General features: G+C 71.6%; 51 protein-coding genes and 1 tRNA gene (2 of these 52 only partly in view). 19 read left to right on the top strand and 33 right to left on the bottom strand.

The genetic code is table 11. The features are described from left to right. Both OM076_RS19835 and OM076_RS19840 read left to right on the top strand, forming a co-directional pair. Positions 1-173 carry the 3' end of a rhodanese-like domain-containing protein gene (locus tag OM076_RS19835; RefSeq protein WP_270041792.1) on the top strand. It extends 286 nt beyond the left edge of the window, so the window shows 173 of its 459 coding nt (coding positions 287-459); its start codon lies off the left edge, out of view; its stop codon occupies positions 171-173. Continuing rightward, the gene (locus OM076_RS19840) at positions 113-550 is read left to right on the top strand and encodes an FHA domain-containing protein (RefSeq protein WP_270041793.1); all 438 of its coding nucleotides are present in this window, start codon (positions 113-115) and stop codon (positions 548-550) included. Before OM076_RS19835 ends, OM076_RS19840 begins: the two co-directional genes overlap by 61 nt. Here OM076_RS19840 and OM076_RS19845 read toward each other — a convergent pair. After that, complete coding sequence (locus OM076_RS19845; protein WP_270041794.1) at positions 547-2,340, bottom strand: calcium-binding protein; 1,794 nt, start codon at positions 2,338-2,340, stop codon at positions 547-549. The two genes, OM076_RS19840 and OM076_RS19845, sit on opposite strands and share 4 nt — an antisense overlap. A 58-nt stretch (positions 2,341-2,398) precedes the next feature. Continuing rightward, positions 2,399-4,096 (bottom strand): glycerol-3-phosphate dehydrogenase/oxidase, encoded by a 1,698-nt coding sequence (locus OM076_RS19850; protein WP_270041795.1) that lies wholly within the window; start codon positions 4,094-4,096, stop codon positions 2,399-2,401. 24 nt (positions 4,097-4,120) lie between these two features. Between OM076_RS19850 and glpK the strand changes: the two genes are divergently transcribed. Next, positions 4,121-5,608, top strand: a complete 1,488-nt coding sequence (gene glpK, locus OM076_RS19855) for a glycerol kinase GlpK (RefSeq protein WP_270041796.1) — start codon at positions 4,121-4,123, stop codon at positions 5,606-5,608. A 3-nt stretch (positions 5,609-5,611) separates the two neighbouring features. On the opposite strand, the gene OM076_RS19860 is transcribed toward glpK, so the two are convergent. The 4 genes from OM076_RS19860 to OM076_RS19875 are packed head-to-tail and all read right to left on the bottom strand — an operon-like array spanning position 5,612 to position 10,903. Beyond that, positions 5,612-7,936 carry a bifunctional diguanylate cyclase/phosphodiesterase gene (locus OM076_RS19860; RefSeq protein WP_270041797.1) on the bottom strand — a complete coding sequence of 775 codons (2,325 nt, stop codon included), beginning with the start codon at positions 7,934-7,936 and terminating at the stop codon, positions 5,612-5,614. Positions 7,937-7,986: 50 nt separating this feature from the next. Further along, complete coding sequence (locus OM076_RS19865; RefSeq protein ID WP_270041798.1) at positions 7,987-8,679, bottom strand: hypothetical protein; 693 nt, start codon at positions 8,677-8,679, stop codon at positions 7,987-7,989. Next, positions 8,660-9,844: an alpha/beta fold hydrolase gene (locus OM076_RS19870; RefSeq protein ID WP_272598219.1), complete on the bottom strand. Its 1,185-nt coding sequence runs from the start codon at positions 9,842-9,844 to the stop codon at positions 8,660-8,662. Before OM076_RS19870 ends, OM076_RS19865 begins: the two co-directional genes overlap by 20 nt. A gap of 27 nt (positions 9,845-9,871) precedes the next feature. After that, positions 9,872-10,903 carry an alpha/beta fold hydrolase gene (locus OM076_RS19875; protein WP_270041800.1) on the bottom strand — a complete coding sequence of 344 codons (1,032 nt, stop codon included), beginning with the start codon at positions 10,901-10,903 and terminating at the stop codon, positions 9,872-9,874. 20 nt (positions 10,904-10,923) lie between these two features. Here OM076_RS19875 and OM076_RS19880 point away from each other — a divergent pair, with 20 nt between their 5' ends. Both OM076_RS19880 and OM076_RS19885 read left to right on the top strand, forming a co-directional pair. Then, entirely contained in the window at positions 10,924-11,445 is a 522-nt protein-coding gene (locus OM076_RS19880; RefSeq protein WP_270041801.1) for a GNAT family N-acetyltransferase, read from the top strand. A gap of 33 nt (positions 11,446-11,478) precedes the next feature. Then, the gene (locus tag OM076_RS19885) at positions 11,479-13,776 is read left to right on the top strand and encodes a xanthine dehydrogenase family protein molybdopterin-binding subunit (RefSeq protein ID WP_270041802.1); all 2,298 of its coding nucleotides are present in this window, start codon (positions 11,479-11,481) and stop codon (positions 13,774-13,776) included. A gap of 495 nt (positions 13,777-14,271) precedes the next feature. Here the strand turns inward: OM076_RS19885 and OM076_RS19890 are convergent, their stop codons facing one another. Then, positions 14,272-15,531, bottom strand: a complete 1,260-nt coding sequence (locus tag OM076_RS19890) for an aminotransferase class V-fold PLP-dependent enzyme (RefSeq protein WP_270041803.1) — start codon at positions 15,529-15,531, stop codon at positions 14,272-14,274. Between the two features lie 51 nt (positions 15,532-15,582). Further along, positions 15,583-15,876 carry a hypothetical protein gene (locus OM076_RS19895; RefSeq protein ID WP_270041804.1) on the bottom strand — a complete coding sequence of 98 codons (294 nt, stop codon included), beginning with the start codon at positions 15,874-15,876 and terminating at the stop codon, positions 15,583-15,585. A 71-nt stretch (positions 15,877-15,947) separates the two neighbouring features. Between OM076_RS19895 and OM076_RS19900 the strand changes: the two genes are divergently transcribed. Further along, positions 15,948-16,883 (top strand): LysR family transcriptional regulator, encoded by a 936-nt coding sequence (locus OM076_RS19900; protein ID WP_270041805.1) that lies wholly within the window; start codon positions 15,948-15,950, stop codon positions 16,881-16,883. On the opposite strand, the gene OM076_RS19905 is transcribed toward OM076_RS19900, so the two are convergent. After that, positions 16,861-17,382, bottom strand: a complete 522-nt coding sequence (locus OM076_RS19905; RefSeq protein WP_270041806.1) for an adenylate kinase family protein — start codon at positions 17,380-17,382, stop codon at positions 16,861-16,863. The two genes, OM076_RS19900 and OM076_RS19905, sit on opposite strands and share 23 nt — an antisense overlap. Next, positions 17,379-17,561 (bottom strand): hypothetical protein, encoded by a 183-nt coding sequence (locus tag OM076_RS19910; RefSeq protein ID WP_270041807.1) that lies wholly within the window; start codon positions 17,559-17,561, stop codon positions 17,379-17,381. The genes OM076_RS19905 and OM076_RS19910 overlap by 4 nt, the downstream gene beginning before the upstream one ends. A 122-nt stretch (positions 17,562-17,683) precedes the next feature. Here OM076_RS19910 and OM076_RS19915 point away from each other — a divergent pair, with 122 nt between their 5' ends. Further along, positions 17,684-18,601, top strand: coding sequence for a homocysteine S-methyltransferase family protein (locus tag OM076_RS19915; protein ID WP_270041808.1), 918 nt, complete (start codon positions 17,684-17,686; stop codon positions 18,599-18,601). On the opposite strand, the gene OM076_RS19920 is transcribed toward OM076_RS19915, so the two are convergent. Together OM076_RS19920 and OM076_RS19925 are read right to left on the bottom strand one after the other, a co-directional pair. Next, on the bottom strand, positions 18,598-18,813 hold the full coding sequence (locus tag OM076_RS19920; protein ID WP_270041809.1) for a hypothetical protein: 216 nt from the start codon (positions 18,811-18,813) through the stop codon (positions 18,598-18,600). The genes OM076_RS19915 and OM076_RS19920 overlap by 4 nt on opposite strands. A gap of 41 nt (positions 18,814-18,854) precedes the next feature. Next, complete coding sequence (locus tag OM076_RS19925; RefSeq protein WP_270041810.1) at positions 18,855-19,907, bottom strand: lactonase family protein; 1,053 nt, start codon at positions 19,905-19,907, stop codon at positions 18,855-18,857. A gap of 113 nt (positions 19,908-20,020) precedes the next feature. Between OM076_RS19925 and OM076_RS19930 the strand changes: the two genes are divergently transcribed. The 4 genes from OM076_RS19930 to OM076_RS19945 are packed head-to-tail and all read left to right on the top strand — an operon-like array spanning position 20,021 to position 24,465. Next, entirely contained in the window at positions 20,021-20,671 is a 651-nt protein-coding gene (locus tag OM076_RS19930) for an RNA polymerase sigma factor (protein WP_270041811.1), read from the top strand. Further along, positions 20,668-20,934 (top strand): zf-HC2 domain-containing protein, encoded by a 267-nt coding sequence (locus OM076_RS19935; protein WP_270041812.1) that lies wholly within the window; start codon positions 20,668-20,670, stop codon positions 20,932-20,934. The genes OM076_RS19930 and OM076_RS19935 overlap by 4 nt, the downstream gene beginning before the upstream one ends. 34 nt (positions 20,935-20,968) lie before the next feature. Next, entirely contained in the window at positions 20,969-23,704 is a 2,736-nt protein-coding gene (locus tag OM076_RS19940; protein WP_270041813.1) for an EAL domain-containing protein, read from the top strand. 38 nt (positions 23,705-23,742) lie between these two features. Next, positions 23,743-24,465 carry a pyridoxamine 5'-phosphate oxidase family protein gene (locus OM076_RS19945; RefSeq protein WP_270041814.1) on the top strand — a complete coding sequence of 241 codons (723 nt, stop codon included), beginning with the start codon at positions 23,743-23,745 and terminating at the stop codon, positions 24,463-24,465. On the opposite strand, the gene OM076_RS19950 is transcribed toward OM076_RS19945, so the two are convergent. From OM076_RS19950 to OM076_RS19995, 10 genes are all read right to left on the bottom strand, one after another. Then, entirely contained in the window at positions 24,455-25,333 is an 879-nt protein-coding gene (locus OM076_RS19950) for a dimethylarginine dimethylaminohydrolase family protein (RefSeq protein ID WP_270041815.1), read from the bottom strand. The genes OM076_RS19945 and OM076_RS19950 overlap by 11 nt on opposite strands. A gap of 11 nt (positions 25,334-25,344) precedes the next feature. After that, positions 25,345-25,935: a CAP domain-containing protein gene (locus OM076_RS19955; RefSeq protein WP_270041816.1), complete on the bottom strand. Its 591-nt coding sequence runs from the start codon at positions 25,933-25,935 to the stop codon at positions 25,345-25,347. A 401-nt stretch (positions 25,936-26,336) separates the two neighbouring features. After that, the gene (locus OM076_RS19960) at positions 26,337-27,632 is read right to left on the bottom strand and encodes a hypothetical protein (RefSeq protein ID WP_270041817.1); all 1,296 of its coding nucleotides are present in this window, start codon (positions 27,630-27,632) and stop codon (positions 26,337-26,339) included. A 213-nt stretch (positions 27,633-27,845) separates the two neighbouring features. Beyond that, positions 27,846-29,201, bottom strand: coding sequence for a glycerophosphodiester phosphodiesterase (locus OM076_RS19965; RefSeq protein WP_270041818.1), 1,356 nt, complete (start codon positions 29,199-29,201; stop codon positions 27,846-27,848). Between the two features lie 102 nt (positions 29,202-29,303). After that, positions 29,304-29,606, bottom strand: coding sequence for a hydroxyisourate hydrolase (uraH, locus tag OM076_RS19970; RefSeq protein ID WP_270041819.1), 303 nt, complete (start codon positions 29,604-29,606; stop codon positions 29,304-29,306). Next, positions 29,603-31,726 (bottom strand): adenine deaminase, encoded by a 2,124-nt coding sequence (gene ade / locus OM076_RS19975; protein ID WP_270041820.1) that lies wholly within the window; start codon positions 31,724-31,726, stop codon positions 29,603-29,605. Before ade ends, uraH begins: the two co-directional genes overlap by 4 nt. Continuing rightward, on the bottom strand, positions 31,723-33,885 hold the full coding sequence (locus OM076_RS19980) for a xanthine dehydrogenase family protein molybdopterin-binding subunit (protein WP_270041821.1): 2,163 nt from the start codon (positions 33,883-33,885) through the stop codon (positions 31,723-31,725). Before OM076_RS19980 ends, ade begins: the two co-directional genes overlap by 4 nt. Beyond that, complete coding sequence (locus OM076_RS19985; protein WP_270041822.1) at positions 33,882-35,216, bottom strand: 8-oxoguanine deaminase; 1,335 nt, start codon at positions 35,214-35,216, stop codon at positions 33,882-33,884. Before OM076_RS19985 ends, OM076_RS19980 begins: the two co-directional genes overlap by 4 nt. Further along, entirely contained in the window at positions 35,213-35,677 is a 465-nt protein-coding gene (locus tag OM076_RS19990; protein ID WP_270041823.1) for a (2Fe-2S)-binding protein, read from the bottom strand. Before OM076_RS19990 ends, OM076_RS19985 begins: the two co-directional genes overlap by 4 nt. After that, a complete protein-coding gene (locus OM076_RS19995) occupies positions 35,674-36,504 on the bottom strand; it encodes an FAD binding domain-containing protein (protein ID WP_270041824.1) in 831 nt (276 codons plus the stop codon). The genes OM076_RS19990 and OM076_RS19995 overlap by 4 nt, the downstream gene beginning before the upstream one ends. A 3-nt stretch (positions 36,505-36,507) precedes the next feature. Between OM076_RS19995 and OM076_RS20000 the strand changes: the two genes are divergently transcribed. Beyond that, positions 36,508-42,093 (top strand): ATP-binding protein, encoded by a 5,586-nt coding sequence (locus OM076_RS20000; protein WP_270041825.1) that lies wholly within the window; start codon positions 36,508-36,510, stop codon positions 42,091-42,093. Here OM076_RS20000 and OM076_RS20005 read toward each other — a convergent pair. The 6 genes from OM076_RS20005 to OM076_RS20030 form a co-directional block, all read right to left on the bottom strand. After that, positions 42,083-42,445 carry a hypothetical protein gene (locus OM076_RS20005; protein ID WP_270041826.1) on the bottom strand — a complete coding sequence of 121 codons (363 nt, stop codon included), beginning with the start codon at positions 42,443-42,445 and terminating at the stop codon, positions 42,083-42,085. The genes OM076_RS20000 and OM076_RS20005 overlap by 11 nt on opposite strands. A 200-nt stretch (positions 42,446-42,645) precedes the next feature. Next, positions 42,646-44,214 (bottom strand): glucosyl-3-phosphoglycerate synthase, encoded by a 1,569-nt coding sequence (locus tag OM076_RS20010; RefSeq protein WP_270041827.1) that lies wholly within the window; start codon positions 44,212-44,214, stop codon positions 42,646-42,648. Further along, positions 44,211-45,362, bottom strand: a complete 1,152-nt coding sequence (locus tag OM076_RS20015; protein ID WP_270041828.1) for an NAD(P)/FAD-dependent oxidoreductase — start codon at positions 45,360-45,362, stop codon at positions 44,211-44,213. The genes OM076_RS20010 and OM076_RS20015 overlap by 4 nt, the downstream gene beginning before the upstream one ends. Next, positions 45,350-45,913 carry an SAM-dependent methyltransferase gene (locus tag OM076_RS20020; RefSeq protein ID WP_270041829.1) on the bottom strand — a complete coding sequence of 188 codons (564 nt, stop codon included), beginning with the start codon at positions 45,911-45,913 and terminating at the stop codon, positions 45,350-45,352. The genes OM076_RS20015 and OM076_RS20020 overlap by 13 nt, the downstream gene beginning before the upstream one ends. Beyond that, positions 45,910-46,869: an acyl-CoA dehydrogenase family protein gene (locus OM076_RS46210; protein WP_270041830.1), complete on the bottom strand. Its 960-nt coding sequence runs from the start codon at positions 46,867-46,869 to the stop codon at positions 45,910-45,912. The genes OM076_RS20020 and OM076_RS46210 overlap by 4 nt, the downstream gene beginning before the upstream one ends. After that, entirely contained in the window at positions 46,866-47,492 is a 627-nt protein-coding gene (locus tag OM076_RS20030; protein WP_270041831.1) for a polysaccharide deacetylase family protein, read from the bottom strand. Before OM076_RS20030 ends, OM076_RS46210 begins: the two co-directional genes overlap by 4 nt. Positions 47,493-47,539: 47 nt before the next feature. On the opposite strand from OM076_RS20030, the gene OM076_RS20035 reads away from it, so the two are divergent. Continuing rightward, positions 47,540-47,612 (top strand) — tRNA-His (locus tag OM076_RS20035). A gap of 882 nt (positions 47,613-48,494) precedes the next feature. Here the strand turns inward: OM076_RS20035 and OM076_RS20040 are convergent. Then, positions 48,495-49,154: a response regulator transcription factor gene (locus OM076_RS20040; protein WP_270041832.1), complete on the bottom strand. Its 660-nt coding sequence runs from the start codon at positions 49,152-49,154 to the stop codon at positions 48,495-48,497. Positions 49,155-49,188: 34 nt separating this feature from the next. Further along, a complete protein-coding gene (locus tag OM076_RS20045) occupies positions 49,189-49,527 on the bottom strand; it encodes a response regulator (protein WP_270041833.1) in 339 nt (112 codons plus the stop codon). A 246-nt stretch (positions 49,528-49,773) separates the two neighbouring features. On the opposite strand from OM076_RS20045, the gene OM076_RS20050 reads away from it, so the two are divergent. Genes OM076_RS20050 through OM076_RS20060 form a run of 3 tightly spaced genes read left to right on the top strand, consistent with a single transcriptional unit; the run spans position 49,774 to position 52,681 of the window. After that, on the top strand, positions 49,774-50,826 hold the full coding sequence (locus tag OM076_RS20050) for an AAA family ATPase (RefSeq protein WP_270041834.1): 1,053 nt from the start codon (positions 49,774-49,776) through the stop codon (positions 50,824-50,826). Beyond that, on the top strand, positions 50,823-51,749 hold the full coding sequence (locus tag OM076_RS20055) for a DUF58 domain-containing protein (protein ID WP_270041835.1): 927 nt from the start codon (positions 50,823-50,825) through the stop codon (positions 51,747-51,749). Before OM076_RS20050 ends, OM076_RS20055 begins: the two co-directional genes overlap by 4 nt. Further along, positions 51,746-52,681 (top strand): VWA domain-containing protein, encoded by a 936-nt coding sequence (locus tag OM076_RS20060; RefSeq protein WP_270041836.1) that lies wholly within the window; start codon positions 51,746-51,748, stop codon positions 52,679-52,681. The genes OM076_RS20055 and OM076_RS20060 overlap by 4 nt, the downstream gene beginning before the upstream one ends. Positions 52,682-52,746: 65 nt before the next feature. On the opposite strand, the gene OM076_RS20065 is transcribed toward OM076_RS20060, so the two are convergent. Further along, positions 52,747-54,408, bottom strand: coding sequence for a hypothetical protein (locus OM076_RS20065; RefSeq protein WP_270041837.1), 1,662 nt, complete (start codon positions 54,406-54,408; stop codon positions 52,747-52,749). Between the two features lie 208 nt (positions 54,409-54,616). Here OM076_RS20065 and OM076_RS20070 point away from each other — a divergent pair, with 208 nt between their 5' ends. From OM076_RS20070 to OM076_RS20080, 3 genes are all read left to right on the top strand, one after another. Beyond that, complete coding sequence (locus OM076_RS20070; RefSeq protein WP_270041838.1) at positions 54,617-54,883, top strand: hypothetical protein; 267 nt, start codon at positions 54,617-54,619, stop codon at positions 54,881-54,883. Next, on the top strand, positions 54,880-55,281 hold the full coding sequence (locus OM076_RS20075) for a hypothetical protein (protein WP_270041839.1): 402 nt from the start codon (positions 54,880-54,882) through the stop codon (positions 55,279-55,281). Before OM076_RS20070 ends, OM076_RS20075 begins: the two co-directional genes overlap by 4 nt. Positions 55,282-55,388: 107 nt before the next feature. Next, entirely contained in the window at positions 55,389-55,847 is a 459-nt protein-coding gene (locus OM076_RS20080) for a hypothetical protein (RefSeq protein WP_270041840.1), read from the top strand. Between the two features lie 310 nt (positions 55,848-56,157). Here the strand turns inward: OM076_RS20080 and OM076_RS20085 are convergent, their stop codons facing one another. Together OM076_RS20085 and OM076_RS20090 are read right to left on the bottom strand one after the other, a co-directional pair. Beyond that, a complete protein-coding gene (locus OM076_RS20085; protein WP_270041841.1) occupies positions 56,158-56,295 on the bottom strand; it encodes a hypothetical protein in 138 nt (45 codons plus the stop codon). After that, positions 56,295-56,520 carry the end of a hypothetical protein gene (locus OM076_RS20090; protein ID WP_270041842.1) on the bottom strand. Its footprint extends 563 nt past the window's final position, so 226 of the gene's 789 nt are visible here — the last part of the coding sequence; the start codon falls outside the window, past its right edge — the gene reads right to left on this strand; its stop codon occupies positions 56,295-56,297. The genes OM076_RS20085 and OM076_RS20090 overlap by 1 nt, the downstream gene beginning before the upstream one ends.

Genomic DNA, 56,520 nt, shown 5'->3' on the forward strand with positions numbered 1-56,520 from the left:
GCGGCTTCGAGTACTACGTCCGCGAGGGCTACCCCGTCGAAGGCGACGACGCGGCCCGTCACAACAAGGACCAGAGTGGCCTCGTCGTGCTTCCGGGTGAGACGATGCACGGGTGCAGCCTCCCGAGCGAGCGCTCCAGCTCCTCCGCGACGCCTATGGCGCCGGCCATCTGAGCACGGCGACGCTCGAGGCGCGCACCGAGTGGGTGCTCGGCGGCGGGTACGCCGAGGACGCGACCTGGGACCTGCCGAAGCGCTGGTGGCGCCCCGCCGCGCCGGTGCGCAGCCTCGTCGTGGGGGAGACCGAGTGGCCGCTCGCCGACCGTGGCCGCTGGGTCGTCGGCCGCGCCTCGTCCTGCGACTTCGCGCTCGAAGCCGACGACACCGTCTCCCGCACGCACGTCGAGATCGCGGTCAGGGCGGGACTGTGTCTGATCCGCGATCTCGACTCCTGCAACGGCACGTGGCTCAACGGCCGCTCCGTCCGCCGTGCACGCCTCCGTCGCGGAGACGTGCTGCGACTCGGCGAGACGGAGCTGCGCGTGCGTTAGCCCGCGAACTCGACGCCGATGGTGCCGGCGGTGAACGCCGAGGTGTCGAGCGTGTCCTTGCCGCCGCGGCCGTCGATCGCGAGCGTGTCGAAGGACTCGGCGTGGGAGACGTTGACCGTCCACGGGAGGCCGGTCAGCGTCGCGGTGCCGCCGACGACGATCTTGCCGGCGAGCTTGAGCGCGTCGGGCTTGTCGGTGCCGGCGACCGTGATGCGGTCGGCGATGAAGTCACCGAGCGGGGTGATCGGGAGCGATGCGAGGCTGATGTCGACGAGCTGCGCGCCGGTGCGTGACAGGTCGCCGATCGCGAACGTGTCCTCGCCGCTACCGAGGACCGGGTCGACCTCTTCGATGCCGGCGAGCGCGAGCGCCGTGTCGCCGACGGTGAACCGCAGCCCGCGGCCGTCGGGGTTCAGCGCGTAGGCCTCGCCGTCGTTGGTGCCCTGGATGGAGAGCGAGTCGCGGCTTGCACCGCCGTCGACGACGTCGCTGCCGTCGCCGGGCTTCCACGTGAAGCGATCGAAGTCACCGCCCAGGAACGCGACGTCCTCGCCTTTGCCGCCGCTGACGTCGTCGAAGCCGTCGCCGCCGATCAGATGGTCGTCGCCGGGCCCGCCGATCAGGACGTTGTCGCCGCTGCCGCCCACGAGCGTGAGGTCGACCGCGGCCGAAGCGGCGCTGATGATGTCGTCGCCGCCGCGGCCGTCCACGGTCAGAGAGCGGTCGAGCGACGGGTTGACGAGCTGGATGAAGGTCGGCCCAAGCAGTCCGAAGCTGCCGAACGAGATCTGGTCGTCGCCTTCGGAGCCGTAGGCGGTCGTGCGGTCGGCGTCGGCGTTGACCTGGAAGACGTCGGTGGCCGAGAGATCGCCGACGCTCAACTCGTCCGCCGTGGCCGTGACGATCTCGACGCCGTCGAGGTCGACGTCGCCGGCCCGGACGTGGTCGCCCACGGCGCGCAGGTCGAGCCGGTGGTCGGCGAGGGACAACGTGTCGGAGGTCCCGTCGCCGCCGTCGACGCGGATGCGGTCGACGTCACGCGCGGCGAACGCGAAGGTCGCGTCGCCGACTCCGACCTCGATGCGGCCGGGCCGGCGCAGGAGCGACAGCGCGTCGTCGTCCGCCGTGCCGGAGATCACCAGCGTCCCGCGCTCGACCCGCGCCGGCAGCGGCCCCTCGACGAACTCGCGCTTGCCGTACTTGGTCTTGGCGCGCTTGACGTCGCCGCCGATCGCCTTCGCGAACTTCCGAGCGAGGTCGGCGTCTTCCAGCGAGGCGACGAGCAGCAGATGCTGGTCCTGCGTGACCGACCCGCCGAACAGCCGCTCGCGCGCCTCGGCGTCATTGAGCAGCCCGGTCCGCAACGCGGTGGCGGTCACGCCCGGCACGTCGAGCTGCACCGCGTCCACGTCGCGCGACCCCGCGGGGAGCTGGTCGAACGTCAGCACCGACTGCTGGCCGAAGCGCGCGCGGATCGTGTCGGCGATCGTGTGCAGCTCGCTCTCGCTGACGTGGTCGACGTCGAACTCGCGCGAGCGCTCGAACGTCGTCGTGCCGCCGTCGAAGAAGACGCCGTCGAGCAGTTGCGAGCCGCGCGGGTCGCCGCCGCCGTCGGCGACGATGCGCTCCACCTGCCGCGCGAAGTCCTTCAGGTTGTCCTTCAAGCGCGGATCGGCCGGGTCGGTGATGACGGCCGTGTTGTTGGTGGCGAAGATCTCAGCGTCGGCCGCGGAGGCGGCCGGGGCGGCGAACGCCAGCAGGGCCAGCGCGCCGAGAAGTGGTCGGATCATGCCCCTCAGGACGCTCGGCGGCCCTCGGGTCATCGAGGGGAATCCCCCGTCCTTCCCCCTACCAGCGCGTCAGCACGTCCGGGGCGGCGGTGCGCACGAGGTCGGCGGCGAGGTCGTCGGGCTGCTCCTGCGAGCGGCGCTCCGCGGCCACCCGCTCGCGGTAGATCTCGACCTCGGACGCGGTCGTCGCCTCGTCCCAGCCGAGCACCTCGGCCATCAGCCGCGCCGCGGGCCCGGAGGCTTCCAGGCCGCGGTCCCACGTCTCGATCGAGATCCGTGTGCGCCGCGTCAGGACGTCGTCGAGGTGCAGCGCGCCCTCATGCGACGCCGCGTAGCGGATCTCGACCGCGAGGTAGTCCTCCGCCGCCGGCAGCGGCTCGCCCAGCTCCGGCCGCGCCGCCACGTCCGCCAGCAGCTCGTCGATCCGCGACCCGTAGCGGCGCAGGAGATGCTCGATCCGCGCGACGTGCAGGCCCGAGGCCGCCGCCACCCGCTCGCGCCGGTTCCACAGTGCCTGGAACCCGTCGGCGCCGAGCAGCGGCGTGACGTGGGTCGCCGACGGCGGGACCGAGCGGTCCAACCCCCGCGCGACGGCGTCGATCGCGTCGCGCGCCATCACCCGGTAGGTCGTGTACTTGCCGCCCGCGACGGCCACCAGACCGGGCACCGGAACGGCGACGGTGTGCTCGCGCGAGAGCTGGCTGGTCGACTCCGACTCGCCCGTGAGCAGCGGCCGCAGCCCCGCGTAGACGCCCTCGACGTCCTCGCGCGTCAGCGGCTGCGACAGCACCGCGTTGACGTGCTCGAGCACGTAGTCGATGTCGGTCGAGGACGCCGCCGGGTGCGCCTTGTCGAGCTCCCAGTCGGTGTCGGTGGTGCCGACGATCCAGTGCCGGCCCCACGGGATCACGAACAGCACGGACTTCTCCGTGCGCAGGATCAGGCCGGTGTCGAGCTGCAGGCGGTCGCGCGGGACGACGAGGTGGACGCCCTTCGACGCCCGCACCTTGAACTTGCCGCGCTCACCCACGAGGTCCTGCACGTCGTCGGTCCACACGCCGGTCGCGTTGACGACCTCGCTCGCGCGGACGGAGATCTCGTCGCCCGAGAGCTCGTCACGCACCCGCACCCCGGTCACCCGCTCGCCCTCGCGCAGGAAGCCGACGACCCGCGCGTTGGCGACGACGGCCGCGCCGAGGTGGGCGGCGGTGCGCGCCACGGTCAGCGTGTGGCGGGCGTCGTCGACCTTGGCGTCGTAGTACTGGATCGCGCCCACCAGCGCGTCCTTCTTCAACGCAGGGGCGATCCGCAGCGCGCCGCGGCGCGTCAGGTGCCGATGGCGGGGGAGGCCCCCGTGGCCGCCGAGCGTGTCGTACAGCGCCAACCCGGCGCCGATGTACGCGCGCTGCCAGTGCTCGGTGAGCGGCAGCAGGAACGGCACCGGTGTGACGAGGTGCGGCGCCAGCACGTTCAGCAGCAGCCCGCGCTCGCGCAGCGCTTCGCGCACGAGCCCGAAGTCGCGCTGCTCGAGGTACCGCAGCCCCCCGTGCACGAGCTTGCTCGAGCGCGAAGAGGTCCCGGCCGCGAAGTCGCGCGCTTCGACCAGCGCGACGTTCAACCCGCGCGTCACCGCATCCAGCGCCGAACCGCTGCCGACCGCGCCGCCGCCGATGACGACCACGTCGAAGACGTCCTCGCCGAGGCGGGCGAGCGACGCCCGGCGCTGCTCAGGGCCGAGGTGGCTGGCGTCGTGCATCGATCACTAGCGTACGCGTCACGTATGCCGGACTACATCGGAGCGATCGACCAGGGCACGACCAGTACGCGCTTCATCGTCTTCGACCGCGACGGCAAGATCGTCGCGGTCGACCAGCGCGAGCACGAGCAGATCAACCCCAAGGCGGGGTGGGTCGAACACGACGCCAAGGAGATCTGGATCCGCACCCGCGAGGTGATCGCCGGGGTCCTGGCCAGCACCCCGCTGGAGGCGGGTGACATCAGCGCGGTCGGGATCACCAATCAGCGCGAGACGACGCTCGTCTGGGATCGCAAGACCGGCGAGCCCGTCTACAACGCGATCGTCTGGCAGGACACGCGCACCGACGCGATCGTGCGCGAGCTCGGCGACGTGGACCAGCTGCGCCGCGTCACCGGCCTGCCGCTGTCGACCTACTTCGCGGGGCCGAAGGTCAAGTGGATCCTCGACAACGTCGACGGCGCGCGGGAGCGGGCCGCCAACGGCGAGCTGGCGTTCGGGACGATGGACACGTGGGTGCTGTGGAACCTCACCGGCGGCACCAACGGCGGCCTGCACTACACCGACGTCACCAACGCCTCGCGCACGCTGCTGATGAACCTCGAGACGCTCGACTGGCACGAGCCGGCGCTGGAGCTGATGGGGATCCCGAAGTCGATGCTGCCGGAGATCCGCTCCTCCAGCGAGGCCTACGGCGACGTCAGGGGCACCGCCATCGGCGGGACGCCGGTCGCCGGCATCCTCGGCGACCAGCAGGCCGCGCTCTTCGGCCAGACCTGCTTCGCGGCGGGCGAGGCGAAGAACACGTACGGCACCGGGTCCTTCCTGCTGGTCAACACCGGCGAGGAGATCGTGCACACCGACTCGCTGCTGACGACGGTCGGCTACAAGCTCGGCGACGGCAAGGCGACCTACGTGCTCGAGGGCTCGATCGCGGTCACCGGGGCGCTGATCCAGTGGCTGCGCGACCGCCTGAAGATCATCGACTCCGCCGCGGAGGTCGAGGACCTGGCGCGCACGGTCGACGACAACGGCGGCGTCTTCTTCGTCCCGGCCTTCAGCGGTCTGTTCGCCCCCTACTGGCGCGACGACGCCCGCGGCGTGATCGTCGGCCTCACCGCCTACGCCAACCGCGGCCACATCGCCCGCGCCGCGCTGGAGGCCGCCGCGTGGCAGTCACGCGAGGTCGTCGACGCCGCCAACCAGGTCGCCGACGTCCCGTTCAGCGAGCTGCGCGTCGACGGCGGCATGACCGCCAACGAGCTGCTGATGCAGTTCCAGGCCGACGTGCTCGGCGTGCCCGTCATCCGCCCCTCGGTGACCGAGACGACGGCGCTCGGCGCGGCCTATGCGGCCGGTCTGGCGACGGGGTTCTGGTCCGACCAGGCCGAGCTCAAGGAGCGCTGGGCCGAGGACAAGCGCTGGGAGCCGCAGATGGCCGAGGACGTGCGCGAGAAGGAGTACGCGCGCTGGAAGAAGGCGGTGCAGCGGTCGCTCGACTGGCAGGACTAGCCGCTACGCGATGACGGCGGCCTGGTCGGCCAAGACCCGCTCGAGCGCGGCCACCTCGAGCGGCGGCGCGAACAGGTAGCCCTGACCGGCGTCGCAGCCGAGCTCGCGCAGGTAGGCGAGCTGGGCCTCGTCCTCGATCCCCTCCGCCACGGTGCGCAGCCCCAGCGAGCGCCCCAGCTGGACGAGCGTCTGGATCAGCGGATCGGACTCGCGCGAGCGCGCCGAGGCGGCGATGAACGTGCGGTCGATCTTCAACGAGTCGACGGGCAGCTGCTGCAGGTAGGCCAGGGAGGAGTAGCCCGTGCCGAAGTCGTCGATCGCCACGTGCACGCCGTGCGTCCTGAGCCGGCGCAACAGGTCGGCCGCGGCCGCCGGGTCGCGCATCAGCGCGGTCTCGGTGATCTCCAGGATCAGGTGGTCGCCGTCGAGCCCGGTGTCGCGCAGCGCGCGCGAGACGGTCTCGAGCAGGCTCGGATCGTCGAGCTGGCGCGCGGACACGTTGACCGACATCCGCGTCGGCGTGCCGTTGGCCACCCACGCCGCGGCCTGCCGGCACGCCGTCGAAAGCACCCACGCGCCGATGTCCACGATCAGCCCGCTCTCCTCGGCGAGCGCGATGAACTCGGTCGGCGGGACGAGCCCGCGGGTCGAGTGCTGCCAGCGCAACAGCGCCTCGACCGCGGTGACCTGGCCCGTGTCGAGGTCGAGGATCGGCTGGTAGACGAGGAACAGCTCGTCGCGGGTGATCGCGCCGCGCAGGTCGTTCTCCAGCGCCAGGCGGTCGTGGGCCGCGATGTGCATCTCGTGGCGGAACTCCGCGTAGCGGTTGCGCCCGGCGCCCTTGGCTTCGTAGAGGGCGATGTCGGCGTCGCGCAGCAGGTCCTTGGCCGCTTCGCGGTCTCCGGTGGCGATGCCGATCGACGTCGTCAGGGAGATCTCACTGCCGGTTCCCAGGTCGAACGGCTCGCGCAGCACCTCGAGGATGCGCTCGGCGATCTGCGCCGCCCCGCCCTCGACCAGCACCACGAACTCGTCGCCGCCGAGCCGCCCGATCGTGTCGGTCTCGCGCAGGACCTGGCCGATCCGGGCGGCGACGGTGCGCAGCAACTCGTCGCCGACGGGATGGCCGAAGGTGTCGTTGACGCCCTTGAAGCCGTCGAGGTCCATGAACATCGCCGACGCCTCGGTGCCGTTGCGGCGGGCGTGGGCGAGCATCTGCTCGGCGCGGTCCATGATCAGCGCGCGGTTGGGCAGCCCGGTCAGCGCGTCGTGCAGCGCCTGGTGGCGCAGCTGGCCGGTCTTCTCCTCGACCATCCGCAGGGCGCGGGCGCGCCCACGGGCCAGGACCTGGACGAGCCCGAACGCCAGCAGGCCCATCACGAGCCAGACGCCGAACACGAGCGCCGCCTGCACGCCGGGGGACGAGATGCCGTTGGGTGCGGCGCGCGAGACGGTCACCGTCCAGCGGCCGTCGGCCTGGACGGTGATCCGGCGGGTGAGCGACGCGCCGATCGGGTCCCCGCCGAAGCGGGCGATCGATGGGCTGCCGAGCGTCTCGGACAGCGTCCGGTACGCGGCGCCCGCGCCGGTCGGCACGCGCGTCTCGGGCGCGGAGGAGTGCTCGCGCTCCAGCGTCACCGACACGCCGGTCTGGCCGGCGACGGCGGACTTCAGGATCGGCTCGGAGTCGAACAGGCCGATGATCCAGCCGGTAGCCCGCGCTCGGCGCTCCGGGATCGTCGTGGGCACGCCGCCGCCGCGGTACACGGGCGCGACGACCTCGAACATCTCGTGCCCGTGCCCGGCGCTGGTGACGTAGGCGCTGAACTGGCCCGTGTCGCGCGTCTCGACGAGGAGCTTGGAGATCTGGCAGAGGTCGTAGCCGGGCACCGCGGCGTCGTTGAGCGTCTCGGCCATGCCGGGCCCGGAGACGCCGATCATCGGCAGGCAGTAATACGGCCGCTTGCCCGGCGGGTACACCGGCGAGGCCGGGTGGCGGACGATCTTCGTGTAGCCGAACCCGGCCACGCCGCGGAAGCGCTTGGTCACGCCCATCGACGCGTACCAGCTCGCGAACTCCTCGTTGGTCAGGCCCGGGTCGTTGGCGAGCATCGTGCGCGCGGACAGCGTCAGGTCGTCCATCCGCCGGACCGCGGTGGTCACCGACGCGCCCACCGAGGCCGCCTGGGCGGCGAACGCCTGGTCGTTCTGGCGCTGCGCCTGCGCGCGCCACAGCATCGCGGAGACGCAGGCGAGCGCGACGAAGACGGCGAGCAGGAGCCAGGACATCCAGGTCCGGGGGCCGACAATCGATCCTTGACGCCGCATGCTCTGCACCGTCCCGGGTGATCGGCCCGCCTACCACCAGCCTTGATCGGCTAAGTGTCGACTTGTGCCAGTTTCGCTCTGGCTGCCCCGAGCGCGGCTTCGGCGTTCTGGCGCAGCTCGGCGAGCAGGTCGCGACCGGACATGCTCGCCGCGAACGCCTGTTCCATCAGGCGGGCGAGGTCGGAGTCGCGGGCGCCGGCGAGCCGTTGCTCGGCGTCGGCGACGGCGGCCTGCAGCGCGGGCGCCGGCCCCGCCATCGGCGGGATCAACGACGCGTATGGGGACGTCTCCCACTGGCGGACGAGGTTGCCGATCGCCTCCGCGTCGCCCTTCTTGTAGGACTGGTTGAGCCGCTTCATGAAGGCCTCGGCGTGCTCGCGGCCCGAGTCGTCGGTCACGAGATCCGGGTGCATGCGCTTGGCCGCGTCCCGGAACAGCGTCTTGAGGTCCTCCGAAGGGGGCGGACCGGCGGGTGCGGGGACGGCGCTCATCGCGGTGGTCGTCTCACGGAAGCGCTGCTCGGCGGCCGCCGCCGCGGTCTGGTCGTCCAGCAACCCCGAGCGTGCGGCGACGATCGCGAGGTACTTCGCCTCGAGCTCCTGCACCTGCATGTCGACCACGCCCACCAGGCGCAGGTAGTCCGACTGGAACGCGGCCAGCTCCGAACGCAGGGTCGCGTGCTCCTCCTCGATCTGCGCGAGCCGGTCGCGCAGCCCCTCCGCGCTAAGCGCGTCCGCGGACAAGGTCGATCAGCCTCGAGAGGATCCGCTCGCCGTCGGCGCGCAGCCCGTTGTGGTCGTATTCGCTGGTCACCCAGGCGTGCATTCCTGGGACGAGCGCGGCGGTCTCCTCGGAGAAGCGCCGCTCGACGTAGGGGTCCTCGGTGTAGATCGCGGCGGCGATCGGCACGGTGTTCGCGCGCAGCACGTCCTCGTCGTAGAGCCGCGGCCACTCCACCATCGCGAGCTCGTGCGCCACCTCGCGGGCGGTGGAGAGCGCCCCGTAGTCGTCGAACAGCCACGGGAGGATGTGCTCGCCGGTGAACCACTCCGGGTGCTCGTCGAACTCCGCCGGGCGCGTGCGTGCCGCGGACCAATTCGTGACGGTGCCGTCCGCGTAACAGGCCTCGTGCAGGATCGCGTAGATCGGGTTGCGGGCGATGCCGAGCTCGTCGCTCGCGTCATGCAGGAACGCGGGCGAGCCGAACGGCAGCTCGAGGATGTAGTGCAGCGCCTCCGCGCCGTCGCTCATCCCGAGCTTGTTGCCGTGGGTGCGGAAGCGGCGCGAGGTCAGCCGGTCGAGGCCCGGCAGCCGCACCACGTCGGCGTCGAGTCGCGCCACGATGTCCAGCATCCTCGCCCGGTCCTGCGGGAAGCGCGCGTAGTAGCGACGGTTGCGCTCGGCCATCCGTGCCCACGTCGCGCTGTAGACGTCGTCGACCGGCCGCCCGATCGGCGGCGTGCCGCCGGTGACCAGCGCCTCGCGCAGCGAATCGGGGGCGAGCGACAGATACGCGAACGCGCAGAAGCCGCCGAAGCTCTGCCCGAGGATGCTCCAGCGCTTCACGCTGAGCTGCTCGCGCAGCAGCTCGGCGTCGCGCACGATCGAGTCGGCCCGGAAATGCTTCAGGTAGTCGGCGCTCTCGGTCCCGTCGACCGGCGTCGAGCGGCCCGTCCCGCGCTGGTCGAGCGCCAGGACGCGAAACTCCTGCAGCGCGCGGTCCAGGTAGCCGGGCCCGCGCGGGTTGCCGACCGGGCGGAACGCCTCGAACCCCGGCCCGCCCTGGAAGAAGACGAGGAACGGCTTGTCGCGGCCGTCCGGCTCGGCGATCTCGCGCGCGAAGACCTTGATCTGCTCGCCATCCGGGTTGGCGTGGTCGAGCGGGACCTGCAGCTCGTGATCGGTCATCACGAGCCCGGGCAGCGAATAGGACACTTAGACGGACTCCAGGAACTCGAAGAACAACGCACTCCAGCGCTCGCGCGCATCGATCGGGGGGAAGTGGCCGGAGCCGGCGAACCGCTCCATCCGCACTCGCCCGCCGGTCGCCGCGTAGGCCTCCAGCACCGTGCGGATCTGCGCCACCATCGGCTGTGCGGGGAACACGTCGGCGCCTGGCCAGGCGGGAATCTCGCCGAGCTGGCCGAGCCTCCCCATCTCCCACGGCGAGCCGTCGGCGACGACGATGTCGTCGGCCCCGTGCGTCCACAGGATCGGCGGCTTGGGGTCGAGGTCGACGATCTCCGCCCAGTGGCAGTACTTGGGGGAGAGCGCGTTGAGGATGCCGCGCGTGCCGGGTGCGACGCCGGGCCAGTTGGGCGACGTCGTCGAGTCGCCGGGGTAGCCGTCGTCGCCCGTGACCGACTTGAGGATCTCGCCCAGCAGCAGCTCCTCGCGCTCCGGCGGCTCGCGATGCCCCACGCGCCAGTAGGAGCTGTTCATGACGTTGCGCGGGGCGGTGTCGCCGTCCTCGGAGCGGTCACCGGCCGCGAGCCGCGCGGTGAACTCGGCGTTGCCGGTGCCGCCGCCGGAGCCGGCGAAGTCGTCGAAGTGGGGTGTGCCGTCGAGCTTCGTCGCGCCGTACCCGTACGGGCCGACGGGGTCGATGAAGGTCAGGCTCGCGACCGGGTGCTCGAGCGCGAAGGCGGCGATCGCGGCGCCGCCGGTCGACCAGCCGACGAGGTGGGGCGGGGCATCGATGCCCAGCGCGGCCAGCAGCGCGAAGGTGTCGTCGGCCCAATCGCCGAGGCCGCGGGTCGCGTCGATCGGCACCCGCTCGGTGTCCCCGAACCCGCGCATATCCGGCGCCAGCAGCCGGAAGCGCGCCGGCGCGTCGTCGAAGAGGTGCTCGTAGAACCGCCCGGTCGAGAGGTTGCCGTGGAGCAGGACGACCGGGATGCCGTCCTCAGGCCCGGACTCGACGAGCGCGAGTTCGAGCCGGTCCGTGGCGACGCGGTGAGAGCGCATCGCGCGAGACTATCTGCGGCATGCCACGTGTGGAGTTGACGACCCCGGGACCGGACGACGAGTCCGACTTCATCGCCGCGATGGCGGCCAGCGCCGACGTGCACCGGCCGTGGCTGTTCCCACCCACCACGCCGGAGGCCTATCGCGACTACCTCGAGCGGCTCGCCGGAGACCGCAAGTACGGCTTCCTCGCCCGGCGGGTCGAGGACGGCGCGCTCGTCGGCTGGTTCAACGTCTCAGACATCGTGCGCGGCGCGCTGCAGGGCGCCAACCTCAGCTACGGCGGCGTCGCCGCCCACCGCCGGCAGGGCTACATGTCCGAGGCGCTCGGACTCGTGCTGCACGAGGCCTTCGTGACGCTCGACCTGCACCGCCTCGAGGCCAACATCCAGCCCGGCAACGTGGGGTCGCTCGCGCTCGTCCGGCGCGCCGGGTTCCAGCTGGAGGGCTTCTCTCCCGGGTACCTGAAGATCGACGGCGCGTGGCGCGATCATGAGCGCTGGGCACTGCGGTCGGAGGCGTGGCGTTCGCGGCGGCGTTAACGTTCGCGCTGCGTCGAACCCAATGGAGGACGGATGACGGCAACGAACGGAACGGGCGAAGGCCACGGGGCTGCGATCCGGCGGGTCGAGGACCCGCCGTTCCTGCGCGGCACACGCCCGTACACCGACGACCTGCGGGAGCCCGGTGCGCTCTACGCGGTCTTCGTGCGCGCCGGCTCCGCCCACGCGACGATCAACGGGATCGAGACCGACGAGGCGCTCGCGATGCCGGGCGTGGTCGGCGTCTACACGGCGGCGGATCTGGACCTGAAGCCGTTCGCCACCGCCGGCCCGCCGGTCGACACGCCGGAGGAGATGCGCCGGCCCGTCCTGGCGACCGACAAGGTGCGCTTCATCGGCGAGCCGATCGCGGTCGTGGTCGCCGACACGCGCGCGCACGCCGTCGACGCCGCCGAACTGGTCTACGTCGACACCGAGGACCTCGACGTCGTCGTCGACATGACCAAGGCGCTGGAGCCCGGCGCGCCGCAGCTGTTCGAGTGCGGCAACCTCGCGGCCGCCGGTCCGACGGGCGAGGACGCGCTGGCCGACGCCGAGGTCCGCACCGGCGCCCGCTTCGTCAACCAGCGCATCGCCGCCGTGCCGATGGAGCCGGGCGCCGCGCTGGCCAAGCCCGATCCCGAGACCGGCGGCTTCATCCTCTTCACGCCGAGCCAGGGCCCGCACGCCTACCAGGCCGCGATCAGCAAGGCGACGGGGATCGAGGCGGAGAAGCTGCGCGTCGTCTCGACCGCGACCGGCGGCGGCTTCGGCGCCCGCATCGCGTGCTATCCGGAGCAGATCGTCGTCGTCGCGCTGGCGCGTGAGCTGGGTCGCGCCGTCCGCTACATCGAGACGCGCTCGGAGACCATGCTCGAGATGCAGCACGGGCGCGCGCAGGTCCAGGACGTCGAGATCGGCGGCACCCGCGACGGGAAGGTCACCGGGCTGCGGGTCCGCGTGATCGCCGACTGCGGCGCCTACCCGGCCGACGCGGCGCTGATGCCGATGCTCACGGGGCTGATGTCCAGCGGCGTCTACACGATCCCCAAGGTCGACTTCCACTTCGACGCGGTGGTGACCAACACGACGCCGATCGGCGCCTACCGCGGGGCGGGGCGGCCGGAGGCGACCGCGCTGGTGGAGCGGGCGGTGGACATGTTCGCCGCCGAGCTCGGGATGGACCCGGCCGACGTCCGCCGCAAGAACTTCATCCCGGACGGCGAGTTCCCGCACCAGACGGTGACCGGCGCCAACTACGACTCGGGCGCCTACCACGCGGCGCTGGAGAAGTGCCTGACCAACGCGGGCTACGAGGCGCTGCGGGCCGACCAGAAGGCGCGTCGCGACCGCGGCGACGTCGTCCAATTGGGGCTTGGGCTCTGCTCCTACGTGGAGTGGACCGGGTTCGGCTCAGAGCTCGGCACCTGCGAGGTGCTCGAGGACGGCACGGTCGTCGTGACCGCGGGCACGTCCTCGCACGGCCAGGGCCATGAGACCGCGTACGCGCAGCTCGTCACCGGCACGCTCGGCATCCCGGTGCGCGACGTCAAGGTCATCCAGTCCGACACCAAGCTGGTCAAGCGCGGCATGGGCACGATGGGCTCGCGCTCGCTGCAGGTGGGCGGCAGCGCCGTCCAGAACGCGACCGACGAGGTGCTCGAGAAGGCGCGCCGCCTCGCCGCGCACCTGCTCGAGGCCGACGCGGGCGACATCGAGGTCGTCCCGGGCCAGGGCCTGGGCGTCGCCGGCTCACCCGCCTCGGCGATCCCGTGGGCGCAGCTCGCCGCGGCAGCCAACGATCCCGCGCGCGCACCGGAGGGCTTCGAGGGCGGCCTCGCCTCGGAGAACGACTTCGAGACGCCCGACGCGACCTACCCGTTCGGGACGCATCTGGCCGTCGTCGAGGTCGACACCGAGACCGGCCTCACGAACCTGATCCGGCACATCACGGTCGACGACTCCGGCCGCGTGCACAACGACAAGCTGGTCGAGGGGCAGGTGCACGGCGGCATCGCGCAGGGCGTCGCCCAGGCGCTGTTCGAGGAGATCGCCTTCGACGAGGACGGCAACAACGTCACCGGCTCGCTCGCCTCCTACGCGATCCCGTCGGCGGGTGACCTGCCGTCGTTCGAGACCGAGCGCACGCAGACGCCGTCGCCGCGCAACCCGCTCGGGGCGAAGGGGATCGGCGAGTCGGGCGCGATCGGCTCGACGCCGGCCGTCTGGAACGCCGTCGTCGACGCTCTGGCGCCGTTCGGCGTGCGCAACATCGACATGCCGGCGACGCCGCAGCGGGTGTGGCAGGCGATCAGCGCTTCTCGCGGCTAGGTGCCTGAAAGTCAACTGCGCCGGGTGGGGGAGGGGGAGTGGTGCGCCCTCCGTTCCTGGCTGCCGTGAGTCCGCTGCTCGGCTCGGCTCTGTTGGCTCGAAGTGCCGTGCTGGGATACCGACGGTTACGGGCTACGGAGACAGAAAGTGTGCGTCGAGCGCCCGTCTCCCGGCGCCATGGTCGACCGTGCGCGTTTGAGGGCTGAATCGTGGGTTTCGATCAGGTTCGCACTGGTCGAGTTGGCGCGTTGATGGGGGTGGGGTCAAAAAGCTTCCTGTCAGGACGTTTTTTGACCCCACCCCCTCGCAGACCGCGGCATCCGGGTGATCGGCGTGCGTGAGAACGCCCTTTCTGTCTCCGTGGCCCGTACCTGTCGGTGTCCCAGCGCGACGCCTCAGCGTGGGCAGGCGGACAAGGCGCGGTCCACGAGAGTCAGACCCGAAGGGCGCGCCACTTCCCCCTCCCCCACCCGGCGCAGTTGACTTTCGAGGACTCTAAGCGCCCGCTATCTCAGCCAGCGCGCCGGTGAGCGCGTCGATGTCCTGCGTCGTGGTGCCGAGCCCGATGCTCGCCCGGACCGCCCCGGGCAGCTCGGGCTCCTTGCCCCTGCGCAGCGCCATCTGCAGCCGCTTGGACTCGGCGTCGGGGACCTGCAGCAGGCGGGTGATCAGCGGGTGCGCGCAGAAGCAGCCGTGGCGGACCGCGATCGCGTACTCGTCGCTCAGGCGGGCGGCGAGCGCCTCGGCCTTGTGGCCCTTCAGTGTGAAGCTGGCGACGCCGACGCGCTCGTCGTGCACCGGCCAGAGGGCGAGGCGGGTGAGGCCGTCGATGCCGTCCAGGCCGGCGTGCAGGCGGGCGGAGAGGGCGCGTTCGCGATCGGCGATCGCGTCCATGCCGATCTCCTCGAGCGCCTCGCACGCCGCGGCGAAGGCGACCGCGCCGATCACGTTCGGCGAGCCCGCCTCGAAGCGGTCGGGCGCCTCGGCCCAGACGACGTCGTCGAGCGTGACGAGCTTGATCGCGCCGCCGCCGTGCAGCAGCGGCTCGCCGGTCAGCGGCGCGCGGCTGACCAGGGCGCCGGAGCCGAACGGCGCGTAGAGCTTGTGGCCCGAGAGGGCGAGGTGGTCGATGTGTGACGCCTGCATGTCGATCGCGCGGTGCGGGGCGAGCTGCGCGGCGTCGACGAAGAGCTGTGCGCCATGGGCGTGGGCGAGGCGGCCGAGCTGCTCGAGCGGCCAGACCTCACCCGTGACGTTGGAGGCGCCGGTGACGGCGAGCAGGTCGATGCGCGAGGCCTTCAGCGCGCGCTCGGTGACCTCGAGCAGCTCGTCGGCGGACGTCGTGAACGGCAGCGTCCGGAGGTCGTGGCGCCGCCAGGGAAGCATGTTGGCGTGATGCTCGACCGGCGTGGATAGCACCCTCGTACCGAGTGGCAGCGCGGTCGAGAGGAGGTTGATCGCCTCGGTCGTGTTGCGGACGAACACGACGGACGACTCCTCCGCCGCGCCGACGAAGTGCGCGACGACCTCCCGCGAGCGCTCGTAGGCCGCGGTCGAGACCTGCGACTTGGCCCCGGTGCCCCGGTGGACGCTGCTGTACCACGGCACGAAGGCCTCGACGACGTCCCACACGGCGGACATCACCGGCGTGCTGGCCGCGTAGTCGAGGTTGACGTGACGGCGCAGGTGCCCGTCGGCGCAGGGCACCTCCACTTCGGAACCGAGGAGGTGTGCCGGCGGCACGAGGACGCTCATCGCGCCATGTTCGCGCGGGCGGGTTGGGGAGAACTTGGGTGGAGCTTGGGGTCACCATGTGGCGATGCGGAAGCCGTGGCCGCTGAGGTGCAGGCGGCGGCGCGGCTGTGGCCGGGCGGCGACCTGGTCGGCGCGGCGGCGGAGGAGCTCGACGGCGTCGGCGGAGCGGGTGAACGGGTCGGCGATGGCGGCGCCGTCGCGGGCCGACACGGCGGCGATCAGCTGGTCGCCGAGTTCCGCCACGAAGAGCGGGTGAGCAGGGATTTCGCGGCTGTCGAGCTCGGCCAGGCGGGCGAGGGCGGCGGCGTCGGCGGTGGTGGCGGAGCGGATGGTGAGAGTGTTCATGGGAAGGATGGTGCCGCGCCCCATCAATCATGTCCAATGATGACTTGCGTGCCGTGACATAATGGTCCGTGATGCTCGACCTCAAGCTCCTCACCACGTTTCGCGAGGTGGCCGTGCGCGGTTCGTTCTCGGACGCCGCGGTCGCGCTGGACTTCACCCAGCCCGCCGTCTCCCAGCACATCTCCCGCCTGGAGGCCGCGCTCGGGGTGCGCGTGCTCGAGCGCAACGCCCGCGGCGTCTCGCTGACGCCGGCGGGTGAGGTGCTCGTCCGTCACGCCTCGGCGCTGCTGGACGCCGCCCGGCGAGCGGAGGAAGCGGTGCGCGACGCCGCGGGCGTCGGTCGCGCGCAGGTCCGCGTGGCCGCGTTCCCTTCGGCCGCTGCCGGCCTGTTGCCGGGCGCGACGCGCGACCTGCGTGCCCGCCGCCCGGACGCGGAGCTCGCGCTGCAGGTGGCCGAGCTCGAGCCGGCGCTTGACGCGCTGCTCGCGGGCCGCGTCGACGTCGCCGTCATCGTGGACTCCGAGCTCTCACCCGCCAAGCGGCGCACGGGCGTCGAGTATCTCCCGATCTGCGACGACGAGATGCGGATCGCCGTGGCCGCGGACCACCCGCTGGCGACGCGCACGTCGGTGGCGCTGGAGGAGCTCAGCGACGAGCCGTTCCTGATCACCGAGGTCGCCGGCACCTGCGCGGACTCCAACGTCGTGCTGCACGCCTTCGCGGACGCCGGCTTCGAGCCGAGCGTCGCCTTCACGTCCGAGGACTACCAGGCGCTGCAGGGCATGGCGGCGTCCGGGATCGGGGTCGCGATGATCCCGACGATGGCGCTGACGAGCTCTCGCAGCGACGTCGTCGTGCTCCCGCTGCGCGGCCGCGCGCCGGCGCGTCAGATCCTCGCCGTCGTGCGCAAGGGCGAGCAGGACCCGCTCACCGAGCACCTCGTGGAGGCCCTGCGCCGCTCCGCCCGCGCGCTGGCGGGCGTGCCTACGCTGGTGGCCGTGGCGTAACGCGTGCTTTGAGGTCGGCGGCGATCGTGTCCTCGTCGCGGTCGCCGTCGACCTCGACCAGCACGTCGCGGTAGTGGTCGATCAGCGGCTCGGTGTCCGCGGCGTATTCGCGTAGCCGCTGCTTGATGACGTCGGCGGTGTCGTCGGCGCGGCCCCGGCCCAGCAGGCGGCGCTCGACCTCCTCGTCGGGGACGCGCAGGTAGACCACCGCTTCGAAGTCGAGGCCGTGCGCCTGCGCGAGGGTGCGCGGGTAGCCGTCGAGGATGTAGCCGTTCAGCGACTCGACCACTGGTCGGATCGCCCGCGTGACCAGCTCGTCCGGCGCGAGCCGGCCGGCGGCCATGTGCGTCTTGACCTCGCGGCCGAGCTCGGTGTCATCCGAGACCGCGGCGCGCAGCACGTCACCGGAGGAGATGTGGGGGACGCCCAGCTCGCGCGCCAGGCGCACGCCCTGGGTGCCCTTCCCGCCGCCGGGAGGCGCGAGCATGAGAACTCTCACGCCGCGAGCGTACCGGCAACGGCCCGGACCATCACCTCCGTCGCCTGCTCATCACTGAGGCCCTCGATCGTCGTCAGCCGCTGCCAGGTGGCGAACGCGAGCGCCACGCTGACCGTCGCGCGGTCGTACGGGCCGGACAGCAGGTCCTTCAGTGACGTCTCGGTCACATCCGGGAGCACGGGTCGATGATCGCGACGTTCTCGCTGCAGCGCGCGACTTTCTTGTGAAACCGGGTAGCCGATCCACGCGGGTGTGGCGGGCACCATTGCCCGCCGCCGGGGCGCTCGGGGACGATCGACGGATGAGCTATCGCGATCACCTACCGCAGCTGGACGGCCAGGCGTTCCTGACCGACGGCGGGATCGAGACCGTCCTGATCTTCCACGAAGGGTTCGAGCTGCCGGCCTTCGCAGCCTTCGACCTGCTCAAGGACGACTACGGCACAGCGGCGCTGCGGCGCTACTACGCGCCGTTCGTCGAGCTGGCCGCGAGCCGGGGGCTCGGGTTCATCGCGGAGAGCCCGACCTGGCGCGCGAGCTCGCGCTGGGGGCAGCAGCTGGGCTACAGCGCCAGCGAACTGGCCCTGGCCAACCGGCGCGCGATCGCGCTGATGGAGGAGCTGCGCTCGATCCACCCGCTGGTCGTCATCAGCGGGTGCGTCGGGCCCAGCGACGACGGCTACGACCCGGCGCAGTTGCTGAGCGCCGACGAGGCCGAGGCCTACCACGCGATCCAGATCGGGACGTTCGCCGAGACCGCCGCCGACATGGTCACGGCGATAACGATGACCTACGCGGAGGAGGCGATCGGCGTGGTCCGCGCGGCTCGCCAGGCGGGTTTGCCGGTCGTCGTCTCGTTCACGGTGGAGACCGACGGGCGGCTGCCGAGCGGCCAATCGCTGGCCGAAGCTCTAGCTCAAGTCGACGGTGAGACTGATGCCTCGCCCGCCTACTACATGCTCAATTGCGCCCATCCGACGCACTTCGAGGCGGTGCTGGAGGACGCGTCGGTCCGGGAGCGCGTCCGCGGCCTGCGCGCCAACGCCTCGAGGCTCAGCCACGCCGAGCTCGACGAGGCCGCCGAGCTCGACGCGGGCGACCCGGATGACCTGGCCGCGCGCTACGCGAGCCTGCGCGACGCCCTGCCGCACCTCACCGTGCTCGGCGGGTGCTGCGGCACCGACCTGCGCCACGTGACGGCGATCGCAGGCGCGATCTAGTTGCGGCGCCCGGCCCACCCGGACCAGAGGCTGTCCTCCGGTCCTTCGGGCTTGCGCCGCTCGACGTTGAACGCCGGGCGCGGCGGCTCGGGGCGATACACCGGCGGCGGGTCGATGGACGGCGTCGCTGCGCGGCGCTGCCAGCTGTCGAGCAGGGTGAAGACGATGCCGCCGAAGATGGCGGCGAGGATGATCGAAGCGGCCACGGTCATGGTTGCAACGACCAATGTAGTGGCCGCTTCGAAAGAGTTCCTTAGCGGGCGGCGAGCCCGGCGAGGCCGGCGCCGAGGTTCTGCACGCCCGGCAGCGGGACGAGCGCGCCGTTGTTCTGGATGCGGTAGGCGGTGACCTCGCCGGCGGACGGATTGACGGCGTACAGGTAGTTGCCGGCGATCGCGAGGTCGTTCGGGCGGGTCGAGGTGGCGGTGAGGCCGTTGGCGTTGAGCGCGGTCAGGGCGCCGTCGCGGCCGATCGCGAAGCCCGAGATGCTGCCGGTGGCGTTGCCGGTGTAGGCGAAGCGGCCGTCGGCGGTCACGGCGACCCAGCACGCGGCGCCCTGGCCGACCGGGAGCGAGGCGCTGACGACCCGCGCCGTGCCGTTGCCGGCGAGCCGGTAGGACGAGACGGTGCTCGCGCCCGCCTCGGAGGCGATCAGGTCACCGCGCGACGAGAAGGCGAAGCCGAACGGCACCGCGCCGCTGGAAGGCGTCACGACCGGCGCGCCGATGCGGCCGAACTTCAGCGGCAGCGTCTCGATCCGGTTGGCCAGGCGCTCGGTGACGACCAGGTCGCGCCCGCCCGGAGCGACGGACACCTGCGCGGCGCCGAGGGCGCCCGCGCTTAGATTGACGGTGGCGCGGGCGCGGATCCGGCCCGAGCCGTCGAGGTCGAACCCGGTGACGTTCGGCGTGCCGCCGGTGTTGAGGACGTAGACACTGCCGTCGGCGATGTCGACCGAGTTGGGCGTCACACCGCCCGAGGGCTGGCGATCGACGAGCGTCAGGTGCCCGCGGCGGCCGACGCGGAACGACGCGATGTCGTTGGAGCCGGCATCGACGGCGACGACCACGCGGCCGTCGTCGGAGAGCGCCACGGTGCCCTGGGAGGAGAGGCTGGCGCCCGTGCCGGTCCCGCCGGTGCGGTAGGTGGCGACGGGCGTCAGGAGCCCGTCGGGACCACGATCGAGGCGGTGCACGGCGTTGCCCGTGGGAGCGTTGGTCTGGGTGTAGACGGCACCGTCGGACGCCATCGCCGAGCTGGCGAAGAGCAGGCTGAAGCCGACCGCGAGGGCTGCATGAACCTTCATTGAGGAGCCTCCTGGGGAGTGGAGTGAGCTTGTCGAGCCTGTAAGTCGCGAGTCTTTCGATCCCGTTACAGCGACTTGAAAAGACGTGGCCGGTAAGAGAAGGTCGCTCAGGTATGGACGACGTGATCGTCGACGAGGACTCAGCGCTCCTCACCCGGCTGCGCGCAGGCGACGAGGACGCCTTTATGACCCTCGTCGACAAGTACGGCCCGCTGATGCTGCGGGTCGCCCTGGGCTACACCCGCACCCGCGCCGTGGCCGAGGAAGTCGTCCAGGAGTCGTGGCTGGGCGTCCTGCAGGGCCTGGATCGCTTCGAGGGCCGCTCGAGCCTGAAGACCTGGATCCTCCGCATCGTCGCCAATCGCGCGCGTACGCGTGGGGAGCGGGAGGCGAGGAGCGTCCCACTCTCCTCGCTGGTGGCGGAGGGCGACGAGGACGGCCCGGCGGTCAATCCCGAGCGCTTCCTCCCCGCCGACCACCCGACCTATCCGGGCGCGTGGGCGATCCCGCCCCACAGCTGGGCGCGCCTGCCGGAGGAGAAGCTCCTCGCCACCGAGAGCCTGCACGAAGTCCGTGCCGCGATCGCGAAGCTCCCGCCGCGCCAGCAAGAGGTGATCGTGCTGCGCGACGTCGAAGGCTGGAGCCCGGAGGAGGTCTCGAGCGCGCTCGAGCTCACGCCCGGCAACCAGCGGGTGCTGCTGCACCGCGCCCGCAGCAAGGTGCGGGCCGATCTCGAGCACTACTTCGACGAGGTCGAGGCGTGACGTCCAACGGCCGGATCATCCCCGGCGGGATCAGTTGTCGCGAAGTCGTCGAGCTCGTGACCGAGTATCTCGACGGGGCGCTCTCGGATGCCGACACCGAGCGCATGGAGGAGCACCTCAAGCTGTGCCCGCCCTGCGTCGAATACGTGGATCAGATCCGCGCCACGGCGCAACTGGCCGCCGTCGCCGCCGTCGAGCTCGAGCTCCGTCCGGATCGCGACACCCTGCTGCGGGTGTTCCGGGAGTTCAAAGCAGGCGGCTAAAGACTTCAAACCAGGTTCCGATGACCCCGTACAAATGTCCGGAACCTCGAACAAGCCGAACCGCCTCGCCCACATCGCCGCCCTCGTCGGCGCGGGCGCGACGGCCGCGACGGTCGCCCACCTGGCGAGCGGTCGCAAGTCGTCGGCCCCGTCGGAGGCCCCGACGTTGGCCCCGCGCGGCGGTATGCCGTTCGCGACCGACTCGGCCTTCGTCGGCCTGATCGAGTCCGTCGCAGCCGCCACCGCCAAAGCCGAAACCGTCGATGGCGCCGTCCAGGCGTGCATCGAGCACGTCTGCCGCTGGACCGGCTGGCCCGTCGGCCACGCCTACATCGCCGGCAAGAGCGATCACGATCCGCTGCAGCCGTCGAACAACTGGTACCTCGGTCACCCGACCAAGTTCGAGTCGTTCCGCGCCGCGACGTTGAGCACGCCGCTGGCCCCGGGCATCGGCCTGCCGGGCCGGGTCGCCGCCACCGGCCGCCCCGCCTGGATCGTCGACGTCACCTGCGACGCCAACTTCCCGCGCGCCGAGGCCGGCGCCGAAGTCGGCCTCCGTGGCGCCTTCTCCTTCCCGATCCCGATCGGCGAGAAGACCTTCGCCGTGATCGAGTGCTTCTCGCTGCAGGCCGTCACGCCCGACGACCGCCTGCTCGAGGTCACCGCGCACGTCGGCCGTCAACTCGGCCGCCAGATCGCCAGCACGCAGCTGGCCGACGCGCTGCGCGAGTCCGAGATCCGCTTCCGCTCGGTCGCCGAGTCCGCCAATGACGCGATCATCGCCGCAGACCAGCGGGGCGACATCATCTCCTGGAACCGCGGCGCCGAGCTGATGTTCGGCTTCGGCGAGTCCGAGGTCGTCGGCCGGCCGCTGTCGATTCTGATGCCCGAGCGCTTCCGCCCGATGCACGACGCGGGCATCGCGCGCGTCGCCGACGGCGGCATGGCGGCTTCGCGCCTGATCGGCCAGACCGTCGAGGTCGTCGGCCTGCGCAAGGACGGCCGTGAGTTCCCGCTCGAGCTCTCGCTCGCGATGTGGGAGACCGCCGGCGCCCGCTTCTTCAGCGGGATCATCCGCGACATCTCCGAGCGCAAGAAGGCCGAGGAGAAGCTCAAGGCCGTCCTCGAGACCGCTCCGGACCCCATCGTCGAGGTCAACCAGGACGGCACGATCGGCTTCGCCAACGCGCGGACCGACAAGCTGTTTGGCTACGACCGCGAGCAGATCCTGGGCCGCCCGGTCGAGGAGCTCTTCGCCGAGCGCACCCGCACCGTCGTCGCCGAGCGCTTCGCCGCCGTGCTGGCCTCCACCGAGAGCGACTCGCAGGTCGCCCTCGGCATGGGCCTCGAGCTGTGGGGCCAGCGCAAGGACGGCACCGAGTTCCCGGTCGACGTCATGCTCTCGGTGCTGCACACCGACGACGGCGTCGTCGTGACGAGCATCATCCGCGACATCACGGAGCGCAAGCGCTTCGAGAACCAGCTGCAGCACCTGGCCGACCACGACGCGCTGACGGAGCTCTTCAACCGTCGCCGCTTCGACCAGGAGCTCGCCGAGTACGTCGCCTACACCGCGCGCTACGGCGGCAAGGGCTCGATCTTCCTGCTCGACCTCGACCGCTTCAAGTACGTCAACGACACCCGCGGTCATAAGGCGGGCGACGAGGTCATCCGCGCCGTCGGCCGCGCGCTGCACGACAGCGTCCGCAAGACCGACGTGGTCGCCCGCCTCGGCGGCGACGAGTTCGCCGTCCTGCTGCGCGACGCCGACCGCGACACCGCGGAGCGCATCGCCGAGGGCATGCTCGAGACGATCCGCGAGCGGCGCCTGCCGCTCGAGGGACAGCGCATCTCGATGACGACCTCGATCGGCATCGTCTGCTTCGACGACGAGGAGCCCCGCGTCGAGGACCTGATGGTCTCGGCCGACCTCGCGATGTACGCGGCCAAGGAGGCCGGCGGCAACCGCTACCACGTGGCCACCTCCGACGGCGGCGAGTACGTCTCCGGCATGCAGGTCCGCCTCAACTGGGCCGACCAGATCCGCCGCGCGCTCGACGACGACCGCTTCGTCCTCTACTGCCAGCCGATCCTGGAGCTCGCGAGCGACTCGATCACCCAGTACGAGCTGCTGCTGCGCATGATCGGCGACGACGGCGAGATCATCATGCCCGCCGCGTTCATCGACACCGCGGAGCGCTTCGGTTTGATTCAGGAGATCGACCAGTGGGTGGCGCGCAAGGCGATCCACCTGCTCGCCGAGCACGACGTCCGCCTCGAGGTCAACGTCTCGGGCAAGTCGATGGGCGACCTCGCGATCCCGGAGCTCGTCGAGCGCGAGATCGCGCTGACCGGCATCGATCCGAGCCGCCTGGTCTTCGAGATCACCGAGACCGCCGCGATCGCCAACATGGAGCAGGCGCGCGCCTTCGCCGAGCGCCTGACCCGCCTGGGCTGCCGCTTCGCGCTGGACGACTTCGGCGCCGGCTTCTCGTCCTTCTACTACCTGAAGTACCTGCCGCTCGACTATCTGAAGATCGACGGCGACTTCATCCGCTCGCTCACGTCCTCGATCACCGACCAGCTGGTCGTGAAGTCGATGGTCGACATCGCCCGCGGCATGGGCATGAAGACGATCGCCGAGTTCGTGGAGGCCGAAGAGACGGTCTGCATGCTGCGCGAGAAGGGCGTCGACTACTCCCAGGGCTACTACCACGGCGCGCCGCGTCCGGTCGCCACGGAGTTCGCTCAGATCGGTGTGCCCCGATGAGTGGCCCAGGCCGGCCCGGGTCGGGTGGTGAACACGAGTTGCAGGAACGCTACGGCAACGTCAAGCGTGCCAACGCGTTCTACGACAACCAGGTGCTCGACTACCTGACCCCGGAGATGCGTGAGTTCATCCTGCGGATGAAGATGGCGTTCATCGCGACGGCGGACCAGCACGGCGAGTGCGACAACTCGTTCCGCGCGGGTCCTCCCGGGTTCATCCGGGTGCTCGACGAGAAGACGGTCATGTGGCCCGAGTACAAGGGCAACGGCGTGATGGCCTCGATGGGCAACATCATGGAGAACCCGTACGTGGGGATCCTGATGGTCGACTTCTTCGAGACCGCCGTCGGCCTGCACATCAACGGGCACGCGAGGATCGTCGAGAACCAGGCCGTCGAGGCGTTCGGTGGGATCTTCGACCGGCTCGCGTTCGCGACGCCGTTCGTCGAGTCACCTGAGATGAAGAAGACGCCGGAGCGCTGGGTCGTGGTCGCGATCGAAGAGGCGTACGTCCACTGCTCGAAGCACATCCCGATGCTGCGCTACCTCGACGGCGAAGAGTCCAAGGAGGCCGAGGTCGGCCGCCGCGCGGGCGACGTCTTCAAGGCCAAGAACGGCGAGCGGGCGTGGCTGCAGCCGCCGGTCTGCTCGCCGGAGTATGACGCCGAGCCGGCGGTCGCCGAGGCGCCGGCGGAGATCGGCACCGTGCGCTTCGCACAACCGCCGCCGCGGCGTCACACGCCGCAGCCGATCAGGAAATAGCTGCTCTGAGCAGGGGGGCGGTGAGGCAAGTCGGCCCACCGTCTCCCTTCAGGCTCAGGTCACTGCCGTCGTAGGTGTGGACCTCGACGCCGCGCTCCTCGAGGGCGCGGCGCACCGCCGGCACGCCGTCGACCATGACGACGACGCCGGGACGGACGGCGAGGATGTTGCAGCCCATCGCGAGATAGCTGTCGTGGTCGATCGCGATGTACTCGACGCCGCGCTGGAGAATGTCCTGCAACAGGCGCACGGGCGCGAGCGGCTCGTACACGACGTACAGGCTCTCGGTCGCCGCCGACAGGAACGACTGCAGGTGCAGGACGTACGCGGCGCCCTGGTCGTGCGGCATGTCGTAGGTCTCGACGTGGATGCCCTCGGGCTCGAGCAGCTCCTGGATCCGCGCCGCGCCCTTGCGGTTCGTCCGGTATCCGAGGCCGATCGCGGCCGTCTTGTCGTCGAGCCAGAAGCGGTCGCCGCCGTCGGCGTAGGCGTCGCCCTCGAGCGTGCCGATCACGGGGACGTCGACGGCCGCGAGCGCGTCGGCCGCGTTCGCCGGCTCCTTCATGCGCGCCGGCTTGGCCATGTTGAGCGGGATGCCGCCGCGGCCGCTGAGGATCAGCGGGTCGTGCATGTAGACCGAGTCGACCTGACCCTCGAGCGCGTCGGCGATCTCCACCTGCGCGCCGAGGCCGTCGAGCAACTCGACGAACGCCGCGTGCTGGCGCTCGAGCTTGGCCGGGTCGGGGACTCGCCATCCGGCACCCTCCCAATCGCCGGCGAGCGCGGGGCGCCGGACGAGGACCCGCTGGAGCGGAGCGACCATGGACGTGACGCCGTAGCGGGCGCCAGAGGGAGCGGTGGCGGTCATGCCGCGCAAATCTAGTCCCCACCCACCCGGATCGTTCCCAGGTCCAGCGTGTACGTCGCGCCGGGCAGGCCGGACATCGTCGGCTTGGGCGCGCCCTGGGCGACGCCAACGCCGAGCTCCTCGTAGGTGGGGGAGAGCAGGATGCGGCGGTGGTGCGGGCTGTTGAGCCAGGCGTCGACGATGGCGTTGGGCGTGGCGCGGTCGCCGGTGCCCCAGCCGAGGTCCTCCGCCGCGTACCAGCCGTCGCCCGGGTTGCCGTAGCCCGCGTCGCGCAGGCGGGCGCTGAGGCCCTCGCCGCTCGTGTTGACGTGCGCGAAGAACCGGCGGCGCGACATGTCGGCGGCGTGACCGCCGGCCGCCTGGGCGAGGTCGGCGTCGGGCTTGAGCGCGGGGATGCCGCGCGAGGTCCGCTCGACGTTGACCAGGCAGGTGATGGCGGTGGCCGCGGTCGCGGGCTGCCCGTCCGTCTGCGGGATGTCCAGCGAGCCGGCGCATTGATAGACCCCGCGCGACGCCGAGGCCGGCGCGGCGAAGAGGCCGAAGGCGAGCAGGGCGAACGCGGCAGCATGGAGCCGCGTCCGCGTGAAGGCGGGCGTGAGCATGTGAGGGGTTGGCCTCCCGGCACGCGTCGCAGACCGCCGTCGTGCAGCGGTCGCGGCGCTATCGATTCGTCGCCCGGGTTCCCGCCAGGCACGTTTCTTACAGGTGCGGCGCCGGCCATGGCTCCCCAGCCGACCGGCGCTTGTTGGAGCAGGTACCCAGTCGCCTGGACGCTCTCACTTCAACGTGGTGAGCGTCCAGAGAACCAATCGCGCGCGGCGGGCGTCAGAATGCGCCGCTGGCGCGCGTTGCTGCCCTGAGGCCGAGCGTGCGCCTTGCGTGGCCCCGGACGACGCTGGGGGGAACACCGTCCAGGGACGGACCCGCGTGCCCGGGGCCACGCAAGACGCACGCTGACCGGCGGCGCCGAAGTATGACGACAGATGTCGACGTCATCAACAATTCATTCGCACGGACGCCCGCCCAGGGCGATTCCCTGCAATCCAGCCACGTGCCATCCGTCGGCGGTCGGCTCGAGCCGCCACGTGACCCGGAAAGTCTGCGATGCGTCGCAGTTCTTTTCGTGAGCCACGAGCCGGACGTTCACGATCAGTGCGCCGCCGTCGGGCCGAGTGATGAGCTCCCGCGGATCGCTCTTCGCCGTCTGCGCATAACCGGCCTGCCACCGGGCGAAGCCCCCGAACCGCTGCTGGATGGCGGGTGACAGCACCGCCCACGCGTCTTCGAAGCGCCGCTCGTCGAGCGCCGCGTAGTAGTCGCGGACGAACGCCGTCGCCGCGTCGGCGTCGGGCGCCGCCCCGGGGAGGGCTGAACCGCGCTCGGCGGGTGCCGCCGGGGCAGGCTCGCTCGAACCGGGCGTCTCATCGCCGGTCGCGGGCGGAGCGTTGCCGTCGGCCGGCGGGGTCGTCACGCCGTGGGTGGGCGGCGCGGTCTTGCCGTCGGCCGGCGGCACGGCCTTGTCGTCGGTGGGCGGCGCGGTCTCGCTTTCAGTCGGTGGAGCCGACTTGCCGTCGCTCGGCGGCGCGGCCTTGTCGGTCGCGGGCGGCGCGGTCGTGCCGTTGCCCCGCGGGGCGGGCTTGCCGTGGGTCGATCCGTGCTTGGCGGGTGGCGCCTCGCCGTGGCGCGACTTCGCGGGCCTCTGAGTCGCGGGCTTCGCCGGTGCCGGCTGTCCGGCGGTCGACTCGCTGCGCGTCGACGCCGCATGCCCCGCGCCGGCGTTCAGCGATGCGGTGGGGTGCAGCGGGTGGCTCTCGGCGAGCGCGGCGCCGGCGATCGCGGCGGCCAGCGCCGCGACGGAAAGGCCCGCCGCGACGCCCCAGTGGGTCACGCGGCGTCCTCCCGGCGTGCGGTGGTCGCGCACGAGCGCGAGGCCGACGGCCACGATCGCCAGCGCGAGGGCGGGGAGCACGTGGCCGGAGACGGGCGACGCGGCGGCGACGATCGCGGCCAGCGCGAGGGTCCGGGGGCGTCGCGCGGGCCACGGCCACGCTGGGCTCGCGAGCGTCGCGGCGCAGCCGAGGGCGAAAGCGACGGCGAGGAGCACCGGCGCCGCGCCGTCGAACGTCAGCCGGGCACCCTGCGCGAACGCCAGTCGCACCGCCGCGACCAGGAACACGAGCGTCGCGGCGATCGCGAGCGAAGCGGCGCTGAGGAGGGCGCCGGCCGCCATCGTGCGGGCGATGGCGGCCGACGCCGGGAGGGTGGGCGTGGGCTCCGGCCCCTCGTGATGCGCCTCCACCTGGTCAGAGGCGGCGAGCGCCGACGGGTCGGAGAACCAACGGCCCTGTGCCGCATCGCCATTCCGGGGGGGAGGGGCGACAGTGAGCGGCACGGGCCGAATCTCCCAGCCTCGCGCGCGGGAAGCCATGACCGGCCGCGCAGTCTTGCGCGCCGTCCGATTGCCCGAAAGGGCAAAGCTCCCGCGTCCGTCGACGCGGGAGCGATCCGGAAACTACGGGGCGGTGGTGGCGAGCGTCAGCGTCAGCGTCTTCGCGTACTGGCCCGTGCGAAGCGCGTCGGCGGCGCCGATCGACTGCTTGAAGTTGACCGTGACGGCGTCGTTGGAGACCGGCGCGGCGTAGTTGAGCAGCGTGGTGGGGGCGGCGGAGCCGCCGACCGTGGCGGCGGGGCCGGCGACGGTGCCCGCGGCGCTGGTCGCGTCGACCAGCAGGCCCTGCGGCAGCGAGAACGTGCCGTTGACGAGCTTGCCCGTGGCGGTCGTGCTCGGGTCGGCGATGCTCAGCGCGGCGTTGCCGGCCGTCGAGACCACCGTGGCGGTCGTGCTGGCGGTGTAGTCCTTCGCCAGGCCCGGGACGAACGCGCCGAAGCCGGCGGGGGTGCCGAGGGTCAGCGAAAGCGTGGCTCCAACGGTGCCGCCGACCGGGGCCTTGGCGTTGCGGGCGAGGCAGGCGTCGTGGGACCGCTTGGCGTCGATCGCGCCTTGCAGGCCCTTGGCCTTGCGATCGCCGAGGAGACCGATGAGCAGGTCGGAGAAGTTCGTGAACATGCCGTCGACGCCGGCGGCCAGGGCGGCCTGCATGTTGGCCACGGTGTTGATCGTGTAGGGGTGCACGTCGAGGCAGCTCGCGTGCGCGGTGTTGACCCAGTTGGCGTTGATGCTCGAGCCGAAGCTCGGGCCGAGGCCGACCGCGTAGTCGGCGTACGACGGGATCGTGGCGAGGCTCGGGTTGCCGAGGAAGATCAGCGGCAGCCGCGGGTCCATCGCGTGGACCGTCTTGAGCGAGTCGGCGCTGAAGGACTGGATCAGCACCTGCCAGTTGTTGATCGACGCCGTGCGCAGGTTGTACTTGTCCAGCAGCGCGAGGAGCTTCTCCTCCATGTGGTCCGCGGGGTCCGGCTGCTTGGTCTCGATGTAGTAGTTGACCGTGTTGCCGTAGCGCTGGAAGAGCTCCTCCAGCGTCGGGACCTTCTCGTTGACGTACTCGGCGCCGAACCACGAGCCGGCGCTGCAGGTCTTGATCTGCGCCAGCGTCTTGGTGTTGACGGCGCCCGTGCAGTTGGCCGCGTCGCCGCGCGTCGTGCGGTTCAGCGTGCCGTCGTGCATGTCGACCAGGACGCCGTCGCTGGTGACCTGCAGGTCCTGCTCGATGTAGTCGGCGCCGAGCTCGATCGCGTGGTCGTACGACGCGAACGTGTGCTCCGGGCGTGTGCCCGATGCGCCGCGGTGCGCGACGACCAGCGGCGCCGCGGCAGCCTCAGGACCCGACTGGGCCTGGGCGGCCGGGGCGAGGGCCGCGACCGACGCGACCACCAGAGCCGTCGTGGCCACCTTGTTCAGAAAACGCATGATCCTCCTGATCGTCCGATGTGCGGACGGGAGCCTCATTCACCTACCGGAGATTCCTGTGACCGGATCGTGAGCGCCGCGTTACCACGCGGTGAAAATTCGTCAGGTGCCGCGATACGTGCTGTACGCCCACGGCGAGACGAGCAACGGGACGTGGTAGTGCGCACCGGCATCGGCGATCGTGAAGCGGACCGGCACCGTGTCGAGGAACGGCGCCTCGCCGAAGTAGGAGCCGACGGCGAACTCGAGCTCGAAGCCCCCGGCGCCCACGTCCCCGAACGTCGCCCGGCCGTCCTCGTTCGTCGTCAGCTCGGCGATCACCTCGCCGTCCTTGCGCAGCGCCACCGCGACGCCCGCGGCCGGCCGGCCGTTCGCGGTGTCGAGCACGTGCGTGGACAGGCTCACAGCGCATCCTCGAGCCGCAGGCGGGCGATCTTGGCGATCTCCCCGAGCGCCGTCTCGATCTCCTGCTCGACCGGGTTGCCCAAGCGGGCGTCTGCGTTGGCCAGCACCGAGTCCTTGTCGTGCTCGCGGACGCAGACGACGAACGGGATGCCGAACTTCGCCCGATAGGCGGCGTTGCTGGTGGCGAAGCGGTCGTAGTCGGCAGGGGAGAGCGCGAGCGTTGCCTGCTCGTCGCGCGAGTGCTCGGTGAGCGAGGTGACCTTCTCGCCGAGGTCCGGATGCGCGCGGATCAGCTCGAGCTGCTCGGCTCGCGACGCGGAGTACATCGCCTCCCGCAGCGCCGCGTCCAGGTCGTCGATGCCGTCGAAGCCTTCGGGCCGCCACGCGCGCTCGGCGACCCAGGGCGAATGCTCATAGAGCGCGCCGAAGCGCGCCACGAACGCCTCTCGCTCCCCGAGCGCGAGCGGGACGAGCTGGAACGCGTCGACGTCGACCAGCCCGCGATCGGTGATCTTCAGCGAGGGGATGACCGAGAGCGCGAGGAACGAGAGCGTCATGAACGGCGCGCCGATCGTCACACCCTGCTCGGCCAGGAGGTCCTGCAGGTGCTCGAGCCCCTCGGCGACCTCCTCCAGCGGGGCGTCGGAGAGCAGCCCGGCGATGGGCAGCGCGAGCTCACCCACGACCGCGCCGTCGCGCGCGACGACCAACCCGCCGCCGAGCGCCTGGGCACGCTCGGCGCAGACCGCCATGTCGGCGTCGTCGACACCCACCACGACCAGGTTGTGCGCGTCGTGGGCGACGGTCGAGGCGAAGGCGCCCGCCTGGAGCGCGAACCCGCGCACGAGGCCAAGGCCCACGCGGCCTGTCCCGTGATGGCGCTCGATCACCGCGATCTTCGCCAGGTCACGGTCCGGGTCGGCGACCACGTGGCCGGCCTCGATCCGCGGCGACGCCTCGCCCGCGCCGGTGATCAGCTGGCCCGGGTGGATGTCGATCACGCGCACCCGCTCGGGGGTCCCCGCGATGCCGAACGCGACCGGGACGGCGCGCATCGTGTCCAGCAGCGCCGCGGGCACGGACTCGGGGTAGACCGGCGCGCGGCCGTCCTTGAACGTCCGCGCCACCGAGAACGTGGTCAGGTCGTCCAGCAGGACGAGGTCGGCGACGTAGCCGGGGGCGATCGCCCCGCGGTCGAGCAGCCGGTGGGCGCGCGCGCCGTGAAGCGTCGCCATCACCAGCACGTCCTCGGCCGCGATGCCGTGTGCGACCGCGCGCCGGCACATCTCGTCGATGTGCCCTTCGCGATGCAGGTAGTCGGGCTCGCGATCGTCGGTGCAGAACGCGCAGTAGTCCGGCCCGTGCTCGCGCACCAGCTCCAGCAGCGCGATCAGGTTGCGGGCGTTGGAGGCCTCGCGGATCAGCACCCACATGCCGCGCCGGCGCTTCTCGAGCGCCTCGGCCGCCGTGAACGCCTCGTGGTCGGTGACGATGCCCGCCGCCACGTAGGCGTCCAGCGCGCGCCCCATCACGCCGGGCGCGTGCCCGTCGACATGCGGCGCGACCATCCGCGCCAGCACGTCGGGATCGCCGCCGATCACCCCCGGGAAGTTCATCATCTCGGCCACGCCGAGCGCCCGGGGATGCTTGAGGATCTCGCGCATGTCCTCGGGGCCGAGCGGCCCGCGCGGAGACTCGAAGTCACTGGCGGGAACGCACGACGGCGCCATCACGAACACGTCGAGCGGGAGGCCCTCGGTGGCGTCCAGGAGCCAGCGCACGCCCTCCACGCCGGCGACGTTGGCGATCTCGTGCGGATCGCAGACCACCGCGGTCGTCCCGCGCGGCACCACGGCCCGCGCGAACTGCGCCGGCGTCAACTTCGCCGACTCGAGGTGCACGTGCGCATCGATGAACCCGGGCACGAGGTACTTCCCGCGCCCGTCGATCCGCTCGCCGCCCTCGTAGGCGCCGATCCCGGCGATCCGCCCGTCGGCGATCCCGACGTCCCCGTCGAGCCACTCGCGGGTGAAAGCGGAGAAGACCTTGGCGCCTTCGATGATGGTGTCCGGCTCGGCGTCGCCGCGCGCGACGGCGATGAGATGCGCTCTGTGGCTCACAACCCCACCATGTCATCCGGGCGGACCGGAACGCGCGCCAGCGGCTTGCCGGTCGCCGCGCGCAGGGCAGCGACGACCGCGGGCGTCGAGGAGATCGTCGGCGGCTCACCGATCCCGCGCAGGCCGTACGGCGAGTCCGGATCGCCCAGCTCGAGGATGTCGAGCTCGACCGGCGGCATGTCGAGCACCGTCGGGATCAAGTAGTCGGTGAAGGACGCGTTGCGGACGAGCCCGTCGACCACCTGGATCTCCTCCATCAGCGCGAGCCCCAGGCCCTGGGCGATCCCGCCCTCGATCTGGCCCTCGACCGCGAGCGGGTTCATCGCCTTGCCGACGTCCTGCGCGGTGGCGATCTCGACCACCCGCACGAGCCCGAGCTCGGTGTCGACGTCGACCACGGCGCGGTGGGCGGCGAACGCGAACGTGACGTGGGCGTCGCCCTGGCCGAGGGCGTCGAGCGGTTGGGTGGGCCGGTGGTGGTACTCCCGCGTCTCCTCGATGCCGTCCCCGATCTCACCGCCGCGCCGCTCGAGCTCCTCGCGCACCGCGCGGCACGCGGCCTGCACCGCGCCGCCCGTCATGTGGGTCTGACGGGACGCCGAGGACGACCCGGCGGACCCGACCTGGGTGTCCGCGGGAAGCACCAGCACGTTCTGGACGTTCAGCTCGGTCCGCGCGATCTGCCCCATGACCGTTACGAGTCCCTGACCCACTTCGGCAGCCGCAGTATGAACCTCAACTAGAGGTTCACCTCCGGCCACGGAAAGTCGCACCCGCGCCGTCGAGAAGTCGTCAAAACCCTCGGAAAAGCCCACATTCTTGAAGCCCACCGCGTAGCCGACGCCGCGCACCACGCCTTCGCCGCGGGTCACGTTGGCGATGCCGCCCGGCAGGCCGCCACCCGCGTCGGGCAAGGGCCGTGAGCGCACCGATCGGAGCAGTTCAGCCACCGGCGCGGGGCAGTTGATCGGCGCGCCGGTGGGCATCGAGGTGCCGGTGACCATCGCGTTGCGCAGCCGCAGCTGCACCGGGTCCATGCCCAAGGCAGCGGCGAGCTTGTCCATCTGCGCCTCGTGCGCGAAGCAGGTCTGCACGGCGCCGAAGCCGCGCATCGCCCCGCACGGCGGGTTGTCGGTGTAGACGACGTAGGAGTCGATCCGCGCGCTCGGCACGTCGTACGGCCCGAGCGCGAACGCCGCCGCGTTGGAGACCACCGCGCCCGAGGAAGACGCATACGCGCCGCCGTCGAGCAGGATGCGGCACTTGATGTAGCGCAGCCGGCCGTCGCGATCGGCCCCGTGCTCGTAACGCATCCACGCCGGGTGCCGGTGCACGTGCCCGAAGAACGACTCCTCGCGGCCGTAGACCATCTTCACCGGGCGGCCCGTGTGCAGCGCCAGCAGGCAGGCATGCGCCTGCATCGACACGTCCTCGCGCCCGCCGAACGCTCCGCCCACGCCCGCGAGCGTGAACCGCACCTTCGCGACCGGCAGATCCAGGCACGCGGCGACCTGGTCGCGGTCCACGTGCAGCCACTGCGTCGCGATCCACAGGTCGATCCCGCCGTCCTCGGCCGGCACCGCGAGCCCCGACTCCGGCCCCAGGAAGGCCTGATCCTGCATCCCGACCTCGTACTCGCCGCTGACCACGACGTCCGCCTCGCCGGGCTCGTCGCCGTGCGCGATGTGCACGTGGCGCAGCAGATTCCCGCCGGCATGCAGCGGGGGAGAGGCGGGGTCGAGCGCGTACTCGGGGTCGGTCAGCGGTTCGAGCTCCTCGTAGTCGACCTCGATCCGATCCGCCGCGCGCCGCGCGGTCTCGGGATGGTCGGCGGCGACGATCGCCACGGGCTCTCCCTGATAGCGGACCTGGTCGATCGCCAGCACCGGCTGATCGATGTGCTCGAGTCCGTACAGCTTGCGCCCGGGCACGTCCTCGTGGGTGAGCACGGCGTGGACGCCGGGGATCGCGAGCGCCTTGCCGAGATGGATCGCGCGAATGCGTGCCCGCGGGTGCGGCGAGCGCAGCGTCGCGCCCCACAGCATGTCCTCGGCCCACATGTCCGACGAGTAGGCGAACTCGCCCTTGACCTTCGGGATGCCGTCGGGCCGGCGCACCGACTGGCCGACGCCGTCCTTGATGGTCGTGATCGTGCTCACGCGCGGACCTCCGCCGCGAGCCGGCGGCAGGCGACCTTCAGGTCGGCGGCGATCTCCTCGACGTCACCGGTCAGCAGCTCGCCGTCGCGGACGACCTCGCGGCCGCCGACGAAGACGCGGTCGGCGAGCGGGCGGGGGCCGAGGACCAGCGACGCGACCGGATCCTCGATGCCGGCGTGATCGAGATCATCGAGGCGCCAGAGGACGATGTCGGCGAGGTAGCCCGGCTCGAGCGCTCCGAGGTCGCGCGAGCGCCCAAGACAGCGCGCGCCATGGACGGTTCCGAGCGTCAGCGCTTCGTGAGGGCTCATCGCGTCGGGGCCGCCCGCCAACCGCGCGAGCAGCAAGGCCTGGCGGAGCTCTCCGGCGAGTTCGCCGGCCTCATTGGACGCCGCGCCGTCGACTCCGAGCCCGACCGACCCGCCCGAGTGCACGAGCTGCCTGACCGGCGCGATCCCGGCACCCAGCCGCGCGTTCGACGACGGGCAGTGGGCCACGCCCGTGCCGGTCTCGGCGAAGCGGACGATCTCGTCGTCGCTGAGGTGCACGCAATGGGCGAGCCACACGTCCGGGCCGAGCCAGCCCAGCTCGTCGAGATACTCGACCGGGCGCATGCCGAACAGCTCCAGGCAGTACGCCTCCTCTTCGACGGTCTCAGCCATGTGGGTGTGCAGGCGCACGCCGCGCGCCCGGGCCAGCTCGGCGGACTCGCGCATCAGCTCGCGGGTGACGCTGAACGGCGAGCACGGCGCGAGCGCGATCTGCAGCATCGAGCTCGGCGACGGATCGTGGTGGCGGTCGATCGCCGCCGCACAGGCCGCGAGGATCTCGTCGCGGTCCTCGACGACGGAGTCCGGCGGCAGCCCGCCGCTGGACACGCCCAGATCCATCGAGCCGCGACACGGATGGAAGCGGATGCCCAGCTCCCTCGCCGCCTCGATCTCGACCGCCAGCAGGTCCCCCGCTCCGCGCGGGAAGACGTAGTGATCGTCGGACGCGGTCGTGCACCCCGACAGCAGCAGCGCCGCGAGCCCGGCGCGCGCCGCCGCGCGCTCGATCTCGGCGTCGATCCGCGCCCAGGTCGGGTACAGCTCGACCAGCCACTCGAACAGTGTCGCCTGCTGCGCGAGCCCGCGCGTGGCCCACTGGTACAGGTGGTGATGGCAGTTGATCAGCCCGGCGGTCGCGAGACAGCCGGACGCGTCGATGCGCTCGCCCGCGGGCGGGTCGTCCCAGCCGATCGCGGCGATGCGGTCGCCGTCGATCGCGATCCAGCCGCGCGTGCCGGTGATCGTCGGGGTCGCGACGGCGCATCCGTCCAGGACGATCATGCGCGCGTCGCCGCCAGCCGTACCGCGTCGAGGATCTTCTCGTAGCCGGTGCAGCGGCACAGGTTTCCCGCGAGCGCCTCGCGGATCTCGGCGTCGTCGGGCGTCGCGTTGCGCGCCAGCAGGTCGTGCGTCGCGACGATCAGGCCCGGCGTGCAGAACCCGCACTGCACCGCACCCGCCTCGAGGAACGCCTCCTGGATCGGGTGCAGCGCGTCCTCCTCGCCCGCGAGTCCTTCGACCGTGACCACGTCGCGGCCTTCGACCTGGCCCGCCGCGACCAGGCACGAGCAGACCAGGACGCCGTCGAGGTAGACCGAGCACGAGCCGCACTCGCCCTGCTCGCACGCGTTCTTGGATCCGGGCAGCTGCAGCCGCTCGCGCAACACCCACAGCAGCGACTCGCCCTCCCAGAGCCCGTCGACCTCGCGGGCCTCGCCGTTGACCCTGCAGGCGAGCCTCAAGCCACGCGCTCCTTCCAGGCCCAGGTCAACGTGCGCTTCGCCAGCACGCCCAGCGCGTGGCGCCGGTACGCGGCCGTCCCGCGCACGTCGTCGATCGGCGACGCCGCGGCGGCCACCAGCTCGCCGAAGTGCTCCGCCGCGCCGTCCGGGAGCTCTTCGCCGAGCGTCTCCGCGAACGCCTCCGCCTCGCGCGCGCGAATCGGTGTCGGCCCTGCGGAGCCGATGCACGTCCCCACGCGCCCCGGCGCGACATCCAAAGCGAACGAGCAGACCGCGATCACCATCGCGTTCCTCGTCCCCACCTTCGCGAACTGCTGCGGCCCACCCGCCCGTGGTACCCACACGGCGGCGATCAGCTCATCGGAACCGAGCACGTTGCGCTTGGGCCCGACGACGAAGGACTCGACCGGCAGCCGCCGCGATCCGCGCACAGACCACAGTTCGACCTCGGCGCCGCTCGCGAACAGCGGCGGCAGCGCGTCACCCGCCGGGGAGGACGAGGCGAGGTTCCCCCCGATCGTCCCCCGGTTGCGGATCTGCGGCGAACCGACCGTCCGCGACGCCATCGCCAGCCCCGGCAACGCCGCCCCGAGCTCCGCGATCACCCGCGTGTACGACACGCCCGCGCCGATCCGAAACCAGCCGTCCTCCGCGCTCCAGCGCGAAAGCTCGTCCACTCGGGTGAGGTCGAGCAACGCCTCCGGGCGGCGGCGCGCGAAGTTCATCTCGACCATCACGTCGGTGCCGCCCCAGATCGGCACGGCGTCCGGATGCGCCGCCCGAGCTTCTAGCGCCTCCCTCCACGTGGGGGGTTGCAGGAACTCCATCCCATGAGAGATACACCGCGAAGCCCTAACGTGCCACTCGTGCCTTCTGTGACCCAGCGCACGTTTCGCCGTCTCGCCGTAGTGAATCGCGGCGAACCCGCGATGCGTCTCATCCACGCCGTCCGCGAGCTCAACTGCGAGCGCCCCGACGACCCCATCAAAGTCATCGCGCTCCACACCGAGCCTGAGCGCAGCGCGATGTTCGTCCGGCACGCCGACGAGGCCTACAACCTGGGCCCGACCGCGACCGTCGACGCCGACGGCAAGCGCACCGGCGCGTACCTGAATTACGAGGGCCTCAAGCAGGCCCTGATCGCGACCAAGGCCGATGCTGTCTGGCCGGGTTGGGGCTTCGTCGCCGAGCATCCCGCGTTCGCCGACCTGGTCGAGGAGTTGGGGCTCGTCTTCGTCGGCCCGTCCGGCGACGTCATGCGCGCGCTGGGCGACAAGATCCAGTCCAAGCTGATGGCCGAGAAGGCCGGCGTGCCGGTCGCGCCGTGGAGCAACGGCCCGGTCGAGACGATCGAGGAAGCGCGCGAGCACGCGGAGCGCATCGGCTTCCCGCTGATGATCAAGGCGGCCGCCGGCGGCGGTGGCCGCGGCATCCGCCGCGTCAACGACATGGACGGCCTGGAGCACGCGCTGAACACGTCGCGCCGCGAGGCCGCGGACGCGTTCGGCGACGGCACCTGCTTCATGGAGGCGATGGTCGGCAACGCGCACCACATCGAGGTGCAGCTGATCGCCGACGGCCAGGGCCAGGCGTGGGCCGCGGGCGTGCGCGACTGCTCCTGCCAGCGCCGCCACCAGAAGGTCGTCGAGGAGTCCTCCAGCGTCGTGCTCACGCGCGAGCAGGAGGAAGAGGTCAAGGAGGCGTCGCGGCGCCTCGCCCTGGAGTCCGGCTACCGCAACGCCGGCACCGTCGAGTTCCTCTACGAGCCGACCGAGAAGCGCTTCTCCTTCATGGAGGTCAACGCGCGCCTGCAGGTCGAGCATCCCGTCACCGAGGCCGTCACCGGCCTGGACCTGGTCAAGCTGCAGCTGCACGTCGCGTCCGGAGGGAAGCTCGAGGGCGAGCCGCCCGAGCCCGTCGGCCACGCGATCGAGGCGCGCCTGAACGCCGAGGACCCGGCGATGGGCTTCGCGCCGACGCCCGGCCGCGTCCAGGTGCTCGACCTCGCCTCCGGCCCGGGCGTGCGCGTCGACCGCGGCATCGCCGCCGGCGACGTCATCCCGCCCGACTTCGACTCGATGGTCGCCAAGGTGATCGCCTACGGCCGCACCCGCGACGAGGCCGCCGCCCGCCTGCGCCGCGCCCTGCGCGAGAGCACCGTGATCATCGAGGACGGCACGACCAACCGCGCCTTCATCCTCGCGATCCTCGATCGCCCGGAGTTCAAGGCGGGCGAGATCGACATCGCCTGGCTGGACCGCATGGGCGTCTCGGGTGAGATGGAGTCCGACGGCGGCGCCGATGTGGCGCTGCTGCAGGCCGCGATCGAGCTCGCCGACCACGAGACCGCGACCGAGCGCGCCGCCTTCTACGCCTTCGCCCGCCGCGGCCGGCCCGAGGCCAGCCCCGAGGTGTCGCGCGCGGTCGAGGTCCGTCATCGCGGCCAGGCCTACCGCATCATCGTCTCCCAGCTCGCGCCCGGCCGCTACCGCGCCGACATCGACGGCACCGCCGTCGAGGCCGACGTGGAGCGCCTCAGCGGCCACGAGCGCCGGATCACGCTCAACGGCACCACGCACCGCACGATGATCTCCCGCCAGGGCGCCGACCTCTTGGTCGAGGTCCACGGCGTGCCGCATCGCATCACCCGCGACGACGGCGGCTTCGTCCGCAGCCAGGGCCCGTCCGTGGTCGTCGCGATCCCGGTCTCCGAGGGCGACGAGGTGGCCGAGGGCGACGTCGTCGCGGTCGTCGAGTCGATGAAGATGGAGACCTCGCTCACGGCCCCGTTCGCCGGTCGCGTGCGCCGCGTGCTCACCACCACCAACGTCCAGGTCCCGGCGCAGACGGCGCTGCTGCAGCTCGAAGCGATCGAGACCGAGGCCGCGGAGCAGACGGCTGCGCGCGTGAGCTTCGCCGACGACGCGGCCGACCGCGGTGAAGCGCCGTGCGCCGCCGCACTGGCTCGCCTGCAGTGGATGCTGCTCGGCTACGACGTCTCCGGCGACGAGGTCCGCCGCGCGCTGGCGACCCTGCGCGACGGCAGCGGCGGTGCCGAGCTGATCGCCGGCGAGCACCGCCTGCTCGACGTCTTCAGCGACGTGCGCGCCTTGAGCCGCGCCCGCCACGACCCGGAGCGCGAGCTGCTCCACAGCCCGCAGGAGTACCTGCACGCGTTCCTGCGCTCGCTCGACGCCAAGGCCGAGAACCTGCCCGAGCGTTTCGTGACGCTGCTCCAGCGCGCGCTCGCCCACTACGGCGTCGACAGCCTGGACCGCACGCCCGCGCTGGAGGAAGCCTGTTACCGGCTCTTCGTCGCTCAGGAGCGTGCTGACCTGGCGCGCGCCGCCGTCGCCTCGATCCTCGAGCGGCGCCTCCAGAGCGCCGACGAGCTCGTCGGCTCCGTGGGTGACGAGTTCCGCGGCGTCCTCGACCGGCTCGAGCTGGCCACCGAGCGCCGCGACCCGGTCCTCGCCGACCAGGCCCGCCAGCTGCGCAACCGCTACTACGACCAGCCGCTGATCCTGCAGCGCCAGGCCGCGGCATACGAGGTGCTCGACCGCCACCTCAACGCGCTGCTGGAGGACCCGGACCGCGCGGACCGCGCCGAGCACATCGAGGCCGTCGTCACGGCGCCGCAGCTGCTCGCGCCGCAGATCATCGAGCGCATGAGCCAGACCGGGGCGCGCGAGCACCCGGCGATGCTCGAGATCATGACCCGCCGCTGGTACCGCGAACGTGTGCTCACGCCCTTCTGGAGCGGCATCACGAGCGACGGAACGGCGTACGTCACGACCAGCTTCGAGGCCGACGGGCGCCGCCACCACCTCGCGGCCGCGTTCGTCGACACGCAGGATCTCGACGACATCGCCGGCGCGATCTCCCGGCGCGCGGCGCAGTACCCACAGGGCGAGTCCGTCTACGTGGACCTGTACGCCGCCGCGACCGCGGGCGAGGAGCTGGCGAACGCGCTCAAGGCCGCGCTGGAACGCGCCGCGGTGCCGCCGCGGGTGCAGCGCATCGTGCTCGACGTGCCCGCGCCGACCCGCGGCGTCAGCGCCGCCGACGCGATCACGCTGCACCGTGACATCGATGGCGGGTGGGTGCTGGACCGCGAGCTGCAGTTCGTGCACCCCGAGATGGCCGAGCGGCTGAACCTCTGGCGCATGTCGGAGTTCGCGCTCGAGCGGATCGCCTCGCCGGCGGACGTCTACCTGTTCCGCGGCGTCGGCCGTTCCAACCCGAAGGACGAGCGGCTGTTCGCGCTCGCCGAGGTGCGCGACATCACGATCGTGCGCGACGAGAACGGGCGCGTCGTCTCGCTCCCCGAGCTCGAGCACATGCTCGCCGAGACGCTGGAGTCGCTGCGCCGCTTCCAGGCGCGCCGTGCCCCGCGCGAGCGCCTGCTGTGGAACCGCGTACGGCTGAACCTGTGGCCGTCGATCGACCTCGCGCCGGATGAGGCGGGCGCGCTGATCGACCGCTACGCCCGCGAGACCGAGGGTCTCGGCATCGAGACCGTGATCATCCGCGGCCGCATGCGCGACCCGCGCGACGGCGTCGTCCGCGACAGCGAGCTGCGGCTCTTCGCCCCCGCCGGCCGCGGCGTGATCGTCGAGATCGACGAGCCGGCGACGCGCCCGCTGCAGCCGCTGGACGAGGGCGCGCGGCGGATCGTGCAGGCCCGCCGCCGCGGCTCGGTGCATCCGGCCGAGCTGGTGAAGGTGCTGGCGCCCGAGCGTCGCGATCCGGGCCGTTCGATCCCGCGCGGCGAGTTCATCGAGTACGACCTCGACGCCGACGGCGCGTTGGTCCCGGTGGACCGCGGCCCGGCGATGAACGAGGCGGGGATCGTGGTCGGGCTCACGCGCTCCTTCACGCCGCGCCATCCCGAGGGCATGACCCGCATCGTCCTGCTGGGCGATCCGACCAAGTCGTTGGGCAGCGTCGCCGAGCCCGAGTGCCGGCGGATCATCGCCGCCCTCGACTGGGCCGAGGAACTCGGCGTGCCCGTCGAGTGGTTCGCGCTCAGCTCCGGCGCGCGGATCTCCATGGACTCCGGTACGGAGAACATGGACTGGGTGGCGGCGGCTCTGCGGCGCATCATCGAGTTCACACAGCACGGTGGCGAAATCAATGTCGTAGTCACCGGCATAAATGTGGGTGCGCAGCCATATTGGAACGCAGAAGCAACAATGTTGATGCATACCCGCGGAGTTTTGGTAATGACTCCGGAGAGCGCGATGGTGCTCACGGGCAAGCAGGCACTGGACTTCGCCGGTGGCGTCTCGGCCGAGGACAACTTCGGTATCGGCGGCTACGACCGCATCATGGGCCCCAACGGCCAGGCCCAGTATTGGGCGACTGACCTGGCCGGCGCCTGCAGCGTCCTGCACCGCTACTACGAGCACTCCTACATCGCACCGGGCGAGCGTTTCCCGCGCCGCGCGGAGACCCGCGACGCGATCGAGCGCGACGTGCGAAGCGCCCCGCATTCGGCGCCCGGCTCCGAGCTCGCGACTGTCGGCGAGATCTTCTCCGACGAGACGAACCCGGGCCGCAAGCAGGCGTTCGACATCCGCTCGGTGATGAAGGCCGTGGTCGACTCCGACCACCGGCCGTTGGAGCGGTGGGAGCGCATGCGTGACGCCGAGGCCGCTGTCGTCTGGGACGCCCACCTGGGCGGCTGGCCGACGACCGTGATCGGCATCGAGTCCCACCCGCTCGACCGCTTCGGCCCCAACCCGGCCGACGGCCCGTCGCAGTGGACGTCCGGCACGCTGTTCCCGAAGTCCTCCAAGAAGGTCGCCCGCGCGATCAACTCCAACGGCGGCCGGCGTCCGCTCGTGGTCTTGGCGAACCTCGCCGGCTTCGACGGCTCACCCGAGTCGATGCGTCAGTGGCAGCTCGAGTACGGCGCCGAGATCGGCCGCGCGATCGTCAACTTCCGCGGCCCGATCGTGTTCTGCGTGATCTCGCGCTACCACGGCGGCGCGTTCGTCGTCTTCTCGCAGCGCCTGAACGAGGGCTTCGAGACGATCGCCGTCGAGGGTGCCAAGGCGTCAGTGATCGGTGGCTCCGCCGCGGCAGGCGTGGTCTTCACCCGCGACGTCGCCGCCGCGACGCGCGGCGATGCGCGCGTGGTCGAGATGGAGGAGCGCATCGAAGCCGCCGACACCCCTGGGGATGCGCGCCGCCTGCGTGGCGAGCTCTCCTCGCTGCTCGACACGGTGCGCGCCGAGAAGATGGGCGAGCTGGCGGCGAAGTTCGACTCGATCCACTCGATCCAGCGGGCGGTCGAGGTCGGCTCGGTGTCATCGATCGTCGCCGCGGCCGAACTGCGTCCCTACCTGGTGAGCGCGATCGAGCGCGGCATGGCGAAGGCCGAGGCCGCGAGCGAGGTCATCACCGCCTGATCATCACGCCGACGGGGGCTTCGAAGAAGTCCCCGCAGGCGGGGTGACCGCATTCGCACGCGAAGCGCTGGATGACCTGCTCCGGGTCACCTGGCGCGTCGCCGCGGGCGTAGAAGGCGCGGACCTGGTTGGCGATCGCGAGGTTGGCTTCGCGGATCAGCGCGATCCGCCCCGCGTGGGTGGTGACGCCGCCGGAGAGGTCCTCGAAGTGGCGCTCGAGCGCGTCGGCCGTGGTGGGTTCGACGAGAAAGATGCGCGGCCGCGGGATGACCGTTCCCTCGGCGATCACCGGCGGGTGGTCGGGGAGCTGTGCGAGGTCCTCGAGGACGAGTGGGCCGCGCTCGTCGCGCAATGCGGGTTGCGGCCGCGGAGGCGTGTGTGCGTTCCAGCGCCTGGCGGCCTCGCTGCCTGCCGCGAGCAGACGCTCGACGTGGTCCCACGTGCGCGTGTCGGAGCTGTAGAGCCGCAGGCCGTGGCGCCGCGCGAGGCGCGAGGCGACGGTGGTCTTGCCGGCCCCGGGTGGGCCGCCGATGAAGAGGACGCGCGGGGCGATCAGTGCATGGTGACGAGCGGCGGCCGTTCGTCGGTGAGTGCGGCGCGGACCTCGAAGTCATCCGCGGTGGGAACCAGCAGCGGGCCGGGCACCGCGTCGGTCGCGTGGGTTCTCCGCTCGGCCGCGGCGAGGACCTCGAGCGCCATCCGCGAGAGCGCCTGCAGCGGCTGATGGCGGTTCTGGCGCGTGCCGAGATCCACCTGCGCCATGCGCTCCAGGCCGACCAGGCGATGCGCGTCGATCAGATTGGCGATCTCGACTCCGTAGCCGACCGGGAACGGCAGCTGCTCGAGCAGCGTGCGCGTGGCCGCGAGCTCACCCGCCAGCGGCTGGCGGAAGCCGGCGAGCTCCGGGAAGTGCAGGTTCAGGTACGGGCGGGCGAGCAGCTCGGTGACGCGGCCGCCGCCGTGCGGGTGGGTGGTGTCGCCGATGCGGAACGGGCGCCGGAAGTGTCCTTTGACGAAGGCGAGCTCCGGGTTCGTGAGCAGCGGGCCGAGCATGCCTCGCAGGAAGGAGGCATCGAAGTCCTCGGTGTCGGTGTCGAGGAAGCAGACGAGCTCGCCGGTGGTGGCGGAGAGGGCGCGCCACATGGCGTCGCCCTTGCCGAGCGCGGGGCCGAACTGGCGTTGCAGCGCCGACTCCGACTGCACCCACACGCCGCGTTCGTGGGCGATCTCGGCCGTGCCGTCGGCTGAGTCGGCGTCGACGACGAGCAGCTCGTCGATCAGGTCGTGCAGGGGTTCGAGGGCGTCGAGGATGTGCGGGAGCGTGGAGGCGACCTCGCGCGTGGGGAGGATCACCGACACGCGGCGGTCCTTGACGGCGCGCAGCTCGTCGTGGCTGAACTCGCTCGCTCGGTAGTTGCGCTCCGCGAGCCAGCTGTTGCGGCGCAGGTCGACCGCGAGCCCGCGCTGCGTGCGGCCGAATCGCCGCCCCGACGTGGTCACGCGCACCGCTGCGAGACGCTCGATCGGCACCCCGTGCCGGCGCAGCGCGCGCTCGAAGCCCTCGTCCTCCAGCGCCGCGCGCGGCTCCATCCGGCCGACCTTGGCGTACGTCGCGGCCGTGACGGCGAGCGACGCGCCGCTGAACTGGTGATGCTCGCGCGCGCCCGCTCCCACCAGCGCCGCCTGGCGGATCGCGGCGTCGGCCTCACGCCGGCGCAGCGCGGCGGGAGGGAGGTCGTGCGCGCCGAGCAGGATCCGCCCGCCGATCGCGCGCGCTCCACCCGCGACGGCGTCGAGCTGCGCGCGCAGCCAGTCCGGCGCGGGCTCGGAGTCGGCGTCGGTGGTCGCGATCAGGCCGTCAGGCTCGAGCAGGCCTGCGGCGAGGTCCATGCCCTGGCGGCGGGCGTGGCCCACGCCCGACTCCTGGGCCTCGATGATCTGCAGGTTCAGCGTTCCCGCGGCCTCGCGGGCGCGTTGCTCGGTCGCGTCGGTGCAGCGGTCGAGCACCAGCAGGACGGCGTAGTCCTCGCGCGCGACGCCGCGCTGGCCGGCGAGCGCCGCGATGCATGCGCCGATCAGCTCCTCCTCATCGCGGGCGGGGACGACGACGCAGGCCCTCACTTCAGCGGCGCCTTCGTCTCGATCAGCTCGCGGCCGTTCTCGTAGTCCTCGTCGGCGTCGTGAGTGAGGACGCCGACCGTCGTGCCTTGCTTCGCGTACCAGACCGTGAACGCGCCGGCGCCGTGGTCGACCAGGTGCGCTTCGTCGTACCCGTCGCCCCAGGCGACGTACTTGAGCGTGTGCTCGCCGATCGTCGACCAGAAGCCGGGGGCGACGTCCCACTGCGCAGGCGCGCCCGCGATGGTCTTCCCGGCGACCTCGCCCATGTTCAGCGCCTCGCCCCAGTGCTCGACCGCGAGGTGGCGTTCCGCGGCGGCGTTGTAGGCGAACGCCACGTCGCCGGCGGCGTAGACGTGCTCGTGCGACGTGCGCATCTGTGCATCGGTCTTGACGCGACCGTTCTCGAGCTCGAGTCCCGCGTCGCTCGCCAGTCCCGCGCAGGGCTGGACGCCCGCGGCCATCAGAACCAGGTCGCCGCGGATCGGCTCCCGGCCGGGAACACGGACCGCGTGGTCGCTGATCGTCTCGACGCCGCCGCCGAGCACCAGTTCGACGCCGAGCTCCTCGAGCCAGCCCTTGATCCTGCGCCCGGCCGCTTCGCCGAGCCGCGTCTCGTGCGGGATCGCCTCGTCGGTCACCAGCGTGGCGTTGACACCACGCATCGCCAGCGAGGCCGCAGCCTCACAACCGATGAAGCCGGAGCCGACGACGACCGCGCTGGTGGAGTTCGCGGCGCGATCGCGCAGGACCCGGGCTGTGGCGAGGCTGCGCAGGAGCAGCACCCACTCCTCGGTCGCGCCCGGGACCTGGAGCGCCTTCGGCTCGGCGCCCGTCGCGAGCACGCATGCGTCGTAGGCGAGCGTCTCGCCGCCGGCGAGCGTGATGGTGCGCTGGGCGGGGTCGAGAGTGTCGGCCTCCGTGCCGAGCCGGAGGGCGATCTTGTGCTGCTCGTACCAGCCGGCCGGCTCGATCGGGACGTCTTCATCCTGGAGCTCGCCGCGCAGGAACTCCTTCGAGAGCGCGGGGCGGGTGTAGGGCGGTGTCAGCTCCGGCGTGAGGATGGTCACGTCCCCCTCGCCGTTCGCGGCTCTGTAGCCGCGCGCGGCGGCGAATGCGGCGGGCCCGCCGCCGACGATCACGACCCGCATACGGCGAAGCGATCGAGGTTGTACTTGGAGGTGCCTTGGCTGTAGACGGGCTTGCCGAAGCGTTGTCGCAGACGCTCGTGGACCGCGTCGCCCGTCAGGGGGTAACTGGGCGCGTCCGGCCGCCAGTGGACGGCGAGGAGCGTCCCGTTCAGCGTCCGTTCGATCGCGTCGCACGTGGCGTCGAAGGCGGGTGGGTCGAGGTAGTACATGACCTCCGAGATCACGATCAGGTCGTAGGCGCCGTCGGGGAACTCCTCCGGCACCTCGCGGCGTTCGAAGGTGACATCGGGGAGGTCGCGAGCCTCGGCTCGTTGCAGCGCGGCGGTCGCGACATCGATCGCGAGCAGGTCGTCGGTGAGCGCCGCCAACCGCTGCGTCAGAACGCCGATCGAGCACCCGATCTCGAGTCCGTTGGCGAAGCGTTGCGGTTGCAGCGCCTCGATCGTCGCGTCGTACTTGGCCTGCTCGTACGCGCTCGTCTCGAACTTCCACGGGTCCGGATCGGCCGCGTAGATCTCGTCGAAGAACGCGGGGCGGAGGCGTCGGCTCACGACCGGGACGCCTCGATCGCCTGACGTCCGAGCCGCGCCACGAACGGGTCGAGCCGGTGCTGGAGCACGAACAGCTCGAAGTCCCGGCGCGCCCGGTCCAGCTGCGCGCCCGCCGCGAATGGCCGGCTCCCGGTCGCTCGGCTCGCCTCGTCGAAGATCGTCGCTCCGGCGGTTGCGACCGCGTGGCGGAGGCCGATCGAGAGCTTTGCGGTGGGAGTCGTGTGCGCGGCGTGCTCGAACCAGCGGTCGATCGTCGCCTGCGCGATGATGACGTTACCCGCGGCCAGCGCGCGCAGCTCATCGGTCTCCGGCTTGGCGCCGAGGTCTTGGAGCGTCGCCTCGACCGCCGCGTCCAGGACGCCCGCCCAGCAGGCCGCCGTGCGGATGGCGTCGCCGCTGATGTACGGCTCGCGGGTGAGCTTGGCGAGCGTGGCGAGGACGGGCGCCGCGTGGAAGATCACCCGGTGACTCTCCGACGCCCGCATCCCATGCGAGCGGTACCACGTCGTGTCGATCTCGACGTTCTCGTGCAGGTCGACGTAGACGAGCTCGCCGCGCGCGATGACGAGCGCCCGGTCGAGCCCACCCGCCCCCGAGCAGAACACCTTCTCGCCGTGGAGCGCGTTGTCTTCGACGTATGCCGCCGTGCCCTCGTGCGGCAGCGGATCGGCGCCCCACACGCCGAGCAGATGCTCCTCGGGGTCGATGCCGTCGAGCTGCAGCCGCTCGTAGGCGTTCAGGTGCCCTTCGAAGATCCGCCCGACGCTGCCGTCGGCCGTGGCGACGCGTCGCACCAGTCCCCACTCCTGCTCGTGGGTGGGTGGGGGCGTCAGCGCGCCGGCGTCCTTGAGCGCGCGGAAGGCGCCGTGGGGGAAGGCGGGTTGCGCGTCGAGTGCCGCCGCATTGGCGGCGATTTCGCTGAGCACATCGCGGACGGCGAGAGCAGGGGCGGTCACGCGGGCTGCACTACCCCAGGATGGAAGTTCGGATTCCCCACCGGGATCGGAACAGGCCAGGTTGGCGTGAGCGGGCCAGGCGCAAGCCCCTCGCTCCGCGCCCTCTCGACGAGCAGCGGCACGAGCTCGGCGGTCGCCCGGGCCGTGTCGCGGCGCGCGCCGACGCTGATGCCGTCGTGGGCGAGCACGATCCCGCCGTATTCGAGGTGCAGCGTCTCGACCATCGCGCTCGCGCTGTCGCCTCTCCAGTCATGCGTGTCGCTCGTCCACCCGACGATGTCGAGGCCCCGCTCTCGCGCGAGCGGCGGCGTGAAGGCCGCAAGATGCCCCCACGGAATCCGCCAGCGGGTGGGTTCGATTCCCGCGTCCGCGAGCACGTCGAGCGCTTTGTCGAGGTCTCGCGCGACCGTTTCGCGCGTGGATTCCGGGTGTCGCAGATGCTCGTACCCGTGCACTTCGAGGTTGTGTCCGGCCTCGATCACGCGGCGCAGCAGCGCGGAATGGGCCACCACCCGCTCCCCGAGCACGAAGAACGTCGCGGTGACGCCGACGGCCTCCAACGCCTCCAGAACCGCAGGCGTCCCCCGCGGGTCCGGGCCGTCATCGAAAGTGAGCGCAAGCAACGCACGCCCGAAGCTACCCAGATCACCGCTAGACTCACCGTCGCTTGGTGGGCGTAGCTCAGTTGGTAGAGCTCCGGGTTGTGGTCCCGGCGGCCGCGGGTTCGAGTCCCGTCGCTCACCCCTCGTAAAGTCCCTGGTATCGGCCGATTCCGCCGATAACCGGACTGAGCGGTCCCGCGCCACGGGGACAGATACGGGGACAGATGCACATGCATCTACCTCCGGGAACGCGGTCGAAGAGGGCTCAAGAAGTTGCCGCCGCTGTTGCAGGAGGTCGTCGTCATGCACTCCCAGAGCAGCCGTCACCAGGACGTTGCAGATCTGATGGGGCTCAGCCGCCCACGAGTCGCGCAGCTGCTTGTTCAGGCCGCCCAACGGGTCGCGCAGCTCAACGAGGAGCGCCACGACGACGAGCGCCCGGTTGCGTCGCCACGGGCGGCGCGGTTGCGCGAGCTGGAGGAGAGCCCGCCGGAGTGGTTGCTCAACGCAGTCGGTCGGCGGCCGGGAAGGACGAAGTCCGATAGCGCGATCGTCTTGTCGAGGCGTCGCGCGCCGCGGCTACGGGCCCCGCGACCGCTCGTCACCAGGTTGAGTCGGTGGCGGCTTGGGGCCGCGGGGGTAGCTCGCGCACGACCGGAACCTTGAACGCGTGCGAGGCGGGGCGGCGGGTGGAGGAGGTGATCATCGTCATGGCCCTTGGAGGAGTTCGGGAACACTTCCACTGTCCCAGGGCTCGGATGCGAGCAACATGCGGGCTGGGGGGATTCCTGCCGAGGGCTCGCCTGCGTCGTCGGACACGCTGCCGTCAGGACGAGTCGGGCTAGCCATACCCCACGCAGGGCGGAAATGCGTTCCCCCGTGTGGCCGGCCGACCGGACCGGGTCAGCGTGGAGGGGGCTCGCAGGGCACGAACCGACCGCGCCCGAGAACGCTGAACGTCGACGATCGATGTGGCGCGGCCGGGCGAGAGCGAGGCCTAAGTGGCGGTTGCTCGGCGGGCCATCACCGTTCGCGTAAGTAGGTGAGCACGGCGTGCACGCGTCGATGCTCCGTATCGACGGCGTCGACCCCCAGTTTCCCGAAGATCCGGGTGATGTGCTTCTCGACCGCCGGGAGACTGATCACCAGATCCCCCGCGATTCCGCGGTTGGACTTGCCCTCGGCCATCGCCGCCAGCACTTCGAGCTCCCGCGGGCTCAGCGCGGCGATGCTCTTGCGCTTGCTGCGGCGTCCGAGCATCCGCGCGATCACCTCGGGATCGAGTGCGCTCCCGCCCTCGGCGACTCGGATCGCGGCGTCGACGAACTCGTCGACGTTGCTGACGCGTTCCTTGAGCAGGTAGCCGACGCCCTCCGCGCCGTCGGCCAGCAGTTCGGTGGCGTAGCGCTCCTCGTAGAACTGCGAGAGCACGAGCACGGAGGTGTCTGGTCGTTGCCGGCGCACGTCGATGGCCGCCACGAGGCCGTCATCTCCGCGGTGCGGGGGCATGCTGATGTCCGCCACGAGCAGATCGGGCCGGTGGGCCATGCCCTTGCGCAGCAGATCGTCGGCGTCGCCCGCCTCGGCGACCACCTCGAAGCCCCCCAGCGCGAGCACACGAGCGATGCCCTCGCGAAGGAGGACGTCATCCTCGCCGATGACGACGCGGCGCGGCGCAGTCATGGCTGCGAGCCTACTCCCGGGCACCGCAGCCTCGCTACCCCACGGCCAGCCATGCGGCCAGCGGCGCCGTCGCCAGGTCGGCCTTGAGGACGAACGCCTCGGCCCCACTGCGCTCCGCTTCGGCGCGGAAGCGACGGCCCGATTGCACCGATGTCACGACCACGCGCGGTGACCAGTCCAGGGCTGTCAGCTCGCTCGCGAGCGCGAATCCGTCGCCGTCGGGCAATTCAACGTCCACGAGCGCGGCGGTGGGTCGCACGCGCCGCGCCGTGGAGAGCGCGTCGGCGACCGAGCCGGCCTCGGCCACGACGTCCAGGCCGTGGGCAGCCAGCAGCAGGCGCGCCAGACGGCGGAACGTAGGATCGTCATCCACCACGAGGACAGAGATTGCGATACCCCAATCATCCCTGCCGCGAGGGCTCCTGGGGGTATGGCATACCTGACACTGCCAGTCCGGCCTGCTCTCTTGCGGTTTCTTACCTCACGGTGAACGTTGCTCGTAGGACGGCCCAGCGCGCGCCGCGCGACATAGGGTCGGGGATGTCGGACTCAGCGCGCGGCCTGCTTCGCCGAGCGTTCGGTCCGTATCCCTCAAGCCAACGTTCTCATGGAGGTCACCATGGACGATGCGTACCGACTCCCCGCCGACGACCGCCTCGTCGCGGCGCAAGACAACGCGCTCGCGACCGAGCTCGCCGGCAGCACCCGCGACGCCTTCGAGGTGCTGCTGTTCGAGGTCAAACGGGTCATCGTCGGCCAGGATGCGATGGTCGAGCGCGTGCTGGTCGCGCTGCTCACCGGCGGGCATGTCCTGCTCGAAGGCGTGCCGGGCCTGGCCAAGACGCTGACGGTCAGCACGCTCGCGCGCGCGCTGAGCGGCAGCTTCGCGCGCGTGCAGTTCACCCCCGATCTCGTGCCCTCCGACATCGTCGGCACGCGCGTCTACCGTCCGCAGGACGGCGAGTTCGACGTCGAGCTCGGGCCGGTGTTCACGAACCTACTGCTGGCGGACGAGATCAACCGCGCGCCCGCGAAGGTGCAATCCGCGCTGCTCGAGGTCATGCAGGAGCGCCAGGTCACCATCGCCGGGCGGACGCACCGCGTACCCGATCCGTTCCTCGTCCTGGCCACGCAGAACCCGATCGAGAACGAGGGCACCTACCCGCTGCCGGAGGCGCAGCTCGACCGCTTCCTGCTGAAGATCGTCGTCGGCCACCTCGACCCGACGGAGGAGACCGCCGTCCTCAACCGATCGCTGGCGCCGACGCCGGTGGTGCGGCCCATGCTGTCGCTCGACGACCTGGTCGCGTTCCAGCGTGTCACGCGCGAGGTGTACGTCGATCCGCGGATCTGCGCATACGTCGTGGGGCTGGTGAACGCCACACGCGCCCCGGCCGAGCACGGTCTCGGCGGGATCGCGCCTTACATCGCGCATGGCGCATCGCCGCGCGGCGCGATCGGGCTCGTCCACGCCGCGCGCGCGCTCGCCCTATTGCGTGGGCGCGGCTATGTCGTCGGTCGCGACATCACGCACCTCGTCCACGACGTCCTGCGCCACCGGATCGTGTTGAGCTACGACGCGCTCGCCGACGGAGTGACCGCCGACGAACTCCTTGCCGCGGTGCTGGAAGCGTTGGCGCCGCCGCAGGTCGAACTCACGGCGGCGGCATGAGCACCGCGCTGCGACCCGGGCGGTTGGGACCCGGGCCGATCCAGCCCGCGCTGGTCGACGCGCTCGACCTCGCGCTGGTGCGCCGCGTCAGCGGGCTCATGCCCGGCGAGCGCCCGGCTGCGCTGCCGGGCGCGGGGAGCGAGCTCGAGCAACTGCGAGCGTACGCGTACGGTGACGACGTCCGCCACCTCGACCCGGCGGCGACCGCCCGCACGGGCGAGCCCCACGTGCGTGTCCACGTCGCCGAACGCGAGCTCGAGACGTGGATCGTGCTCGATGCCACGCCCTCGATGGAGTTCGGCACGGCCGACCGCAGCAAGGCAGACGTGGCCGAGGGCGTCGCGCTCGTGGTCGGCCGGCTCGGCGGCCGCCGCGGCAACCGGCTCGGCCTGGTCGTCGCCGGCGAGCGTGTGCGGCTGCTGCCGCCGCACCAGGGCCGGACGGGCCAGACGCAGCTCCTGCTCGCCCTGCGCGGTGAGCGCTGCCCCGACCGCTCGGCGACCGCCGAGCTGTCCGACGCACTCATGACGTGCGACCGTGTCGCGAACCGCCGCGGTCTGGTCGTCGTCGTGTCCGACTTCCTCGGCGACACGGCGTGGGCCGCGCCGCTCGGGCGGCTCGCCGCCCGCCATGCCGTGCTCGCCGTGGAGGTCCGCGATCCGCGCGAGGATGAGCTGCCCGCAGTGGGTCACGTCTCCCTTCGCGATCCGGAGACGGGCGCGGAGCGTCTGGTGAACACCTCGGATGCGCGCGTCCGCGCCGCGTTCGCCGGCGCGGCCGCCGACCAACGCGAGCGCCTTGTGCGGACGCTGCGCCACGCAGGGGCTCACCATGTGGCCCTGTCGACGGGCGGGCCGTGGCTGCGCGTGTTGGCCGCGGCGTTGCGCGGACCGGTCACGCGGGCGGCTGGAGGTACGCCATGACCTTCCAGACGCCGGCCTTGCTGGCCGTCCTGCTGCTCCCGGCGCTCGCGCTGGTCGCCTACCTGGTCTTCCAGCGGGCGCGCCGCCGGTTCAGCGTGCGCTTCACCAACCTCGACCTGCTCAACTCGGTGGTCCCGAACCAGGCGGGCTGGCGGCGCCATGTCCCGCCGACGCTCGGTCTCGCGGCGGGGATCCTGCTCGTGTTCGCGGTTGCGCGGCCGGAGACTTGGGTGCACGTGCACCGCAAGGGCGCGCAGGTCATGCTCGTCACCGACATCTCCGGCTCGATGCAGTCTCACGACGTGTCGCCGGACCGGTTGTCCGCGGCGCGGGCCGCGGCCGACGCCTTCCTGTCGCGCCTGCCGAAGGGCGCCCGTGTCGGCGCGGTGGCGTTCAACGATCGGGCGACCACCCTCACCGGGCCTACGCAGGACCGCGACGCGGTCCGCCGCGCGCTCGCCGGCCTGCAGTCGCAGGGCGGCACGGCGACCGGGGACGGCATCGACGCGGCGCTTCGGAGCCTCGGAGGCAAGGGCGGAGCGATCGTGCTGCTCTCAGACGGGTCCGCGTCCGCGGGAGTCGACCCTCTGCAGGCTGCTCGGCGCGCGGCCGCGGCGCACGTGCCCGTCTCGACCGTCGCCCTCGGCACCAAGGGAGGCGTCGTGAAGGTGACGAACAAGCGAGGGCGGGAGCGGTCGATCCCGGTGCCCCCGGACCCCGATGCGCTGCGCAAGATCGCGCGAGCCTCCGGCGGGCGCTTCGTCGGCGCCCAGGACGCCGAGAGCCTGGTGGCTTCCTACTCGCGCCTCGGCTCCACGGTCGGTGTCGAGCGCGAGCGGCGCGAGCTGACGGCGGCGTTCGCCGGGGCGGCGCTGCTGGCGCTGTCGCTGGGCGTCGGATCGTCGATCGCCTGGTTCGGGCGCTTCCCATGAACGGGCAGAGGCCCCGGCGACGAGTCGCCGGGGCCTCTTGGTGCCGAACTTCAGTGAGCCGAGGCTCAGGTGCTGGAGTTCGAGTACAGCGAGCTCGAGGAGCCGTTGTCGACGTCGCCGCTGCCCCACACCTTGGTGGTGAGCGGGTTGTCGTTGCCGGCCTCGTCGGAGACGGCGCCGGACTCGATGACGACGCCCACGAGCGACTTGATGTCGGTCTTGTCGGCCTTGACGTAGACCTTCTTGTTGTCGATCGAGAGGATGCGATCGGCCTCGACCAGGCGGTTGTCGCTGGTGGCGAGGTAGATGCCCGACGCGTCGGTCGTGTTGTCACCATCGTCGAGCTTCTCGTCGAAGGTGAGCGTGATCCGACGGTCGTCGGCGTTCTTGGACACGCTGACCAGGTCCGGACCGGTGGTACGGCCGGAGCGGGTGACGTTCGATGAGCGGACGCTGACCGCGCCGATCGTCGGCGTGTCGCCGTCCGAGCTGTCGCTCGTGTTATCGCCGTTGGCCGAGTCATCGGACGAGTTGATCGCCGCGAGGACGATGTCCTTCGGATAGTCCTCGATGTCGCGCGAGAAGCTCGCGTGAACCTCATCGCCGTCCGTGGTGATGTCGTCGGCCTGGATCTCCGTCCCGTCGTTGGTGTACAGGAGGAAGTCAGACGCGCTCAGGTTGTCGACGTTCTCGTCGAACTTGTAGGTGTACTCCGTGTCCGAGCTGTCGCGGCTGACGCTGGTCAGGTCCGCGGCGTCCGTGCGGCCGCTGGTCGTGCCCAGCACGTTCGCGGTGCCGGAGGCGTCCTGGATGGCGCCGCCCGTGACCACGAACCGCTGCGCGGTGTCGACCTGGTCGTTCGTGTTGAACGAGACGGTCACCGTCTTGTTGTAGACCGAGACCACGTTCGAGCCGGTGTGGTAGCCGCCCGCCTTCGAGTAGAACCCGAAGTCCCCGGCGTTGCCGGAGCCCTTCTCGAGGTTCTCGTCGAAGATGAACTGCGCCCGGTTGAGGTTCTTCGAGAGCTTCACGCGGACCAGGTCAGGGCCGGACGTGCGGTTGTTCGTGCTGCGAGCGTTGTCGAGCGAGACGGAGTCCGCGATGTTCTTCTGGCCGTCGCGGTTCTTGACCACGCCGCCCTCGACGGCAGCCACCGTGTAGCTCTTGAGGTCGGTGCCGTTCTCGAAGCCGGCGATGACGCAGTTGTCGTGGTTCTCGTCGAGGCGCACGTTAGTGGCCTCCACACCATTGCCCGAATCGGGGCCGAGGACGGCGAACTGGCTCGCCTCGCCCTTGTTGAGGCTCTGGATGCCGTCCTTGAAGCAGTAGCGGGTGTACTCCTCCTCGGAGTCGTTGACGTTCTGCCGGAGGACCTTGGCGGAGCTCAGGCGGTTGCCGGCGTCCACGTTCTCCGTGTCGCCGACGCCGTCGAGGACGGTGCCGCCGCCGTTGTCGGAGCCGTTGGAACCGATGCTGCCCTCCGAGTCGTCCGAGCTGGAGTCGTCGGTGCTGCTGCTAGAGCTGTCGCCCCAGGTCGAGTCGTCGTCCGAGGTCGAGCTGTCCGACGTCTTGCTCGAGTCCGGCGTCGCGGTCGCGGTCGCCGTCGCTGTCGCTGTCTTGTCGGCGGCCTGCGCCATGTCGCGTGAGCCGCTGGTCGCGACGGCGATCGCCGTGATGAGCAGCGCGATCACGATCGTGAGGGTTACTGCGTAGCGTCGCATGGTCATGCGGTTAAGCACCTCCGTTGGTTGGGGATGAGCAACGCAGTCCGAGGTTGGGCGGGCGGCGGCGCTCGCCCGCCTGCCCGAACGGGTGGACCGCGCTACGCCAACGGCGGGGAGTCGGGGTCCGGTGTCACGCGCACGATTTCCGTACTCAACAAAGCGGAGATGGAGATCGATGACACCGGGGCGAGCAGAGGCATATGGGCGGATCATGGAGGCGCTGGAGACGTGCTTCGGGCGCGCCAGGGTCGAGGAGGTCGCGCGTATCCGCGAGGCGTGCGACGCGCTCGTGTTCGCGCGCGCGGCCTCGCTGCACGATCGGTACGCGCTCAGCGAGGCGATCGTCACGCTGGCCGACCTCGTGGAGCGCGGCTGCATCGGCAGTCAGCTGGCCACTGCGATGGTCGACGACATCGGCCGCTGCGCTCCAATCAGGCCTACAAGCCCCGACGACGACGCGACGAGCACGTTCGTATGACCGAGCCGACGACCACGGAGCTCCTGGCCGCGGCGGTGGCGCGCCTGCCGCGTCCGCTGAGCGCGGCGATGCTCGCCGCCGTCACGCGAGAGCGCATCATCACCGGGGCCTACGCCGACGGCCACGGGATGTGCCCGCTGCTCGGCGCGCACCGCTACGGCGTGCGCGAGAACGGCCCAGGCTTCGCCGAAGCGTGGGACCGCTTCTGCGGGAGCCGTCGTGGCAAGCGCCGGGACGCCACGGACGCCGAGCGCGCGCTCCTGATCGGGCTGCTGAAAGCCAGCCTGTTCGGACATCATGGCGGCGCAAAGCGGCCGGCGCCGCCGCCGGCGCCACTGCCCGATCGTCTGCCGACGCCGCCGCAGGTCGCGGAGCGCCTGATCGAGGCCGGCACGTGAGTCGCGAACCGCGACAGACGCCGCGCGACGAACGCGCACAAGCCGATCCCGCGGGCGCGCCGAGCGGCCGCCTCGTCGCGCGCCCACGGCCGCGGCCCACGTCACCCATGCCGCAACGCGAGGTCGCCGACGGCGACCGCGACGCGACGGCCGCGGAGCTCGCAGCCCTGCGCGCGCACCTGCTTCGGTTCGCGGTGACCCTGCCTGCTGTCGCGATCGGCGACAGTCGGCTCGACGCCGACGCCGCCGGGCTCTTCGTCCGGTTGCCGCTCGACGGCGGCGCCGGCGTCGAGATGCGTGAGTTCGCCACCGTGCGCAACCGGCCGCGCTGGAGCGTGAGCGTGCTTCTTCCCGTGGGCGCCGCCGCCGAGTTCCAGCGGCTCGGCTGGGGGCGCTCCCGGCCCGCCGACGAGTCCGGACCGCTTCTCCTCGAATTGATGCGGCCACGGCACCAGGCCGACATCTCACCGCTGCGGCGCGTCATCGCCACCGCGCACCGGGTCGCCGGCGGTGCTCAGGAGCCAAACCGGCACCCCACGCCGCGAACGGTCCGGAGCTTCAGATAGGCGCGCGGCGGCCCGGTGCCGCTCACCGCTCCAGCGGGACCTCGGCGTAAGCAGGCGACGGCGAGCTCGCCTGCCGCGACGAAACCTCGTAGGCGCGCCGAGCGCCTCGCGCAACGGTCTCGAGCGGGTCGCGATGCCACGCATGGCAGGTGTTATCGCGTCCGCATGACCGAAGCGATCGGATTCGGCGTGGCATCGACGCGCGAGTTCGGCATCGCCGTGCCGCCCGTCGAGATCGCGCCGGCCGAGCGGGGGACGGGCTGACGTCCGAGCCGGTCGGGCTGGCGCCAACCCCTCGCCGGCGTCAGGCTCAGCGCCCGCGTGGTGGCTCGCACAGCACGAGCCGGCCGCGCGCGAGCGCGTGTGCGATCCGCTTCGCGCGCTCGACCTGCGCGGACGTGTAGTGCGCCGGGTCTTTCAGCGTTTCGACGCGGATCGGAGCGGACATCACGCGGCCAGGGCGAGGGTCGCCGCCTGGCTGGCTCGCGTCAGCCGGACCACGGTCACGTCGTCGTGCGCCTTCTCTGCCGCACGCCAAAGGTGCCTGCGCCGCTGTTCCCACGCGCGCAGCCCTTCGAGCCAGCCGGCGAGGTCGCCGAGCGCGCGCTCGACGAGGCGAGCGCCGTCGCTGGCCACCACGAGCTCCGTGACGCCGGTCAAGCTGAAGCTGCGC

It is taken from the genome of Solirubrobacter ginsenosidimutans (assembly GCF_027587205.1).

Excerpts from the sequence above, each read along its gene's own strand:
- OM076_RS19845 (WP_270041794.1), bottom strand. The coding sequence starts at position 2,340 with ATGATCCGACCACTTCTCGGCGCGCTGGCCCTGCTGGCGTTCGCCGCC.
- OM076_RS19850 (WP_270041795.1), bottom strand. The coding sequence starts at position 4,096 with ATGCACGACGCCAGCCACCTCGGCCCTGAGCAGCGCCGGGCGTCGCTC.
- glpK (WP_270041796.1), top strand. The coding sequence starts at position 4,121 with ATGCCGGACTACATCGGAGCGATCGACCAGGGCACGACCAGTACGCGC.
- OM076_RS19860 (WP_270041797.1), bottom strand. The coding sequence starts at position 7,936 with ATGCGGCGTCAAGGATCGATTGTCGGCCCCCGGACCTGGATGTCCTGG.
- OM076_RS19870 (WP_272598219.1), bottom strand. The coding sequence starts at position 9,844 with ATGACCGATCACGAGCTGCAGGTCCCGCTCGACCACGCCAACCCGGAT.
- OM076_RS19875 (WP_270041800.1), bottom strand. The coding sequence starts at position 10,903 with ATGCGCTCTCACCGCGTCGCCACGGACCGGCTCGAACTCGCGCTCGTC.
- OM076_RS19880 (WP_270041801.1), top strand. The coding sequence starts at position 10,924 with ATGCCACGTGTGGAGTTGACGACCCCGGGACCGGACGACGAGTCCGAC.
- OM076_RS19885 (WP_270041802.1), top strand. The coding sequence starts at position 11,479 with ATGACGGCAACGAACGGAACGGGCGAAGGCCACGGGGCTGCGATCCGG.
- OM076_RS19890 (WP_270041803.1), bottom strand. The coding sequence starts at position 15,531 with ATGAGCGTCCTCGTGCCGCCGGCACACCTCCTCGGTTCCGAAGTGGAG.
- OM076_RS19895 (WP_270041804.1), bottom strand. The coding sequence starts at position 15,876 with ATGAACACTCTCACCATCCGCTCCGCCACCACCGCCGACGCCGCCGCC.
- OM076_RS19900 (WP_270041805.1), top strand. The coding sequence starts at position 15,948 with ATGCTCGACCTCAAGCTCCTCACCACGTTTCGCGAGGTGGCCGTGCGC.
- OM076_RS19915 (WP_270041808.1), top strand. The coding sequence starts at position 17,684 with ATGAGCTATCGCGATCACCTACCGCAGCTGGACGGCCAGGCGTTCCTG.
- OM076_RS19920 (WP_270041809.1), bottom strand. The coding sequence starts at position 18,813 with ATGACCGTGGCCGCTTCGATCATCCTCGCCGCCATCTTCGGCGGCATC.
- OM076_RS19925 (WP_270041810.1), bottom strand. The coding sequence starts at position 19,907 with ATGAAGGTTCATGCAGCCCTCGCGGTCGGCTTCAGCCTGCTCTTCGCC.
- OM076_RS19930 (WP_270041811.1), top strand. The coding sequence starts at position 20,021 with ATGGACGACGTGATCGTCGACGAGGACTCAGCGCTCCTCACCCGGCTG.
- OM076_RS19940 (WP_270041813.1), top strand. The coding sequence starts at position 20,969 with ATGTCCGGAACCTCGAACAAGCCGAACCGCCTCGCCCACATCGCCGCC.
- OM076_RS19950 (WP_270041815.1), bottom strand. The coding sequence starts at position 25,333 with ATGACCGCCACCGCTCCCTCTGGCGCCCGCTACGGCGTCACGTCCATG.
- OM076_RS19955 (WP_270041816.1), bottom strand. The coding sequence starts at position 25,935 with ATGCTCACGCCCGCCTTCACGCGGACGCGGCTCCATGCTGCCGCGTTC.
- OM076_RS19965 (WP_270041818.1), bottom strand. The coding sequence starts at position 29,201 with ATGCGTTTTCTGAACAAGGTGGCCACGACGGCTCTGGTGGTCGCGTCG.
- OM076_RS19985 (WP_270041822.1), bottom strand. The coding sequence starts at position 35,216 with ATGATCGTCCTGGACGGATGCGCCGTCGCGACCCCGACGATCACCGGC.
- OM076_RS19995 (WP_270041824.1), bottom strand. The coding sequence starts at position 36,504 with ATGGAGTTCCTGCAACCCCCCACGTGGAGGGAGGCGCTAGAAGCTCGG.
- OM076_RS20000 (WP_270041825.1), top strand. The coding sequence starts at position 36,508 with ATGAGAGATACACCGCGAAGCCCTAACGTGCCACTCGTGCCTTCTGTG.
- OM076_RS20015 (WP_270041828.1), bottom strand. The coding sequence starts at position 45,362 with ATGCGGGTCGTGATCGTCGGCGGCGGGCCCGCCGCATTCGCCGCCGCG.
- OM076_RS20040 (WP_270041832.1), bottom strand. The coding sequence starts at position 49,154 with ATGACTGCGCCGCGCCGCGTCGTCATCGGCGAGGATGACGTCCTCCTT.
- OM076_RS20050 (WP_270041834.1), top strand. The coding sequence starts at position 49,774 with ATGGACGATGCGTACCGACTCCCCGCCGACGACCGCCTCGTCGCGGCG.
- OM076_RS20055 (WP_270041835.1), top strand. The coding sequence starts at position 50,823 with ATGAGCACCGCGCTGCGACCCGGGCGGTTGGGACCCGGGCCGATCCAG.
- OM076_RS20060 (WP_270041836.1), top strand. The coding sequence starts at position 51,746 with ATGACCTTCCAGACGCCGGCCTTGCTGGCCGTCCTGCTGCTCCCGGCG.
- OM076_RS20065 (WP_270041837.1), bottom strand. The coding sequence starts at position 54,408 with ATGACCATGCGACGCTACGCAGTAACCCTCACGATCGTGATCGCGCTG.
- OM076_RS20070 (WP_270041838.1), top strand. The coding sequence starts at position 54,617 with ATGGAGGCGCTGGAGACGTGCTTCGGGCGCGCCAGGGTCGAGGAGGTC.
- OM076_RS20075 (WP_270041839.1), top strand. The coding sequence starts at position 54,880 with ATGACCGAGCCGACGACCACGGAGCTCCTGGCCGCGGCGGTGGCGCGC.
- OM076_RS20080 (WP_270041840.1), top strand. The coding sequence starts at position 55,389 with ATGCCGCAACGCGAGGTCGCCGACGGCGACCGCGACGCGACGGCCGCG.
- OM076_RS20085 (WP_270041841.1), bottom strand. The coding sequence starts at position 56,295 with ATGTCCGCTCCGATCCGCGTCGAAACGCTGAAAGACCCGGCGCACTAC.